Annotated in this window: 42 protein-coding genes and 7 pseudogenes; 27 read left to right on the top strand and 22 right to left on the bottom strand. The window is 73.0% G+C overall.

Annotation, left to right across the window (positions count from 1 at the left end; all coding sequences use genetic code 11):
• Window positions 1-279: 279 nt before the first annotated feature.
• Window positions 280-747: a hypothetical protein gene (locus ACZ6D7_RS43845; protein ID WP_469503641.1), complete on the top strand. Its 468-nt coding sequence runs from the start codon at window positions 280-282 to the stop codon at window positions 745-747.
• Window positions 748-796: 49 nt separating this feature from the next.
• Here ACZ6D7_RS43845 and ACZ6D7_RS43840 read toward each other — a convergent pair whose 3' ends face one another.
• Complete coding sequence (locus ACZ6D7_RS43840; RefSeq protein ID WP_469503639.1) at window positions 797-1,000, bottom strand: hypothetical protein; 204 nt, start codon at window positions 998-1,000, stop codon at window positions 797-799.
• Window positions 1,001-1,352: 352 nt separating this feature from the next.
• On the opposite strand from ACZ6D7_RS43840, the gene ACZ6D7_RS43835 reads away from it, so the two are divergent.
• From ACZ6D7_RS43835 to ACZ6D7_RS43810, 6 genes are read left to right on the top strand one after another with little or no spacing between them, the layout of a single operon-like run.
• Window positions 1,353-2,753, top strand: coding sequence for an ATP-binding protein (locus ACZ6D7_RS43835; protein ID WP_469503636.1), 1,401 nt, complete (start codon window positions 1,353-1,355; stop codon window positions 2,751-2,753).
• Entirely contained in the window at window positions 2,750-3,172 is a 423-nt protein-coding gene (locus ACZ6D7_RS43830; protein WP_469503633.1) for a roadblock/LC7 domain-containing protein, read from the top strand. The genes ACZ6D7_RS43835 and ACZ6D7_RS43830 overlap by 4 nt, the downstream gene beginning before the upstream one ends.
• The gene (locus ACZ6D7_RS43825; RefSeq protein WP_469503630.1) at window positions 3,169-3,531 is read left to right on the top strand and encodes a DUF742 domain-containing protein; all 363 of its coding nucleotides are present in this window, start codon (window positions 3,169-3,171) and stop codon (window positions 3,529-3,531) included. Before ACZ6D7_RS43830 ends, ACZ6D7_RS43825 begins: the two co-directional genes overlap by 4 nt.
• Window positions 3,503-4,165: a GTP-binding protein gene (locus ACZ6D7_RS43820; RefSeq protein WP_469503629.1), complete on the top strand. Its 663-nt coding sequence runs from the start codon at window positions 3,503-3,505 to the stop codon at window positions 4,163-4,165. The genes ACZ6D7_RS43825 and ACZ6D7_RS43820 overlap by 29 nt, the downstream gene beginning before the upstream one ends.
• A complete protein-coding gene (locus tag ACZ6D7_RS43815) occupies window positions 4,162-5,424 on the top strand; it encodes a cytochrome P450 family protein (RefSeq protein ID WP_469503626.1) in 1,263 nt (420 codons plus the stop codon). The genes ACZ6D7_RS43820 and ACZ6D7_RS43815 overlap by 4 nt, the downstream gene beginning before the upstream one ends.
• Window positions 5,421-6,653 (top strand): cytochrome P450 family protein, encoded by a 1,233-nt coding sequence (locus tag ACZ6D7_RS43810; RefSeq protein WP_469503623.1) that lies wholly within the window; start codon window positions 5,421-5,423, stop codon window positions 6,651-6,653. The genes ACZ6D7_RS43815 and ACZ6D7_RS43810 overlap by 4 nt, the downstream gene beginning before the upstream one ends.
• Before the next feature lie 174 nt (window positions 6,654-6,827).
• Here the strand turns inward: ACZ6D7_RS43810 and ACZ6D7_RS43805 are convergent, their stop codons facing one another.
• Complete coding sequence (locus ACZ6D7_RS43805) at window positions 6,828-8,336, bottom strand: helix-turn-helix domain-containing protein (RefSeq protein WP_469503620.1); 1,509 nt, start codon at window positions 8,334-8,336, stop codon at window positions 6,828-6,830.
• A 235-nt stretch (window positions 8,337-8,571) separates the two neighbouring features.
• Window positions 8,572-8,745: pseudogene (locus ACZ6D7_RS43800) on the bottom strand (MarR family transcriptional regulator); the annotation flags it as partial.
• Window positions 8,746-8,810: 65 nt separating this feature from the next.
• Here ACZ6D7_RS43800 and ACZ6D7_RS43795 point away from each other — a divergent pair.
• From ACZ6D7_RS43795 to ACZ6D7_RS43785, 3 genes are all read left to right on the top strand, one after another.
• Window positions 8,811-9,431, top strand: coding sequence for an L-threonylcarbamoyladenylate synthase (locus tag ACZ6D7_RS43795; protein WP_469503619.1), 621 nt, complete (start codon window positions 8,811-8,813; stop codon window positions 9,429-9,431).
• Window positions 9,432-9,551: 120 nt separating this feature from the next.
• Complete coding sequence (locus ACZ6D7_RS43790) at window positions 9,552-10,307, top strand: dienelactone hydrolase family protein (RefSeq protein WP_469503617.1); 756 nt, start codon at window positions 9,552-9,554, stop codon at window positions 10,305-10,307.
• A 192-nt stretch (window positions 10,308-10,499) separates the two neighbouring features.
• On the top strand, window positions 10,500-11,693 hold the full coding sequence (locus tag ACZ6D7_RS43785) for a glycoside hydrolase family 64 protein (protein ID WP_469503615.1): 1,194 nt from the start codon (window positions 10,500-10,502) through the stop codon (window positions 11,691-11,693).
• A gap of 61 nt (window positions 11,694-11,754) precedes the next feature.
• Here the strand turns inward: ACZ6D7_RS43785 and ACZ6D7_RS43780 are convergent, their stop codons facing one another.
• Together ACZ6D7_RS43780 and ACZ6D7_RS43775 are read right to left on the bottom strand one after the other, a co-directional pair.
• Entirely contained in the window at window positions 11,755-14,157 is a 2,403-nt protein-coding gene (locus ACZ6D7_RS43780; protein ID WP_469503612.1) for a M4 family metallopeptidase, read from the bottom strand.
• Between the two features lie 347 nt (window positions 14,158-14,504).
• Window positions 14,505-16,493: a S9 family peptidase gene (locus ACZ6D7_RS43775; RefSeq protein WP_469503609.1), complete on the bottom strand. Its 1,989-nt coding sequence runs from the start codon at window positions 16,491-16,493 to the stop codon at window positions 14,505-14,507.
• A gap of 144 nt (window positions 16,494-16,637) precedes the next feature.
• Between ACZ6D7_RS43775 and ACZ6D7_RS43770 the strand changes: the two genes are divergently transcribed.
• From ACZ6D7_RS43770 to ACZ6D7_RS43755, 4 genes are all read left to right on the top strand, one after another.
• Window positions 16,638-17,495, top strand: coding sequence for a class I SAM-dependent methyltransferase (locus tag ACZ6D7_RS43770; RefSeq protein WP_469503606.1), 858 nt, complete (start codon window positions 16,638-16,640; stop codon window positions 17,493-17,495).
• A gap of 122 nt (window positions 17,496-17,617) precedes the next feature.
• Complete coding sequence (locus ACZ6D7_RS43765) at window positions 17,618-18,433, top strand: MHYT domain-containing protein (protein ID WP_469503604.1); 816 nt, start codon at window positions 17,618-17,620, stop codon at window positions 18,431-18,433.
• Window positions 18,434-18,540: 107 nt separating this feature from the next.
• A complete protein-coding gene (locus tag ACZ6D7_RS43760; protein ID WP_469503602.1) occupies window positions 18,541-20,046 on the top strand; it encodes a metallophosphoesterase family protein in 1,506 nt (501 codons plus the stop codon).
• Window positions 20,047-20,100: 54 nt separating this feature from the next.
• Complete coding sequence (locus ACZ6D7_RS43755) at window positions 20,101-21,156, top strand: LLM class flavin-dependent oxidoreductase (protein ID WP_469503600.1); 1,056 nt, start codon at window positions 20,101-20,103, stop codon at window positions 21,154-21,156.
• 28 nt (window positions 21,157-21,184) lie between these two features.
• Here ACZ6D7_RS43755 and ACZ6D7_RS43750 read toward each other — a convergent pair whose 3' ends face one another.
• Window positions 21,185-22,159: a TauD/TfdA dioxygenase family protein gene (locus ACZ6D7_RS43750; RefSeq protein ID WP_469503597.1), complete on the bottom strand. Its 975-nt coding sequence runs from the start codon at window positions 22,157-22,159 to the stop codon at window positions 21,185-21,187.
• Between the two features lie 85 nt (window positions 22,160-22,244).
• Between ACZ6D7_RS43750 and ACZ6D7_RS43745 the strand changes: the two genes are divergently transcribed.
• Window positions 22,245-23,075, top strand: a complete 831-nt coding sequence (locus ACZ6D7_RS43745) for an aldo/keto reductase (RefSeq protein WP_469503595.1) — start codon at window positions 22,245-22,247, stop codon at window positions 23,073-23,075.
• A 29-nt stretch (window positions 23,076-23,104) separates the two neighbouring features.
• Here the strand turns inward: ACZ6D7_RS43745 and ACZ6D7_RS43740 are convergent.
• The 5 genes and pseudogenes from ACZ6D7_RS43740 to ACZ6D7_RS43720 form a co-directional block, all read right to left on the bottom strand.
• Window positions 23,105-24,004, bottom strand: a pseudogene (locus ACZ6D7_RS43740) (SpoIIE family protein phosphatase); the annotation flags it as partial.
• A 55-nt stretch (window positions 24,005-24,059) separates the two neighbouring features.
• Window positions 24,060-24,548 (bottom strand): annotated as a pseudogene (locus tag ACZ6D7_RS43735) (PAS domain-containing protein); the annotation flags it as partial.
• A 43-nt stretch (window positions 24,549-24,591) separates the two neighbouring features.
• On the bottom strand, window positions 24,592-25,059 hold the full coding sequence (locus tag ACZ6D7_RS43730) for a peroxiredoxin (protein ID WP_469503592.1): 468 nt from the start codon (window positions 25,057-25,059) through the stop codon (window positions 24,592-24,594).
• Complete coding sequence (locus ACZ6D7_RS43725) at window positions 25,059-25,445, bottom strand: DoxX family protein (RefSeq protein ID WP_469503589.1); 387 nt, start codon at window positions 25,443-25,445, stop codon at window positions 25,059-25,061. Before ACZ6D7_RS43725 ends, ACZ6D7_RS43730 begins: the two co-directional genes overlap by 1 nt.
• Window positions 25,446-25,566: 121 nt before the next feature.
• Window positions 25,567-25,671 (bottom strand): annotated as a pseudogene (locus ACZ6D7_RS43720) (helix-turn-helix domain-containing protein); the annotation flags it as partial.
• Here ACZ6D7_RS43720 and ACZ6D7_RS43715 point away from each other — a divergent pair.
• A pseudogene (locus ACZ6D7_RS43715) lies at window positions 25,669-26,265 on the top strand (MFS transporter); the annotation flags it as partial. The pseudogenes ACZ6D7_RS43720 and ACZ6D7_RS43715 sit on opposite strands and share 3 nt — an antisense overlap.
• Here ACZ6D7_RS43715 and ACZ6D7_RS43710 read toward each other — a convergent pair.
• The 5 genes and pseudogenes from ACZ6D7_RS43710 to ACZ6D7_RS43690 form a co-directional block, all read right to left on the bottom strand.
• Window positions 26,220-26,732, bottom strand: coding sequence for a MarR family winged helix-turn-helix transcriptional regulator (locus ACZ6D7_RS43710; protein ID WP_469503588.1), 513 nt, complete (start codon window positions 26,730-26,732; stop codon window positions 26,220-26,222). The pseudogene ACZ6D7_RS43715 and the gene ACZ6D7_RS43710 sit on opposite strands and share 46 nt — an antisense overlap.
• Before the next feature lie 144 nt (window positions 26,733-26,876).
• Window positions 26,877-28,049: an NAD(P)/FAD-dependent oxidoreductase gene (locus ACZ6D7_RS43705; RefSeq protein WP_469503584.1), complete on the bottom strand. Its 1,173-nt coding sequence runs from the start codon at window positions 28,047-28,049 to the stop codon at window positions 26,877-26,879.
• Window positions 28,046-28,249, bottom strand: a complete 204-nt coding sequence (locus ACZ6D7_RS43700; protein WP_469503581.1) for a ferredoxin — start codon at window positions 28,247-28,249, stop codon at window positions 28,046-28,048. Before ACZ6D7_RS43700 ends, ACZ6D7_RS43705 begins: the two co-directional genes overlap by 4 nt.
• A gap of 62 nt (window positions 28,250-28,311) precedes the next feature.
• A complete protein-coding gene (locus ACZ6D7_RS43695) occupies window positions 28,312-29,544 on the bottom strand; it encodes a cytochrome P450 (RefSeq protein ID WP_469503579.1) in 1,233 nt (410 codons plus the stop codon).
• 94 nt (window positions 29,545-29,638) lie between these two features.
• Window positions 29,639-30,091 (bottom strand): annotated as a pseudogene (locus tag ACZ6D7_RS43690) (MarR family winged helix-turn-helix transcriptional regulator); the annotation flags it as partial.
• A 536-nt stretch (window positions 30,092-30,627) separates the two neighbouring features.
• On the opposite strand from ACZ6D7_RS43690, the gene ACZ6D7_RS43685 reads away from it, so the two are divergent.
• The 7 genes and pseudogenes from ACZ6D7_RS43685 (at window position 30,628) to hemC (ending at window position 36,897) form a co-directional block, all read left to right on the top strand.
• Entirely contained in the window at window positions 30,628-31,668 is a 1,041-nt protein-coding gene (locus tag ACZ6D7_RS43685) for a zinc-dependent alcohol dehydrogenase (RefSeq protein WP_469503576.1), read from the top strand.
• A gap of 75 nt (window positions 31,669-31,743) precedes the next feature.
• The gene (locus ACZ6D7_RS43680) at window positions 31,744-32,955 is read left to right on the top strand and encodes a sensor histidine kinase (RefSeq protein ID WP_469503574.1); all 1,212 of its coding nucleotides are present in this window, start codon (window positions 31,744-31,746) and stop codon (window positions 32,953-32,955) included.
• Between the two features lie 107 nt (window positions 32,956-33,062).
• Window positions 33,063-33,303: pseudogene (locus ACZ6D7_RS43675) on the top strand (hypothetical protein); the annotation flags it as partial.
• A complete protein-coding gene (locus ACZ6D7_RS43670; protein ID WP_469503572.1) occupies window positions 33,300-34,283 on the top strand; it encodes an ATP-dependent DNA ligase in 984 nt (327 codons plus the stop codon). The pseudogene ACZ6D7_RS43675 and the gene ACZ6D7_RS43670, both read left to right, overlap by 4 nt.
• Before the next feature lie 144 nt (window positions 34,284-34,427).
• A complete protein-coding gene (locus ACZ6D7_RS43665; protein ID WP_469503570.1) occupies window positions 34,428-35,204 on the top strand; it encodes an NPP1 family protein in 777 nt (258 codons plus the stop codon).
• 88 nt (window positions 35,205-35,292) lie between these two features.
• Window positions 35,293-35,805, top strand: a complete 513-nt coding sequence (locus tag ACZ6D7_RS43660; protein ID WP_469503568.1) for a GNAT family N-acetyltransferase — start codon at window positions 35,293-35,295, stop codon at window positions 35,803-35,805.
• Window positions 35,806-35,961: 156 nt separating this feature from the next.
• Window positions 35,962-36,897 carry a hydroxymethylbilane synthase gene (hemC, locus tag ACZ6D7_RS43655; protein ID WP_469503565.1) on the top strand — a complete coding sequence of 312 codons (936 nt, stop codon included), beginning with the start codon at window positions 35,962-35,964 and terminating at the stop codon, window positions 36,895-36,897.
• Between the two features lie 66 nt (window positions 36,898-36,963).
• Here the strand turns inward: hemC and ACZ6D7_RS43650 are convergent, their stop codons facing one another.
• The 3 genes from ACZ6D7_RS43650 to ACZ6D7_RS43640 form a co-directional block, all read right to left on the bottom strand.
• A complete protein-coding gene (locus tag ACZ6D7_RS43650) occupies window positions 36,964-37,479 on the bottom strand; it encodes a hypothetical protein (RefSeq protein ID WP_469503563.1) in 516 nt (171 codons plus the stop codon).
• Window positions 37,480-37,586: 107 nt separating this feature from the next.
• Window positions 37,587-37,724, bottom strand: coding sequence for a hypothetical protein (locus ACZ6D7_RS43645; RefSeq protein WP_469503561.1), 138 nt, complete (start codon window positions 37,722-37,724; stop codon window positions 37,587-37,589).
• Window positions 37,721-38,176: a MarR family winged helix-turn-helix transcriptional regulator gene (locus tag ACZ6D7_RS43640; protein ID WP_469503645.1), complete on the bottom strand. Its 456-nt coding sequence runs from the start codon at window positions 38,174-38,176 to the stop codon at window positions 37,721-37,723. Before ACZ6D7_RS43640 ends, ACZ6D7_RS43645 begins: the two co-directional genes overlap by 4 nt.
• A 272-nt stretch (window positions 38,177-38,448) precedes the next feature.
• Between ACZ6D7_RS43640 and ACZ6D7_RS43635 the strand changes: the two genes are divergently transcribed.
• A complete protein-coding gene (locus tag ACZ6D7_RS43635; protein ID WP_469503558.1) occupies window positions 38,449-39,240 on the top strand; it encodes an RNA polymerase sigma factor SigF in 792 nt (263 codons plus the stop codon).
• Between the two features lie 2 nt (window positions 39,241-39,242).
• Here the strand turns inward: ACZ6D7_RS43635 and ACZ6D7_RS43630 are convergent, their stop codons facing one another.
• A complete protein-coding gene (locus tag ACZ6D7_RS43630) occupies window positions 39,243-39,578 on the bottom strand; it encodes an ANTAR domain-containing protein (protein ID WP_469503555.1) in 336 nt (111 codons plus the stop codon).
• A 107-nt stretch (window positions 39,579-39,685) separates the two neighbouring features.
• Here ACZ6D7_RS43630 and ACZ6D7_RS43625 point away from each other — a divergent pair, with 107 nt between their 5' ends.
• Window positions 39,686-40,507: a VOC family protein gene (locus ACZ6D7_RS43625; protein ID WP_469503553.1), complete on the top strand. Its 822-nt coding sequence runs from the start codon at window positions 39,686-39,688 to the stop codon at window positions 40,505-40,507.
• Between the two features lie 5 nt (window positions 40,508-40,512).
• Here the strand turns inward: ACZ6D7_RS43625 and glgX are convergent, their stop codons facing one another.
• Window positions 40,513-42,630 carry a glycogen debranching protein GlgX gene (glgX, locus tag ACZ6D7_RS43620; RefSeq protein WP_469503643.1) on the bottom strand — a complete coding sequence of 706 codons (2,118 nt, stop codon included), beginning with the start codon at window positions 42,628-42,630 and terminating at the stop codon, window positions 40,513-40,515.
• A 26-nt stretch (window positions 42,631-42,656) separates the two neighbouring features.
• Complete coding sequence (locus tag ACZ6D7_RS43615) at window positions 42,657-43,169, bottom strand: pep a2 (protein ID WP_469503550.1); 513 nt, start codon at window positions 43,167-43,169, stop codon at window positions 42,657-42,659.
• A 230-nt stretch (window positions 43,170-43,399) separates the two neighbouring features.
• On the opposite strand from ACZ6D7_RS43615, the gene ACZ6D7_RS43610 reads away from it, so the two are divergent.
• A complete protein-coding gene (locus ACZ6D7_RS43610) occupies window positions 43,400-43,669 on the top strand; it encodes a DUF5133 domain-containing protein (protein ID WP_469503548.1) in 270 nt (89 codons plus the stop codon).
• 158 nt (window positions 43,670-43,827) lie between these two features.
• On the top strand, window positions 43,828-44,400 hold a 573-nt coding region (locus ACZ6D7_RS43605), incomplete at its 3' end, for a maltotransferase domain-containing protein (RefSeq protein WP_469503542.1).

The raw sequence follows: 44,400 nt of genomic DNA, 5'->3' as shown, positions 1-44,400 counted from the left end.
CGCCTCACCGGTGAAACCACAGTCTCCTGGCGCGACCCGACACCACCGGACCAAAACCGCATCACGGGATGAAACAACGGGAGAAAACGACCTCTTAGAACAGTGGCGCGGACGTCGAACGAAACAGACCAAAACGCCACGCCGCGCCACCCCTTCCGCCACGTAGAAATATCTACCAGCATGCAATGTGCCGAGTCGGCGTGCGGCCGACGGCGAACGCCCGGTGACGCGCCGACCCGCGTCCGGCCGGGCCCTGGGGACTTCAGACGGAGCCGGACGATGAGCGAAGTGATGTGGGACCGCGGCGTGGAGTGGCTCGCCGCCGCGGCGCAGGACCCTCGGGTCTGCAAACGCGAGTGGGACCAGGGCGAGGGAATCGCCCTGTTGGAGGCGGGCCGCTACTGGGACGTGGTCAGTGTGCCGGACCGGCTGGGCATGCTGGCCCTGGACCTGCTGTGGCAGTCGTCCCGGCCCGTGCCCGGACCCACCCTGGTGGACACCGCGGCCCACCGGGTGGGCTTCCTCCTGCCGCCGGACCCCGGCAGCCGGTGGATCGGGGCCGGGCTGCGCCACGCGGGCCGGGGCTCCTGGGTGGCGGTGCCGCCGCCGTACCGGCCCGCCCGGTTCACGGAGTGGCTGGTGCCGCCGGACGGCACGGGCTCCCTGCACGCGCCGACGACACTGGAGCTGGCGCTGCGTCAGGCCAACGGCACGCTGGCCGTGTTGACCCCGCTGTGCGACGCGTAGCGCGCCGCGCGCGTCCCGTGCGGCCCGCGAGTCCTGTGCGTCCCGCGCGTCACCGACCCCCGCCGCCCGGGACCTGGGCGAAGCCCACCCACCGTACGTCCGGATGGGAAGGCACGGTACGGCCCCGGGCGCGCCACTCCGCGACGAGCCGGGCGTAGATCGGCGCACGGCACCAGGTGCCGCCGGACGACTGGGCGTAGAGCAGGCCGGCCGGGCAGTCACCGGCGGGCGGCGCGGGAATGGGTCGGTCCATGCCGGGGCAACGCGCCTCGCGCGCCGGGGGTACGCCCGTTGTGCGCGCGCTCACCGGGGCGGGTGAACCCATGCCCCGTTCGGCGGCCCACCCCTGCGATCATCGCACCGGCATCGGGTCTGGGTCTCCTCAACTCGCCCGAGGTGCACGGCAATTCAGACACCCATCACCGAAGTGAACAGATACCGGGCACTTTCGGAGCGGAGAATCGCTCAACCGTGCGGGATCGATCGATGACGGTGTGTACTGTGCTGCGAGTGCCCGGTCTCATTCCTCCCGGGCACTTCCCTGCCCTGCCCTCACGCATCCCGCTCACCTCCGGAACGACGCCCACCTTCCTGGAACCGAATCGATGATCGAATTACCGGACCTGGCCGTCGGTGGTCTGGCCGCCGGCACACTGTCCGCGCTCGCCCTCGCCGGCGGACTGCTGCGGTTACGGCGGCAACGGATCCGGCAGCGCGCCGAGATCACCGCGCTGCGCACCCAACTCGACGGCACCCTGCGGGCGTTCACGGCGGAGGTGGAGCACTTGGCGGCGCGCCGGGTGCCCGCGGCCGTCCGGCAGGTCGCCCATCCGCACATGGACGTGCCCGGCCCGCTCCAGCCGTTGACCGTCGGCACACCGACCGGTATCGCGCTGGAGAACGTGCTGCTGGCGCTCCAGGCCGAGGTGTCCGCCCAGCGCACCCGGGTCGACGCCGCGGCGCAGGCCGGGATGCGGGGCGCCACCCGGGAGATCCAGGCCGCCCTCTACCGGCTCCAGGACGCCCTGCGTGGACTCCAACAGCGCTACGACGACCCCGAGTTGGCGCAGACCCTGTTCCGGCTCGACCACGAGAACGAGCAGTCGCTGCGCCGGGCGCAGGTCGCCGCCGTGGTGTGTGGGGCCTGGGTCGGGCTGGCCCGCGAGGAGTCGCACCTGGTCGACGCGGTGACCGGCGGCCAGGCTCGGCTCGCCGGCTACCAGCGGGTCACGGTCCACAACCATCTCGAACCCGGCACGGCCCTGGTCTCGCACGCCGTGGAACCGGTCGCCATCATCGTCGCGGAGCTGCTCGACAACGCGCTGCGGCACTCCTCCCCGGACACCGACGTCGTGGTGAGCCTGGAGCACGTCCACCACGGCGTCTGCGTCACCGTCGACGACGCCGGCCTCGGTATGACCCGTGACGAACGCGACCGTGCGCAGCGGCTGGTGGCCGGGGACGAGCCGATCCTGCTGACCGACCTGGGCGACCCGCCGCGCATGGGACTGGCCGCGATCGGCCGTCTGACCCGGCAGTTCGACCTGGGCGTGGACCTCTCCTCGGTCTCCCCGTACGGCGGGGTGCGGGCGGTCCTGCGGGTCGACGCCCATCTCCTCAGCCGGATCGACCCCGAGAAGCGGCCCCCGGCGGCCAGCGCCCCGCGCACGACCCGCACCGCGCGCACGCCCCAGCGGCCCGCGCCCGAAGGATCCGCCCCCTCCCACGCGTACGGGACGGAGAGCACCGAACCGGAGCCGGCCGGACACCACGCGCCCCGGGACGCCGACGGGCTGCCGCAGCGCCGCCGCCGTATCCGGGCCGCCGCCGCACCGCAGGCCGCCGAGCCCGTACGGCCGGCGCGCCGCCCGGAGGACGCGGCGGCCGCGCTCGGCGCCCTGCAGTCCGGGACCGCCGCGGCCCGCGCGGCCGCGGCCGAGGCCCCCGAGGCGGGCGACGACGACACCGACCAGACCGACCACGCAGAAGGAGGAGCGGCCCGATGACCAGCCGCAACACGGGCGACACGGCATGGGTGCTGGAACCGATCCTCCAGGTGCCGCACGTGGTGGCCGCCGTCATGCTGACCCGGGACGGGCTCGTGACGGGGTACACCGACGCGCTGTCGCAGCCGTCGGCCGAGCGGGTCGCGGCCATCACCAGCACCGTGCAGGGAGCCTGCCGGACGGCGGCGGCCGCGTTCGCCGACCGGGAGGGGGCCGAGGTACGGCAGATCGTCATCGAGTCCGACCACGGCTATGTGCTGATCGTGCCCACGGACCACGGCACCTGTGTCGCCGCGTACGGGGACGGCGGGGTGCGGCTGGACCTGCTGGCGCACCGGGTCCACTCCCAGGTGGCGCGACTGGGCGAGAAGGCCATGGCGGCCGCGCCCCGAGGAGCCGACGACACCGCGCCCGCATGACCGGCCGCCCGGCCGGCCGTCCCCTGGTTCCCGCCTATCTGTCGACCGGCGGAGTGGCCCGGCCCAGCCGCCCCCACATGGAGCGGCTGACCGTGCTGGCGCTCGGCTGTGGATCCCGGCCCGCCGGGCTGCCCGCCGCCGAACTCGCCCTGCTGGACGTTCTGGAGGGCGGTTCGCTGGCGGTGGTGGAGGCGGCGGCGCTGCTGCGGCTGCCGGTGTCCGCGGTGCGGGTGCTGGCGGCCGACCTCGTCGACCGCGACCTGGTCCTCGCCCGCGCGCCGATCCCGCCCGCCGAACGGTTCGACCCCGACCTGCTGAAGAGAGTGGCCGATGGCCTCCGCGCCCTCAAGCACACGTAGCGCAAGCACCCCCCGCAACGCCCCCCACAGCACCAGCGGCACGGCCGCCGCCGATGGCATCCATCTGCCGGACACCGCACGCGACCTGGTGAAGATCCTGGTCGCGGGGCCGTTCGGGGTGGGTAAGACCACGCTGATCGACTCGGTGTCCGAGATCAGGCCGCTGCACACCGAGGAGCACCTGAGCGAGGCGTCCGCGGAGGTGGACGACCTGGCCGGGGTGCGGGACAAGGCGACCACGACCGTGGCGATCGACTTCGGCCGGCTCAGCCTGCCCGGCGGGGTGGTGCTGTACCTGTTCGGCACACCCGGGCAGGAGCGGTTCCGGGCGCTGTGGGACGACATCGCCTACGGGGCGCTCGGCGCGCTCGTCCTGGTCGACAGCCGCCGGATCGACGCGTCGTTCGGTGTGTTGGGGCTCGTGGAGGAGAGCGGACTGCCGTACGCGGTCGCCTTCAACGACTTCCCGGACGCGCCCCGGCACCACGGCACGCAGCAGCTGCGCCGCGCCCTGGACCTGGAGCCGGGGACGCCGATGGTGACGTGCGACGCGCGGGACGCGAACTCCTCGATCGACGCGCTGCTCGCGCTGGTCGACCATCTGATCACCCGTGACCCCGTGGAGGCCCGGTGACCACCTACCCCCCGGACCGGCGGGACTTCTCGCGCTCGGCGCCCGTGCGCCTGTGGGAGGACGGCTTCGCCTCGGATCCGCGCCACTACTACGCCGCCCTGCGCGCCCAGGGCCCCGTCGGCTGGGCCGAGCTGGCGCCCGGCGTGCCGGCGTACCTGGTCACGGACCGTCGGGCCGCGCTGGAGGTGCTGCACGACGAGGACAGGTTCTCGCACGACCCTCGCGTGTGGGAGGAGACCGTTCCCGCCGACTCCCCGGTGCTCGGCATGATGCGCTGGCGGCCCAACGCCCTGTTCGCCGACGGTGCCGCCCACGTCCGCTACCGCACCACGCTGATCGACGTGTTCGACCTGGTGGAGCCGTACGACCTGCGGGCGCGGGTGCAGCGGGCGGTGCGGCTGCTGGCGGAACGGATCGGGCCGCGCGGGGAGGCCGATCTCGTCGGGGACTTCTCGCGGCCGCTCCTGGCGCTGGTCCTCAACGACCTGTTCGGGCTGCCGGACAGCCAGGGCGACCGGCTCAACCGGGGCCTCGGCAAGATGATGGAGGGCGGCGCGCAGGCGGCGCAGGGCGAGGCGGAGTACGCCGGGTACGTGCTGGACCTGATCGCCGCCAAGGCCGAGCGGCGCGGCGACGACCTGCCCAGCCGGCTGCTCGACCATCCGGCCCGGCTGACCCAGGAGGAGGTCACCTGGCAGGTGTTCCTCACCCTGGGCGCCGGGTACGAGCCGACCGCGAACCTGCTGTCCAACACCCTCTCGCGGATCCTGGGCAACCCGGCCTACTACTCCACCCTGACCAGCGGCGCCCGTCCGGTCATGGACGCGGTGGTCGAGGTGCTGCACCACGAGACCCCGCTGACCAACTACGGCATCTACTACGCCCGCAGACCCGTCTCCTTCCACGGTGTGTGGCTGCGCGAGACGGTGCCGGTGGTGGTGTCGTACGGGGCGCTCGGGCACTTCGCCGAGCAGGAGGGCGCCCCCGGCCGGCACCCCAACGACGCCTCGCACCTGTCGTGGGGCGCGGGTCCGCACGCCTGTCCGGTGAAGCAGCACACGCTGCTGATCGTCACCGAGGCGATCGAACGGCTCACCCAGTGGCTGCCCGACCTCGACCCCGTGCTGCCGCGCGAGCGGCTCAGCTGGCGGCCGGGGCCCTTCCACCGCTCGCTGACCGCGCTGCCGGTCCGTTTCAGCCCCCGCTCCCCCGTGTCCGAACAGCCAGAACGGCCAGAACAGCCAGGAGTTCCGTCGTGACCGTGACCGACCGCTTCGTCCTCGACCCGCTGGGCGCCGACATCCCCGCCGAGAGCGCCCGGCTGCGCGCCCTGGGCCCGATCGTGCCCGTGGAACTGCCCGGCGGCATCCCGGCCTGGGCGCCCACCGGCTACGACACGCTGAAGGAGCTGATCCTCGACCCGCGCGTCAGCAAGGACCCGCGGCAGCACTGGCGGCTCTGGCCGGAGCTGGGCGACCATCCCTCCTGGGGCTGGATCCTCGGCTGGGTCGGCGTGGTCAACATGCTCTCCACGTACGGCGCCGACCACGCGCGGCTGCGCAAACTGGTGGCGCCGAGCTTCACCCACCGGCGCACCGAGGCGCTGCGGGGGCGGGTGGAGGCGGTCACCAAGGAGCTGCTGGACGACCTCGATGCCGGCGCTCCCGATGCCGACGGTGACGTGGTGGACCTGAAGGCGGGGTTCGCGCATCCGCTGCCGCTGCGGATCATCTGCGAGCTGTTCGGGGTGCCCGAGGAGATGCGCGGCGCCACCGCCCGGCTGATCGCGGCGATCATGGACACCTCGGACCCGAGTCCGGAGCACGCCGCGTTCGTGCAGGAGCAGATCGGCACGGTGCTGGGCGGGCTCATCGCCCACAAGAGCGAGCATCCCGGCGACGACATGACGACCGAGCTGATCCGGGTGCGCGACGAGGACGGCGACCGGCTCAGCGGCGAGGAGCTGCTGTACACGCTGCTGCTGGTGATCGGCGCCGGGTTCGAGACGACCGTGAACCTCATCGGGAACGCGGTGGTGGCGCTGCTGCGGCGCCCGGAGCAGTTGGCGGCCGTGCGGCGCGGGGAGATCGGCTGGGACGCGGTGGTGGACGAGACGCTGCGCGCGCACCCGTCGATCGCCTCGCTGCCGCTGCGGTTCGCGGTGAGCGACCTGACGGTGGGTGACGTGACGATCCCGGCCGGGGACGCCATCATCACGACGTACGCGGCGGCGGGCCTGGACCCCGAGCACTACGGGGCGGACGCGGACGTGTTCGACGCGGCGCGCGGGGCCGACGACCATCTGGCGTTCGGGATCGGGGTGCACCGGTGCATCGGCGCGCCGCTGGCCCGGATGGAGGCGCTGACCGCGCTGCCGGCGCTGTTCGAGCGGTTCCCGGAGCTGCGGACGGTCGACGAGGAGCTGCGCCAGGTGCCGTCGTTCATCGCGTTCGGCTGGCAGGAGATCCCGGTCCGGCTGCGCGGCTGAACGAGCGCGGGGCCACAGAGGGCGGACGGATGCGGGGGGCGCGACCAGTCCCCCGTGCCGGTCGCGCCGCCGCCGTGCCCTGAACCTACGGGCGGGCGCGCGGCTTGTGAATCGTGCCGATGCCCGTTCCGCGGCGCCGAGGACTCACCTGTGCACAGGTGAGTCCGGATGGCCCTATTCCGCTCCCGGCCGGCGGTCTCCGCGCAGGTCGGGCTGGTCGAGGTCACGGGTCGCCAGGTGCGCGAGGACGACTTCGTAGAGGTCGCTGCCGGAGGCCAGCAACTGGCGTTCGAGGACGGGTTCGGCGCTGCGGACGTGTTCGCGCACGGTCTGGGCGTGCACGCCGAGCAGGTGCGCGGCCCGTTCGGCGTTGCCGCCGGCCGCGATCCAGGCGCGCAGGGTGCGGCGCAGGTCGCGGCCGTCGGTGTCCAGACGGGCCAGCAGGTCCCTGGCCCAGGTGCCCAGGGCGGGCCCGGTGAGCAGGTCGCCGAGCCGGGCGGGGGCCGCCCCGCCGCCCGCGCGCTCCTCGGCGAAGCCGACCTGGGTGTTGAGGGCGAGATGGACGGTGGCCCGGACGGTGAGGTCGGAGAAGTCGGCGCCCAGCAGGTTCTCGACGCGTTCCATGCGGGCCCGGACGGTGTTGCGGCTGACGCCGAGCACCTTCGCCGCGCTGACGGCGGTGAACTCCAGGCCGAGCCGGGTGGTGGCGAGGAGTTCGGCGCGGGTGTGGTGCGGCAGGGCATCGAGGGGGCGCAGCAGCCGGGTCGTCCAGGTGGCCAGCACGTCCGGGTCCATCAGGCGCTCGGGGTGGGTGCGTTCGGAGTAGACGGCCCGCTGGTCGGGCCGGAAGCGGGCGACGGCCAGGGCGCTGACGGCCTGTCCGTAGGCGGTGGCGGTGCTGGCGAGGCTGTGCCGGGTGCTGCCGCCGAGATAGGCGTCGGGGGTGCGCGCGCACAGGGCGCACAGGGCGGCGGCCGAGGTGTCGTCCGGGGTGACGATGATGACGTGGCCGTCCATGGCGGGGCAGCGGACGACGAGGGCCTCGTCCCGGGTGGCCGCGACGCAGTCCTCGGCGAGGCGGTCGCGGTCGGCGGGGGCGCTCTCGACGACGAAGACGCAGGCGGTGTCGGTGTCCAGCAGGCCGGGCCACAGTCCGGCGGCGACCCGGCGGGCGGCGACGATGTCCTCGACCATGAGGAGTTGGAGGATGGCGAGGCGCAGGTCGGCGGTGGCGCGGGCGAGGCGGTGTCCGGTGGCGGCGGTCTGCTGGGCGCGCAGCACGAGTTCGAGGACGCTCGCGGTGTGCGTGACGATGTCGGCGGCGCGCCGGTCGAAGGGGGCCGCCCGGGACACGGTGAGCACGCCGGCCGAGGCGGGGGCCGGGAGTCCGACCCGGATCAGCCGGGCGAAGCGGCCGTCGCCCTCCCAGGCGGCGGAGGCGATACGGCCGGAGAGGATGTCCGCGGCCGGGCCCTCGTCGAGCGGCACCCGCGGCCCGGCCAGCGGGGTGCCGGTGTCGTCGACCAGGCACACGGTCGCGTCGAGCGTCGCCGCCAGCCAGTCGGTGATCCTGCGGACGCCGGCCCCGGTGGGGCGCAGGTGGTCGAGGAGTTCCCGCGCCCATGTCGAGTCGGCGCCGCCCGTCACCTCGGTGCGGCGGTTCCCGTCGTCCCGGCCGGTCATGCGCGTGCTCTCCTCGTCCCTCGCGACCCCCGCGGGCCGAACCAGTGGATTCGGTCGGGGACGTTACCTCACGGGGCCGGAGGAGCCGACGTCAGCCGACCGGATCGGAGCGCCTGATTCCGGTGGCGGCCGGTACAGCTCCGCGACGCACAGCAGGCCGGTGACCACGACGGCCGTGTGCACGCCGCTCATGAAGGCCTGTCCGCTGCCCTCGACGACGGCCGCCCCGAGCTGTGGCCTCGGCGAGGTAGGCGGTCCCGAGGTCGCGGAGCTCGGCGAGGCGCGTGCGCGAGGTCGCCGTCAGGTACAGATGGGCGACGCACTTGTCGGCGCTGTCCTGGCGCCGCTCCAGGTCGCCCCGCACGGTGAGCTGGGAGACGAGGGAGCTGACGTTGTTCGGCTTCATCAGCTCCGGCCCGGCACACCGTGAGCCGTCGGGACCGCACGGATCCCGCCACGGCATAAGCTCGGCCAATGGCCAAGTACTACGACGTGCACCCCGACAACCCCCAGCCGCGCATCATCACCCAGGTCGCGCAGGCCATCCGGGAGGACGCGCTGATCGCGTACCCGACGGACTCCTGCTACGCACTGGGCTGCCGACTGGGCAGCAAGGACGGCATCGACCGGATCCGGGCCATCCGCAAGCTGGACGACCGGCACCACTTCACGCTGGTGTGCCAGGACTTCGCCCAGCTGGGCCAGTTCGTGCGGGTGGACAACGACGTGTTCCGCGCGATCAAGGCGTCGACGCCCGGCAGCTACACCTTCATCCTCCCGGCGACCAGGGAGGTGCCGCGCATGCTCCAGCACCCGAAGAAGAAGACGGTGGGCGTGCGCATCCCGGACCATGTCGTCACCCATGCCCTGCTCGCCGAACTCGGTGAACCGCTGCTGTCCAGCACGCTGCTGCTGCCGGGCGAGGAGGAGCCGATGACCCAGGGCTGGCAGATCAAGGACGAGCTGGACCATCTGGTGGACGGCGTGCTCGACTCCGGGGACTGCGGGACCGAGCCGACCACGGTCATCGACTTCTCCGAGGGCGAGGCGGAGATCGTGCGGGTCGGGGCGGGTGACATCTCGCGCTTCGAGTGACGGACGGTGGGCGGTGGGGGCCATCACGGCCCGGTGGATGATACGTGCAACGATCGACTCGGCCCGGCCCCGCCGGGCGGATCCGCTGCTCGTCGTGAACCGCGCAGAGAGGCACCCCCCATGACCTCCGTAGAGGGAACAGCCGTGGACATCCGGACCGAGGACGGCGTCGCGGACGCCTATCTCGCCCACCCCGCCGACGGGACGCCCCGTCCGGGTGTGCTCCTGTACCAGGACGCGTTCGGGCTGCGCCCGCATCTGCGGGCGATGGCCGACCGGATCGCCGGGGCCGGTTTCACGGTGCTGGTCCCCAACGTGTTCTACCGTCACGGGCGCGCCCCGGTCGTGGAGTTGCCCGAGTTCATCGACCCGGAGGCCCGCCCGGAGATCTTCGGCAGCCTGATGCCGGTCATGCGGGCCCTCACCCCGGAGTTCGCGATGCGGGACGCGGGCGCCTACCTCCGCCGGCTGGAGGAGAGCCCGCTGGTCGCGGACGGCCCGGTCGCGCTGACCGGGTACTGCATGGGCGCCCGGCTCTCCCTGTTGACCGCCGGCACCTATCCGGAGCGGGTGGCGGCGGCGGCCGGTTTCCACGGCGGGCGGCTCGCGACCGACGCACCGGACAGCCCGCACCTGGTGGCCGGCCGGATCACGGCGGAGCTGTACTTCGGCCACGCGGACGACGACCCGTCCCTGCCCCCGGAGCAGATCCGGCTCTTGGAGGACACGCTCACCGAGGCCGGGGTCCGCCACCGCTGCGAGGTCTACGAGGGCGCCCACCACGGCTTCACCCAGGCCGACACCGCCGCGTACGACGAGCAGGCCGCCGAGCGCCACTGGGCGGCACTGCTGGACCTCCTGAAGCGGGCGTTCTGACCGCACGGGCGCCCGTGGCCGGACGGACACGGGCGCCCTCTTCTTGTCCGAATCATTGACATGCACACACCCCAGTGCGACTTTGAGAGCGCTCTCAACGAAAGTACGGACCAACCCCCAGGTACCCCCCCAGGTACCCCCGCAGGTATCCCCACAGGTCTCCCCACGGACCTTCCCGCACGGAGGTGGAGAGTGCTCGCAAGGATCACGTTCAGACTGGTGGGAGCCGTCGCCCTGGTCGGCGCGCTGCTCACCCTGGGACCACCGGCCACCCCCGCCGAGGCGGCCGTCCCCGACACCATCCCCCTGAAGATCACCAACAACTCGGGGCGCGGCGACGCCCTCTACGTCTACAACCTCGGCACCCAGCTGAGCACGGGCCGGCAGGGCTGGGCGGACGCGGGCGGCACGTTCCATGCCTGGCCGGCCGGCGGCAACCCGCCCACCCCCGCGCCCGACGCGTCGATCCCGGGCCCGGCGGCCGGACGGTCGGCGACCATCCGGATCCCGAAGTTCTCCGGCCGGATCTACTTCTCGTACGGGCAGAAGCTGGTCTTCAAGCTCACCACCGGCGGGCTGGTCCAGCCGGCCGTGCAGAACCCGAGCGACCCGAACCGGAACATCCTGTTCAACTGGTCGGAGTACACACTCAACGACTCCGGGCTGTGGCTGAACAGCACCCAGGTCGACATGTTCTCCGCGCCGTACGCGGTCGGCGTGCAGCGCGCCGACGGGAGCACGGTCAGCACCGGGCGGCTCAAGTCCGGGGGCTACAACGGGTTCTTCAACGCCCTGCGCGGTCAGCCGGGCGGCTGGGCGAACCTGATCCAGACCCGGTCCGACGGCACCGTACTGCGCGCGCTCGCACCGCTGTACGGGGTGGAGACCGGGGCCCTGCCGGCGAACGTCATGGACGACTACATCAACCGCGTCTGGCAGAAGTACGCCACGACGACGCTGACCGTGACGCCGTTCGCCGACCAGCCGGGGACCAGGTACTACGGCCGGGTCTCGGGCGGGGTCATGAACTTCACCAACTCCTCCGGGGCGGTCGTGACGAGCTTCCAGAAGCCGGACGCCTCCAGCGTCTTCGGGTGCCACCGGCTGCTGGACGCCCCGAACGACGCCGTGCGCGGGCCGATCTCCCGCACCCTGTGCGCGGGATTCAACCGGTCGACGCTCCTGGTCAACCCCAACCAGCCGGACACCACGACGACGAACTTCTACCAGGACGTGGTGACCAACCACTACGCCCGCAAGATCCACGCCCAGATGGCCGACGGCAAGGCGTACGCGTTCGCGTTCGACGACGTCGGACAGCAGGAGTCGCTCGTCCACGACGGCTCCCCGCTCCAGGCGTATCTGACGCTGGACCCGCTGAGCTGAGCACGACGACGTCCCGCACACGGAGGGAGCCCGTGTGCGGGACGTCGGTCGGGGGGGCGGATCAGCCGGTCGTGACGGCGGTGTCGTCCACCACGAAGCTGGTCTGGAGCGAGGAGTCCTCGACGCCGGTGAACGTCAGGGTCACCGTGGAGCCTGCGAAGGACCCGAGGCTGAAGGACTTCTGCACATAGCCGGAGGCCGCGTTGAGGTTCGAGTACGTGGCCAGGGTGGTCGATCCGGCGGCGACCGTCAGCTTGTCGTACTGGGTGCTGGTGGTGGTCTCGGCCGTGTCGATGTGCAGGTAGAAGGTGAACGTGGTGTTCGTGCAGCCGCTCGGGATCGTCACCGACTGCGACAGCGTGTCGGTGTGGGTCGATCCGTAGCCGTCCAGCCAGGCCTTGTAGGAGCCGGTACGGGCCGCCTGGCTGCTGGAGTTGGTGATGACACCGCTCGTCGCCGTCCAGGTGGTGTTGCCGGACTCGAAGCCCGCGTTGCCCAGGAGCTGCGTCGAGGTGCAGGAGCCGCCGCCGGTCGGGCTGACCGTCCAGGTGAAGGACGCGGTGCCGGTGGCGCCGGTGGAGTCGGTCACCGTGACGGTGGTGCTGTAGGAGCCGGCCGTGGTCGGCGTGCCGGAGATCAGACCGGTGGAGCTGCTGATCGACAGGCCGGTGGGCAGTCCGGTGGCGGCGTAGGTCAGGGAGCCGCTGTTGGTGCTGCTGGCGGAGATCTGCAGGCTGACCGCGGTGCCGACGGTCGCCGACTGGCTACCCGGGTTGGTGACCGTGACGCCGGTCGACGGGACCGTGATGTGGCTGCCTACGTTGATGCCCGCGAAGGCGTTGCCGACCCCGGCGTACTGGGTGGAGCTTGAGCCGTACAGCGCGGCGGCCGCGCTGAGGGCCGCGGTGCGGGCGCCCGCGTAGTTCGTGCTGGACGTCATGTACGTCGTCAGCGCCTTGTACCAGATCTGGAGCGCCGCGGCCCGGCCGATGCCGGCGACGGCGACGCCGTCGGAGGTCGGGCTGTTGTAGGTGACGCCGTTGATGGTCTTGCTGCCGCTGCCCTCGGAGAGCAGGTAGAACATGTGGTTCGCCGGGCCCGAGGAGTAGTGGACGTCGAGGTTGCCGATGCCGGAGTACCAGCTGTCGGCGGAGCTGCCGTCCTTGTCGGGCTCGTCCATGTAGCGCAGCGGGGTGCCGTCGCCGTTGATGTCGATCTTCTCGCCGACGAGGTAGTCACCGACGTCGGTGGAGTTCGCCGCGTAGAACTCCACACCCGTGCCGAAGATGTCCGAGGTGGCCTCGTTCAGACCGCCCGACTCCCCGGTGTAGTTCAGGTTCGCGGTGTTGGAGGTGACGCCGTGGGTCATCTCGTGACCGGCGACGTCCAGCGAGGTCAGCGCGTGGGTGCTGCTGGTGCCGTCGCCGTAGGTCATGCAGAAGCAGTCGTCGTCCCAGAAGGCGTTGACGTACGCCGAGCTGTAGTGGACACGGCTGTAGGCGGCGACGCCGTCGTTCTTGATGCCGCTGCGGCCGAAGGTGTTCTTGTAGAAGTCCCAGGTGGTCTGGGCGCCGAAGTGGGCGTCGACGCCGGCCGTCTGGGTGTTGGAGCCGGAGCCGGTGCCCCAGACGTCGTCGGAGTCGGTCATCAGGGTGCCGGTGCCCGACGTGCCGTTGTTGAGGCTGTACGTCTTGTGGCCGCCGCGCGTGGTGTCGTACAGCTGGTACGTCGAGCCGGACAGCGTGGTGCCGATGGTGACCGTGCCGCTGTACTGGCTGTTGCCGGTGCCGGTCTTGATGTCCTCGAAGCGGTGCAGCTCCGCGCCGGTGGTGGCGTCGGTGACGACGTGCAGCCGGCTCGGGGTGCCGTCGTCCTGGAGTCCGCTGACCACCGTCTCCCAGGCGAGCTTCGGGGTGCCCTCGCCGGCCCAGATCACCTTGCGGGCGCTGTCGGCGGCGGGGTCCTGCGCGTCGAGCGCCCGGGCCGCCTTCAGTGCCTTGGTCTCGGCGGCCGCCTTGCTGTACGTCGGGGTCGTGGACTTGACCGAGACGGTACGGCGGTCGTTGTTGAAGGTCGTGCTCACCGTGCCGGCGGCCAGCGAGGCCGGGGGCGTGTGCACGACGAGGTCGCCGCCGAGGACGGGCAGACCGGCGTAGGTGCGCTCGTAGCGCGTGTGCACGGTGCCGTCGTTGTCCTTCACGACGTCCTTGACGACCAGCTTCTCCGGGGCGCCGAGGCCCAGGGTGTCGGCCGTCCGCTCCGTCTTCGCCTCGGCGCTCTTGATGAGCGTCGTGCGCTGGGCGGGCGTGATCTCGGCGGGCAGGCCGCCGGTGCGCACGGGGCTGGGGTGGGGGGCTGCGGGCTTCGCGACCGCCGGAACGGTCTGGACTCCGACGGCCAGCAGGGCGGCCGTGGAGAGCAGGGCCGCTCCGACCGCGGTCCGCTTGCGGGGGTTGGGTCTCACTCGTTCTCCTCCTGCTGCGGCCGTGGGGAGACCGGCCGGTGACAGACCGGGCAGACGGGTGTGCTGTCCGGGACGAGCTGAGCTGTGCGGGACCGAGAGGTGGTGAAGGCAACCGCCGTGTGGGGTGCGGCGGTTGGGAGGGAGAATGGCAGGCTTGACAGTGGCATGTCAGCCAGAGCGGAGTGCTTCGAGGGTTATCCCTCGGTACCCGGTACGCCCGAGGGTCCCGGCCCCGGCGACTCTGTGGATGAGCTGTGCACTTGCTGTCCCGGACGGGGTGCGGCGGTCCGCGTCCCGTACCCGCGTGGTGGGTACGGAACCGGCCACGGCGGCCCCCTCGGCGGGTGCTACCTGGCGTCCCGCCCCCAGGGCCGCACGGCGGCCGGCGCGGCCGTCAAGTGCCGCCGCAGGAAGCCCGCCTGGCGGTGCAGCACGTCGGCGGTGAGCGCCGTGCCGATGGGCTGGTGACCGGCGCCGGGCAGCAGGACGAGTTCATGGGGCCGGCCGGCGGCCCGCAGCGCGGCGGACAGGCGCAGGGCGTGGACAGGAGGCACCTGGGGATCGGCGAGGCCGTGCAGAAGCAGCAGGGGGCGGGTCAGCCGGTGCGCCTCGTGCAGCGGGGAGGCCGCCGCGTACCGGCCGGGGTGCTCGTCCGGGTGGCCGAGGACCCGCTCCCGCCCGTGGGCCTCGTGGAGCCGCTGGTCGGTGACCGCGCCGCCGGCGACGGCCGCGTGGAAGACGTCCGGGCGGCGCAGGACGGCGAGCAGGGCGAGGGTGCCGCCGAAGGACCAGCCGCGGACGGCGACCCGGCCGAGGTCGAGGTCGGGGTGGCGGCGGGCGGCCTCGCGCAGGGCGGTGACCTGGTCGTCCAGGACGGGTCCGAACAGGTCGCCGTGGACGGCGCGTTCCCAGTCGGGCCCGCGGCCGGGCGTGCCGCGTCCGTCGGCGACCAGGACCGCGAAGCCGTGCTCGGCGAACCACTGCGACACCAGCGTCCGCCAGTCCGTCGCCGCGGTGACCCGCTGGGCGCCGGCACCGCCGTACGGGTCGAGGAGGACGGGCAGGGGGCCGCCGCCGGGGCGGTGCCAGGAGGGCAGGTGCAGCCGGGCGCGCAGCGCGCGCGGGCCGAGGCGGAGCGAAGTGGCACGCACGTCGAGCACCGGGCGTTCGGCGTAGGAGGCGAGGGGGACCGCCGGGCGGCCCTCCCGCAGGACCATGGTCCGCTCGCCCGCGCGGACCAGGGTGCCGCCGCGCCGCGTTCCGGAGTACACGCCCGCTCCTTCGGTCAGCCGTCGCGCGCCGGACCCCGGACGGTAGGTCCACAGATGGGTCTCGGTCGGCTCCTCGGAGGCGGTGAACAGCACCTCGTCGCCCTCGACACCGAGGACGGCCCGCAGTTGGAGTCCGGGCGGGGTGACGGGCACGCCGTCGTCCAGGAGGTGCCGGGTGCCGCGCAGGTCGCGGTGGGTGAGCCAGGTGCCGGAGCCGGTACGGGCGGGCAGGCCGGGCACGAGCCGCAGCCAGGGCTCGTCGCGCTGTTCGTGCAGGACGCGGGTGCGGCCGTCGCCCGGTTCGATCCCCAGGAGGCGCAGTGCGCGCTGGTCCCGGGACTGGACCACGGCGTAGGGGCCGTGCGGGTCCCAGCCCGCGCCGACGAGGTACTCGTGGGCCGCCCGGTCCCAGGGCACGGGGACGCGGGCGCCGTCGAGGTCGGCGAGCCACAGGGTGACCTCGGGGCCGGGGGTGCCCGCGGCGGCGTGCCGCCGGCCGGTACCGGGCACGGGGCGGACGGGCGTCCGGTCGGTGCGGGCGATGAGCAGCCGGGTGCCGTCCGGGGACCACCAGTGTCCGTGCGGGCCGTCGGGTGCGGTGGTGTGGGTGTGCGGCGCGCACGCGAACTCCACGTGTGGGCCGTCCGGTTCGGCGATCGCCCGGTCCGCCGTGCCGTCGGCGCCGATGATCCGCAGGGCGCCCTCGTGGACGTAGGCGATGTGGCTGCCGGTGGGGTCGGGGAGCGGGTCGGACACCGGGTGCGGCGTGGGGAGGCGGCGGGGCTCGGCACCGGCGGTCCACAGGGCGCCGGCCGTGGTGAACACGATCAGACGGCCGGACCGGTCGGTCGCGCAGGAGTCGACGCCCTCGCGGGGAGCGGCCAGCAGGCGTTCGCCGCCGCTGCCCACGTCCAGGGCCCACAGACAGGCCGCCGGGTCGTCGCCCGCGCGGCCGCGCAGGAAGAGGACGGTTCCGCCGTCGGGTGTGAGCGTGGGGCGGTGCGGCGTGCCACGGGTGAGGCGGGCGGTGCGGGCGAGCTGTTCGGGCAAGGCGGCGATGGGCACGAGGGGCTTCTTCCACCCGACCCGAGAGTCAAACTTTTGTTCGAATAAGTAGCCTCGATCGAGGTCTGCCCGGTCCGCCGCCGACCCGTGGAATCATCTGCGGCTCGGACGGGCGCGGGTCCGTCGGGAAGGTGGTGGGCGGGCGTGGTGGCCGGCTGGGAGTGGGACGACACGTTGTTCTCGGGTGCCGCCGCCTACTACCGGCGCGGGCGGCTGCCCTACGCGCCCGGGCTGGCGGACACGCTCGCCGAGGTGCTGCGGCTCGACGGGCGGGGTTGCCTCCTCGACGTGGGGTGCGGACCGGGAACCGTCGCCCTGGAGCCGGCCCCTCTGTTCGGCGAGATCGTCGGCGTGGACCCGGACGGGGAGATGCTCGCCGAGGCCGGCCGTACGGCCGTCGAGCTGGGGGTCCACGGGAAGGCACGCTGGGTGCGGGCCCGGGCCGAGGAGCTGCCGGCGGAACTGGGCACGTTCACCGTGGCGACCTTCGCCCAGTCCTTCCACTGGATGGACCGCGACCTGGTGGCCGCGACCACCCGGGCCGTGCTGGAGCCCGGTGGGTCCCTGGTGCACATCGCGGATCTGAAGGCGGAGGGCAGGTCCGTCGACGGTCTGCCGTATCCGCCCGTGCCCTACGGGGCGATCGACGAGCTGGTCAGGCACTCCCTGGGACCCGTCCGACGAGCGGGCCGGGGGGTGCTGGCCCAGGGAACGCCCGGCGGTGAGGCGGCCGTGCTCGCCCGGGCGGGGTTCTCCGGTCCGCGGCGCCATGTGGTGCCGGGCGGCCAGGCGCTGGAGCGCACCCAGGACGACGTCGTCGCCTGGGCGTTCTCGATGCCGTTCTCGGCCCCGCACCTGTTCGGCCCGCGCCGCGACGCCTTCGAGGCGGACCTGCGCCGGCTGCTGCGGGAGACCTCCGCGGCGGGCCTGTTCTCGGAACGCCGGCCGAGCACCGAGATCTTCGTCTGCGGGAAGGACGCCGCCGATCGGGTCCGCCGCTGACCGGCGACGACGGCCCGGTCGCCGCTGATCGCGTCTCGCGACACGGGAAGGGCTTGCTTCCACCCGGCCCTTACACGTAGACATTCCTCCACGAACGGCCTTGACTCTGGGGGGAGTTGGCTATGGAAGGCACGGTTGACGGCTTTCGGTACGGGATGGTGACCCCGGTGGCGGCCTATGTGATGGCCTGCCTGGGCGGCGCTCTGGGGCTGCGCTGCATCGTGCGGTCGCTGCTCGGCACGGGTTCCTGGAAGCCCGGTTGGCTGGCCCTGGGGGCCGCGTCGATCGGCTGCGGCATCTGGACGATGCACTTCATCGCGATGATCGGCTTCCAGGTGAAGGAGACCCGGATCGGGTACCACGTCGGTCTGACCGTGCTCAGTCTCGCCGTCGCGATCACCGTGGTCGGGGTCGGCGTGTTCCTCGTGGGCTACCGGGGCGCCGGCCGCGCGTCGCTGGCCCTCGCGGGCGTCGTGACCGGGCTCGGGGTCGCCGCGATGCACTACCTGGGCATGGCGGCGATGCACCTGAACGGCAGCATCACGTACGACCCGCCGACGGTCGCCCTCTCCGTGCTGATCGCCATCGGCGCGGCGACCGCCGCACTGTGGGCGGCGGTCACGGTCCGCGGGTTCCTGACCAGCCTGGGCGCCAGTCTGGTGATGGGCGTCGCCGTCTCCGGCATGCACTACACGGCGATGGCCGCCGTCAGCGTCCATGTGCACGGGACGACACAGTCGTGGGCCGGGGACTCCCCCACCTCGCTGCTGCTGCCGATGCTGATCGGGCCGGCCGTCTTCCTGCTGCTGGCGGGTGTGGTGGTGATGTTCGACCCGCTGCTGGTGCTCGGCGACGGCGAGTGGAACCGGACCGCCCGGACCGGGCAGGCCGGGCGGAAGCCGCAGGAACCGGCCGGCCGGTCCTGGAGCCGCCCCTGAGGAACCGTCAATTGGGGACGGTGGTGCCGGTGGTGGTCCCGTGCCGGTGCAGCGTCGCCGGTCACCCACCGTCCGGGGCGCCGTGGGCCGTTGCTACGGTGCACCCCGTGTCTGAATCCTCACGCGATACCGCCGAGGGCGCCGGCTGGGCCGGTGCCGAACCCGGTGCCTACCGGAAGCTGATGCCCGGCCGGGTCGAGAAGATCTCGTGGCTGGATCCCCGGATGCTGTGGGCGGCCCGCAACGGTGTGCTGGCCTCCTGGTTCGGCGACCCCACGGGCCGTACGCGCGGCCGGTGGGTGGCGCAGCGGGCGGCGGCCGGCGCCCCGGCGGACAAGGTGATCCGGCGGACGGACCCGGACCGCTTCTCCTTCATGGTGATCGGCGACACCGGCGAGGGCGACGATCCCCAGTACGCCGTCGTGCCAGGGTTCCTGAAGGCGAGTCAGGACACGTCGTTCGCCGTGCTCGCCAGCGACGTCATCTATCCGGTCGGCAGCGCCGACGACTACGACGGCAAGTTCTTCCGGCCGTACCAGGACTACCGGGCGCCGATATACGCGATACCCGGCAACCACGACTGGTACGAGGACCTCGGCGCGTTCATGCGGGTCTTCTGCGCCGACGCCCCGCCGCTGCCCGCCGAGCCCCGGCCCCGCCCGCTCACCCGGGCCTGGCTGCGCTCCCTGCTGTGGCACCGGCCGCGCCCGGACGACGGGCGACACCTCGACGAGGCACGGCGGCGGCGGTCGGCGGCGGACCAACAGGCCGTGCAGCCCGGGCCGTACTGGGCGATCGACGCCGGACCGGTGCGGATCATAGGCCTCGACACCGGTCTGCTGGGCACCGTCGACGCCGAACAGGGCGCCTGGCTGCGCGAGGTGTCGCGGGGGCCGCGGCCGAAGATCCTGATCACCGGCTCGCCGCTGTACGTCGACGGCGAGCACCACCCGTGCCCCATCGACGGGGGCGGAACGGTCGACGACATCGTGACCGCGCCGGAGCACCACTACGTGGCGGCGATCGGCGGTGACATCCACAACTACCAGCGCTACCCGGTGCCGTTGGCGGACGGCCGCACCCTTCAGTACGTGGTGGCGGGCGGCGGGGGCGCCTTCATGCACGCCACCCACACCATCCCCCGGGTCTCCGTCCCCGGGGTCACCGAGCGGGAGTTCCGCTGCTACCCGCTGCGCGGCGACTCCCTGGCCTTCTACAGCCGGCTCTACGGCCGCCGGCTGCGCCTGCGCCGCTTCTTCGCGCTCACCGAGGCCGAGGGCCAGGCGGTCGTGGCCGAGCGGCTCGGCATCCCGCCCACCCGGGTCCCGGGACCGGAGGTCAGGGTCACCCGGCGGATCCGGCTGGTGGCCGGCCTGCTGGGCACGGGGAGCCGTCCGGAGCGCCGCAAGCGGTTCCGGCTCCCGGTGCGCAAGGTCTACACGCAGCTGTTCTCGCCCGGCTCGGCCACGTACAGCCCACCGTTCTTCAAGTGCTTCCTGCGGCTGGACGTCACCCCGGAGTCGGTGCGGCTGCGCTGCCACGCGGCCACCGGCAACCTCGCGCAGGAGCTGGACCCGCCGGTCGAGGACGAGGTCACGATCCCGCTGGTCTGAGGCGGCCTGCGACAATCGGATCCGAACCGCCGTACGACCACGCCGGAGGAGCCCGTGCCACCGACCTCACGCCCGCTACGCAAGCTGGGTTTTCTCACCATCGGGCTGTTCGACGGGGACGACCCGGCCCGGGGCCACGAGACGACCCTGGAGATCATCGAGCTGGGCGAGCGGCTCGGCTTCGACAGCGCGTGGGTGCGCCACCGCCATCTCCAGTACGGCATCTCCTCCCCCGTGGCCGTCCTGGCGGCCGCCTCGCAGCGCACCCGGCGGATCGAGCTGGGCACCGCGGTGATCCCGCTGGGCTGGGAGAACCCGCTGCGCCTTGCGGAGGACCTGGCGACGGTCGACGTGCTGTCCGGGGGCCGGCTCAACCCGGGTGTGAGCGTGGGCCCGCCGATGCACTTCGACCAGGTCAAGGACGCCCTGTACCCGGACACGGCGGACGCGGAGGACTTCGGCTACGAGCGGGTGCGACGGCTCCTGGACCTCGTGCGCGGCGAGTTGGCGTCCGACTTCAGCGGGGTCGAGGGCTTCGAGGCCACGCGGCGGCAGCCGCAATTCGAATACAGCTCGGACCGGGTGCAGCCGCACTCCCCGGGCCTGGGCCGCCGGCTGTGGTACGGCGGAGGCAGCGTGAGTTCCGCGCGGTGGGCGGGCGAGCACGGCATGAACTTCCTGACCAGCAGCGTCGTCAAGGCCGAAGGGCCGGACGACACCCGGGACTTCGCCGAGATCCAGCTGTCGCACATCCGCGCGTTCCGCGCCGCCCACCCCGACGGCGAGGCGGCCCGGGTGTCCCAGGGCCTCGTGGTGATCCCCACCGATTCCGCCTCGCCCCAACAGCGGGCGAAGTACGAGGAGTTCGCCGCCCGGCGGCTGCCCCGCACAGCGTCCCCGCAGGGTCCGGCGCGGCTGCTGTTCGCCCCGGACCTGGTCGGCACCTCCGAGGAGATCGCGGAACGCCTGGACGCGCACGCCGCGTTCCGCGAGATCGACGAGGTGGCGTTCGCCCTGCCGTTCACCTTCGACCACGAGGACTACGTGCAGATCCTCACCGACATGGCGACGAAGCTGGGCCCGGCCCTGGGCCGGCGGCCGGCCGCCTGAGGTCACCGGCGGCCGGGCGCGTCCGGCGTCACCAGCGGCCGGGCTCGGTCCCCGTGACCGGTTCCGACGGCTTTCCGTCCACGCCGACGGGCACGTCCCCGGTGAGCATCACGCGGTGCATGGTGCGCGGAAAGCCGAGGTGGGCGTTGTCGCTCGGCGCGAGGTGGATGGTGGCCCGGTTGTCCCAGAAGGCCACGCTGCCGGGCTCCCAGCGGAAGCGGACCGTGTACTCGGGCCGTACCGCCTGCTCCAGCAGCATGTCGAGCAGGGCGCGGCTCTCGGCCCGCGAGACATCGGCGATCTGCTCGACGTAGTAGCCGTTGACGTACAGCACCTTCTCCCCGGTCTCCGGGTGGACCCGCACCAGCGGATGCAGGGACGCGACCTGGTGGCCGAGCAGGTGGCGGACGTACGTGTCGTCGCCGGGGCGGGGCTGGTAGCCGACGCCGAGCCGGTGCTCGGCGCGCAGTCCGTCCACGAAGTGCCGTACCGGCGCGGAGAGTCCGGCGTAGGCGGCGGCCAGGTTGGCCCAGGTGGTGTCGCCGCCGTACGGGGGGACCGTCTCGGCGCGCAGGATCGTCGCGGCCGGCGGGTCGATCCGGGCGCCGTGGTCGCAGTGCCAGCCGCGCAGCAGGGTGTGGCGGCGGCGCTGGAGCCACTCCTCGTGCTCCATGCCGAACTTCCCGCCGAGTTCCAGGCGGTCGGCGGTCGTCTCGATCTCGGGGAAGTCCGGTGGCGAGGCGCCGCCCCGCTTGCGCAGCACGACCGGATCGCCGAATCGCCGGGCGAAGGCCACGTGTGCGGCGTGGTCGAGGCGCTGTCCACGGAAGAACACCACCTTCCAGCGCAGCACGGCGGCCCTGATCGCGGCGACCCGGGCCCGGTCGAGGCCGTCGGCCAGGTCGACGCCGGTGATCTCGGCGCCGATGTGTCCGGCGGCCGGGTGCACCTCGATCCCCGCCCCCCGTACCAGCCCGTCCTCCGTGTCCCAGCCCGTTGTCATGCGCGCTCCGATGGTCGTCCGGTTGATCGATCCTCACCGTATCCCTGAGGCTGGAAGGACGACACAGCCGAAGAGAGGTCCCACGGTGAGCGACATCCCGGTGCACACGCTGGACGACGGTACGCGGCTCCCTGCCCTGGGGCTGGGCACCTGGCCGATGGACGACGCGCAGGCGGAGGAGGCGGTGGCCGCGGCGCTCGGCCTGGGCTACCGGCTGATCGACACGGCGACGAACTACCGCAACGAGACCGGGGTCGGCCGCGGGGTGGCGCGCGGCGGGGTGCCCCGTGAGGAGATCGTGATCACGACGAAGCTGCCCGGCCGCCACCACGGCTACGAGGAGACCCTGGCCTCCTTCGAGGAGTCACGGCGGCGGCTCGACGTCGACCACGTCGACCTGTACCTGATCCACTGGCCGCTGCCCCGGGTCGGCAAGTACGTCGACTCCTGGCGGGCCATGATCAAGCTCCGTGCGGAGGGCCTGGTCCGGTCGATCGGCGTCTCGAACTTCACGCCCGAGCACATCGAGCGTCTGGAGGAGGAGACAGGGGTGCTGCCCTCGGTCAACCAGATCGAGCTGCATCCGCTGTTCCCCCAGGACGAGCTGCGCGCCTTCCACCAGGCGAAGGGCATCGTCACGGAGAGCTGGAGCCCACTGGGCCGGGGCTCGGAGCTGCTGCGCGACCCCCTGGTGGTCTCCGTCGCCGAGGCCCTGGGCGTCACCCCGGCGCAGGTCCTGCTGCGCTGGCACGTCCAGCTGGGCGCGGTCCCGATCCCGAAGTCGTCCGACCCGGCCCGTCAGCGCGACAACCTGGACGTCTTCGGCTTCGCGCTCGGCCCGGCCCAGATGGCGGTGATCACGGACCGCGCGCACCGGCGGCTGGGCGGGGATCCGCAGGTGCACGAGGAGTTCTGAAGGCGCGCGAGAAGTTCTGAGCGTGCCGGTCACTGGGGCGCCAGGGTCTGCTCCGCCCAGATCGTCTTGCCCCGGTCCGTCTGCCGGCTGCCCCAGCGCTGGGTGAGCTGGGCGACGAGCAGCAGGCCGCGGCCGCCCTCGTCGTAGGCGTGGGCGCGGCGCAGGTGCGGGGAGGTGGAACTGCCGTCGGAGACCTCGCAGATGAGGTTGCGGTCGCGGATCAGCCGCAGCCGGATGGGGGGTTCGCCGTAGCGGATGGCGTTGGTGACCAGTTCGCTGACGACGAGTTCGGTGACGAACGCGGCCTCCTCCAGTCCCCACACGGCGAGTTGCTCGGTGGCGGCCTGGCGGGTGGCGGCCACCTGGGCGGGGTCCGGCTCCACGTCCCAGGCGGCGACCTGGTCCGCGCCGAGCGCGCGGGTGCGGGCGAGCAGCAGGGCGACGTCGTCGCTGGGCTCCTCCGGCAGGACGGCCTTGAGCACGGTGTCGCAGAGGGCGTCGAGGGTGGCGGCTGGTGCGGTGAGCGCGTTGCACAGCTCGCCGGTCGAGCGGTCGACGTCGCGGTCGCGGTCCTCGATCAGGCCGTCGGTGCAGAGGGCGACGACCGCGCCCTCGGGCAGTTCCAGCTCGACCGCCTCGAAGGGCAGCCCGCCGACGCCGAGCGGGGGGCCGGGGGTCAGGGGGACGAGGTGCACGGTGCCGTCGGGCAGGACGACCGCCGGGGAGGGGTGTCCGGCGGCGGCCAGGGTGAGGTACCGGCTGACGGGGTCGTAGACGGCGTACAGACAGGTGGCGCCGAGTTCCGCGACGTCGTCGCCGCCGCCCTCGTAGGCCGCCAGGTGGGTGACGAGGTCGTCGAGGTGGGTGAGCAGCTCGTCGGGTGGCAGGTCCACGTCGGCGAGGGTGCGGACGGCCATGCAGAGGCGTCCGGCCGGTCTCGGTGACCTGGCGGAGTTGGTGGTTGAAGCCGCGGCTGTGCTCGGCGTCCTCGACGGTCTCGGGGAAGTGGCGGCCGAGCAGGACGTCCTCCGAGACGCCCATGACCTTGCAGGCGGCCTCGTTCAGGCGCAGATAGCGCTGCCGAGGGTCGAAGACGGACATGGACATGGAGGCCTGCTGGAAGGCGCGCCCGGCGAGCGTCGGTTCCGGGGCGGCCGGCCGTTCGGCGGTGAGCGCCCAGCCGGTGGCCGTGCCGTCGGGGCCGAGCACCGGGCAGGCGGTGACGGCGAGGGTGACGGGGTCGCCGTCGCGGTGGCGGACCACGACGGGGCCGGTCCAGGCGGACGCGCCGCGCGGCCGGAGGTCCTCGGTGAGCAGGTCGGTCGCCGCCCGCCCCACGGCCTCCTCGGCCGGATGGCCCGTCAGCAGACGGGCACCCTCGCTCCAGCCCGTCACGATGCCCCGGGCATCGATGACCGCCGCAGCGACGACATGCTCCGTGTCGTCCAGAGTGGTCCCTTTGGTCCGGGGCATCAAGCCGCCAGGGGCCGACCGAGGCGGGAGCGGCCCCCGGCCCTCAGGAGCGGTGGGCGCGCAGCGCCTCCAGGGCGCGGTCGGCATGGGTGTTCATGCGCAGTTCGCTGCGCACGACCTCCAGGACGGTGCGGTCCTGCGCGATCACGTAGGTGACGCGCTTGGTGGGGGCCAGGGAGAATCCGCGCTTCACGCCGAACCGTTCCCGCACGCTGCCGTCGACGTCGGAGAGCAGGGTCATGCCGAGGGTGTGACGGCCGGCGAACTCCTGCTGGCGGTCGACGGAGTCCCCGCTGATGCCGACGGGCCGCGCGCCGACGGCCGCGAACTCGGCCGCCAGGTCACGGAAGTGGCAGGCCTCGGCGGTGCAGCCGGGGGTGAGGGCGGCCGGGTAGAAGAAGAGGACCACGGGGCCGTCGGCGAGCAGGTCCGTCAGGCTGCGCGCCGTGCCGGTCTCGTCCGGCAGGGAGAAGTCCTCGACCAGGTCACCGGTCTCCAGAGCCTTCGTCATCACTGTGCCTGCCGTCCTTCCGTGCCGCGCGCCACGCCGCGGGCCCACAGCACGAGGGGCACCTGCAGGGGCAGCCGGCCGATCGCGGCCGCCTTGAGGGGGGTGGGCCGGTCGCGCCAGTCGAGCGCCATCTTGACGTTGGCGGGGAACACGCCGACGAAGAGGGCGGCCGCGGCCAGGGCGGCGGGCTTCCGGGTCCGGGGCAGTGCCACGCCGGCCGCCAGCGCCAGCTCGGCGACGCCGCTGGCGTACGTCCAGGTCCGGGGCGAGCCCGGCAGGACCTTCGGGATGATCGCGTCGAACGGGCGGGGTACGGCGAAGTGGGCGACGCCCATACCGGCGAGCAGGCCCGCCAGCAGCAGGGGTGAGCGTTCGGACCGGGGCACGGTTCCTCCTCTGATGACCTGGAGGCCGACATTACTGGACGGTAGGCGGGCCACCGGACGCGGGGTCTCCGAGCGGGGGTCCCCCCTCAACCGGTGTGTTCCCGGCCGCCGTTGGCCGCGGTCAGGGCAGGCGCCGGTGCTGCCCCGGGGTGTGTCCGAAGGTGCGCCGGAAGACGTCGATGAACGCACTGGCGGAGGACCAGCCGCAGCGCACGGCGACGGTGGTGCCGTGGTGTGCCGCTCGGTCGTCTTCGTCGGCCTGAGCGCGTTCGTCTCGCTGTACGTGCGGGAGCGCACCGGCGGCGGGGAGGCGGCCGGTACGGCCGCGCTGTGCGTGCTCTACGCGGGCGGTGCGGTGGGGACGCTGGCCGGGAGCCGGCTCGCCGAGCGGTACGGGCGGCTCACGGTGGTCCGCCGCTCGTACGGAGTGACGCTGCTCGCGATGGCGGGCGTGCTCCTCGTGCCGGGCCCGCCGCTGTACCTCTGCGTGGCCCTCGCCTCGGCGGGGCTGTACGTGCCGTTCTCGCTGCACGTGACGCTGGGCCAGGACCGTATGCCCCGGCACATGGGCACCGCGAGCGGGGTCACGCTCGGGCTGACGGTGAGCGTGGGGGGCGCGGCGGCGCCGGCCCTCGGGGCGCTGGCGGACGCCACGTCCCTGCGGACCGGGCTGCTCCCGCTCCTGCTGCCCCCCGTGGTGGCCTGGTTGCTGCTGCGCGGCCTGCGCGAGCCGGACCCGGCCCCGCTCGTGCCCCCGGGCGGGCCCGGACCGGGTCAGGCGGTGACGGGCGGCTGCTCGGGCTCGTCCTCGACGGCGTAGGAGAGGAAGTCGTCGACCATGCGGTGGAAGAGCGTGGCGAGCTGGCCCAGCTCCTCCGGGGCCCAGTCGGAGAGCGCCAGCTGCATCCCCCGGGCGCCCGCCTCCCGGACCCGGCCGACGGCCTCGCGGCCGGCGTCGGTGAGCTCGATGCGCTGGGCCCGGCGGTCGTCGGGGTCGGGGACCCGGGTGACATACCCGGACTTCTGGAGCTGCTGCACCGTGCGGGTCACGTGGGAGGCCTCGACGCCGAGGCTCTGGGCCAGCTCTCCCGGCCGCTGCGGCTCGGCGTCGGCGACCTGGCGCAGCAGGGCCACGGCGGCCCGGTCCAGCGGGACGCCGGCCAGGGCCATCAGCCGGTCGTGCTGGCGGGCACGGGTGCTGAGGTAGGTGATGCGCGTGAGGGCGCGCTCGATCTCGATCACTTCCGGGGAGGCGACGGAGGGCAGGGGGAGCGGTGGGGTGGACATGCGACCCACTTTACCATCTTGTTGCGTAACTCAAGTAAGTTACCGCGTCCGCCTGCCCCGGCCGCTGCGGGGAGATCGCCGACGGGGTCGCCGGACGCGTCGGGGCCCGGCAGGCTCGCACCGCCCGCCGGGCCCCTTGCGCCGTCAGGCGGGGACGGGCACGTGCTCGCCCCAGGCCGCGCCGGTGGCGATCGCCTGCCGCCACAGCCGGATCGCCTTCGGCGGCATCCCCACCGCGAGTGCCCCGCTCACCCGGTCGCCGGTGCGGTACGCGGCCACGAACCGCTGCTCGGCGAGGTCGCCCTCGACGACGGCCACCTCGTCGTGCCCGCGCAGATGGCCGTATGCCTGGATCTTCATGTCGTACTGGTCCGACCAGAAGTACGGCACCGGCGCGAACGGCTTGCGCGCCTCCGGGGCGGCGAGCAGGTTGCGGGCGGCCGCCATGCCCTGCTCGGCCGCGTTGGTGCGGTGCTCGATCCGCATCGACGTGCCGAACAGCGGGTTGTGCCAGCGGGCCACGTCCCCGGCGGCGTACACGCCCGGGGCCGCCTCCAGGTGCTCGTCGCAGACCAGGCCGTCCGCGACCGTCAGTCCGCTGCCGGCCAGCCAGTCGGTGTGGGGCACCGAGCCGACGGCCACGAGCACCTCGTCGGCCTCGACCACCTCGCCGTCGTCGAGCCGTACGCCGTCCTCGGTCACCTCAGTGACCGTGACCCCGCAGCGCAGGTCCACGCCCCGGTCGCGGTGGGCCTGCGACAGCACCCGCCCGACCCGCTCGCCGACGGCGTGCGCCAGCGGCACCGCCGCCGGTTCCAGCAGCGTCACCCGGGCCCCGAGCCGCCAGGCGACGGCCGCCGCCTCCGCGCCGAGGAACCCGGCGCCGACCACGACCAGATGCCGTCCGGGCGCCAGCCGCTCCCGCAGGGTGAGCGCGTCCCCCAGGGTGCGCAGCACATGCGCGCCCTCGCCGGGCAGCCGACGCGGCCGGACCCCGGTGGCCACGATCAGTCCGTCGTACGGCAGTTCGGAGCCGTCGGCCGACCGGACCACGCGCCGCACCGGGTCGAGGCCGGTGGCCGCGACGCCGACCCGCAGGTCGAGGCCGAGCGCGGCGAGGTCCTCGGAGCGGCGCAGCTGGAGCCGCTCCTCCTCCCATTCGGAGGCGAGCAGCTGCTTGGACAGGGGCGGACGGTCGTACGGGAGGTGCGGTTCGTCGCCCAGGAGGGTGAGGGCGTCGTCGTAGCCCTCGCGCCGGAGGGTCTCGGCCGCGGCGAGTCCGGCGGCGGAGGCTCCGACGACCACGATCCGGTTCACTGCTCGACCAGTCGGATCGCGGCGGCGGGGCAGACGGCGACGGCCTCGCGGACGTCGTCGAGGAGTTCGGGCGCGGGCCGCTCCTCGAGCAAAATCGCGATGCCGTCGTCGTCCTGGCCGAAGACCTGCATGGCGGCGACCACGCACTGCCCGGAGGCGACACACTTGTCGGATTCCAGCTCCACCTTGGCGGACGTCATGGGATTCCCCTTCCTCACTTCTTCACGTTCGATCGCCGTTACTGCGGTGGGACGGGGAACCGTCACCAGGTCACGGGCAGGGAGTGGACGCCGTAGATGAAGGCGTCGTGCTTGAAGCGGACGTCGTCCAGCGAGCCGGCCAGGCTCAGGGTCGGGATGCGCCTGTAGAGGGTGCCGTAGACGACCTGGAGTTCCATGCGGGCCAGCGGCTGGCCGAGGCACTGGTGGACGCCGAAGCCGAAGGCGACATGGCGGCGGGCGTCGCGGGTGATGTCGAGGCGGTCGGGGTCGGGGAAGACCTCGGGGTCGCGGTTGGCGACCTCGTTGACCATGATCACGCCGTCGCCGGCCCTGAGCACCTGCCCGGCGATCTCGATGTCCTCGGTGACCGCGCGGCGCCGGCCGAGGTGGGTGATGTGCAGAAAGCGCAGCAGTTCCTCGACGGCGGAGGCGACCAGTTTGGGGTCGTCGGTCTCGCGCAGCAGGGCGAGCTGGTCGGGGTGCTGGAGCAGGGCGAGGGTGCCGAGCGCGATCATGTTCGCGGTGGTCTCGTGGCCGGCGACGAGCAGCAGCAGGGCCATCTCGGTCGCCTGCTGGTGGTCGATCTCACCGGCGGTGACGCGTCCGGCGATGCTGGAGAGCAGGTCGTCGCGGGGGTCGGCGATCCGCTTGCCGATGAGCGCGGCGAGATAGCCAGCCACCTCACGGCTGGCCGCGCCGCGCTGTTCGGGGGTGGCGTCCCGGTGGACCATCGTCTTGGTGTTGTCCTGGAAGAAGGCGTGGTCGTCGTAGGGCACGCCGAGCAGTTCGCAGATCACCAGCGAGGGGATGGGGAGCGCGAACTTCTCCACCAGGTCGACCGGTGCGGGGCCGGCCAGCAGGTCGTCGATCAGGTCGTCCACGATGCGCTGCACGGCCGGGCGCAGGGCCTCCACCCGTTTGACGGCGAACGGCGCCGTCACCATCCGGCGCAGCCGGGCGTGTTCGGGGTCGTCCATCATGATGAAGCCGAGCTTGCCCTCGCCGGCCTCGGGGCTGGCCTTGGTCGGGTAGCCGGGGCTGTCGGTGTCGGCGCTGCCCCGGGGGTCGCCCAGGATCGCGCGCTGCTCGGCGTAGCGGGTCACGAGCCAGGGCTCGGAGCCGTCCCAGAGCCGCACCTTCGTCAGCGGCGCCTGTTCCTGGAGGTCCCGGAGGGCGGGCGGGGGGTCGAAGGGGCAGCGGGCCGCCCTGGGCATCGGGAACTCGGGGGCCGCGTCCGGGGTTTCGGGCACGGGGCCGGTCAGGATGTCGGCCATGGCTCTCCTCGGTGGTGGGGGCTCCGGTCGGGCCGGAGCGCCGGGGGAAGGGGTCGAGGCCTCGATGAGCACATGCAAACAGAGGGGGGAGAACGTCCACCATGCGGCCCAACAGAGCGGCGAGCCTGCGCAGTTCGCCGAGCGGCCAGTCCGCCAGGGCCGGCTGCATCCCGCGCGCGCCCGCGTCGCCCAGCCGCGCGACGGCGTCCTCGCCGAGCGGGGTGAGCCGGATCCGCCGGGCCCGCGGGTCGTCGGGGTCGGCGACCCGGGTGACGTATCCGGCCTTCTGGAGCCGCTGCACCTGACGCGTGACGTGCGAGGCCTGGACGGCGAGCACCTGGGCCGGCTCCCCCGGCCGCAGCGGGTCGTGGTCGGCGATCCGGCGCAGCATCGCGACGGCGGCCCGGTCGAGCGGTACGCCCGCCAGGGCGACCAGCCGGTCGTGCCGACGGGCGCCGGCACTGAGGTAGGCGACGTGCGTGAGGGCCCGCTCGATCTCGACCGCCGCGGGCGAGGCCGGCGGCACTGCGGGCGGCGAGGGGGACATGGGTTCACCCTACCTTTCTACTTGCCTGACTCAAGTAATCTCATCGCTTGCTTGACTCAAGTAATCCACATATGCTTGCCTAACTCAAGCAACGCAACCGATGCCCGACCCTCGAACCACACCAGCTGAACAGCCCCGACGCCCCTCCCCGGAGGGTGCGGCCGCACCGACCGGAGCCGCCCCGAGCGGAGGCGGCTCCTCGGCGCCGAACCCGTGGGGACGGGGTACGGCGCGGTCCCCGGGCCCGGCCGCCGGCTCACTCCCCCCGACCGGCGCCGGGCCCGAGGACACACCAGCCCGCCACGCCCGCTCGACCGCCCCGGCCCGGCTCTCCTCCGGCCGAGCACAGGTCCGCGGCGTGGCACACGGGGACGACAGACAGGACCCCTCCCCTGCCGCGGCGATCCTGCTCCTGGCGTCCGCGCATCTCCTCGCACCCTTCACCGCTCCGGGCGGGCCACGCCCTCCCGGAGTCCGTCAGGGCTCCCCGGAGCCCCGCACCACCTGATGTCCGGCAACCCAGAAAGGCACCCCACATGAGCACCATGAAGTCCGTCCGGACCGGCGGCGTCGGCAAGATCGAGGTCGTGGACGTCGAGCGGCCGGTGCCCGGTCCCAGGGACGTCCTGATGCGGATCCGCGCCTGCGGCATCTGCGGCACCGACGTCACGTTCCTGCACATGGGCGGCATGCCCGCCCGCGCCCATCTGGGCGGCGAGCTGGTGCCGGTGCCGCTCGGACACGAGCCCGCCGGTGAGATCGTCGAGGTCGGCGCCGAGGTCACCGGTCTGAAGGCCGGCGACCGGCTGGTGGTGAACCCGCAGGACGCGCCCACCGGCATCATCGGCTGCGGCGGGAAGTTCGGCGGGATGAGCGAGTTCCTGCTGATCGAGAACGCCGAGGTCGGCAAGAGCGTCGCCGTCTTCCCGGACACCGTGCCCTTCGACGTGGCCTCGCTCAACGAGCCCATGGCCGTGGCCCGGCACGCCGTGAACCGCTCCGAGGCGGGGCCCGACGACAAGGTCGTGGTCTTCGGCGCCGGGCCCATCGGCCTGGGCGCAGCGATCTGGTTCAAGCTGCGCGGCGTGAAGCACGTCGTCGTCGCCGACGTCATCCCCTCCCGGCTGGAGAAGGCACTGGCCGTGGGCGTGGACGCCGTCATCGACTCCGCGAAGCAGGACGTCACCGCGCGGCTGACCGAACTGCACGGCCAGGCCGCCAACGCCCTCGGCCAGCCGCGGCCCGGTACCGACATCTACCTCGACGCCGCCGGCGCCCCGGCCGTCTTCAACACCGTGGTCGCCAACGCCAAATGGCACGCCAAGCTGGTCATGGTCGCCGTGCAGAAGAAGGGCGAGATCGATCTCGGCGGCATGCTGCGCAGCGAGCTGACCCTCGTCCCCTCCCAGGGCTACCCCACCGAGATCTTCGAGGTCACGCCCGAACTCGTGGAGCACCAGGAGCGGTTCGCCAAGCTCATCAGTCACCGCGTCCCGTTCTCCGAGGCGGAGCGCGCCTTCGGGCTGACGATGGCGCCGGGCGCCGCGGAGAAGGTCGTCGTCACGCTGGACGACTGACCGGACGGGCCGGCCGCCGGTGCTCCCGGCGGCCGGTACCCCCGCATCCCACCCCACCCACAGGAACGGCACTCCATGCGCGCGACCCTGCGACAGGCGGCGCGGGCCACGGTCCACCTCATGCTGGCCGCGGCCATGGCCTTCGGGTCGTACCTCTTCATCACCGTCCTGCTGATCACCGCCACGGGCGCGGTGACGGTCGTCGGGATCTGGCTGCTGCCCGAGACCGTGCTGCTGATACGGCGGATCGCGGGCGCCAAGCGGCGGCTGACGGCCGTCTGGACCGGGCGGGAGATCCCGGAGGCGTACGAGCCGGTCACCGGGCCCCTGCGGGAGCGGCTGCGGGCGACCGTCCGGGATCCCGGCACTGTCACCGACGCCCGCTGGCTGGCCGCGTACTTCGGCTACGGATGGCTGACGGTGCTGGTGGTGCCGTTGTGGGCGGCCGGGCTCGTCGTCGACGGGGTGTGGTGCGGGCTGCTGGGCCGTGAGGCGCTCGTGCTGCCGTTGATCGTCCGGCTGGCCGATGTCGAGGCCGGCTGGTCGACCACGCTGCTGCGGCCCTCCCCCGAGGCGCGGCTGACCCGGCGGGTCGAACAGCTCACCGCGACCCGGGCGGACGCGGTCGCCGCGCACGGCTCCGAACTGCGCCGTATCGAACGGGATCTGCACGACGGCGCACAGGCCCGGCTGGTGGCCCTGTCGCTGCGTATCGGGCTGGCCGAGCGGGCGTACGCAGCCGACCCGGAGACCGCGCGGAAGCTGCTCGCCGACGCGCAGGACCAGGCCGAGGAGGCGCTGACGGAGCTGCGGCACGTGGTGCGCGGCATCCATCCGCCGATCCTCACCGACCGGGGGCTGGCGGGCGCCGTGCGGGCGCTCGCGGCGCGCTGGGGATCCTCCCGCGCGAGCGACGGCGAGAGCGCGGGCGAGCGGGCGGGCGAGAGCGGGGGAGGGCTGCGGGTGGCCGTGCTGGCCGACGGCCTGCCGGACGCGCCACGGGCACCGGCCGCGGTGGAGGCGGCCGCCTACTTCGTGGTCGCCGAGGCGCTGACCAACGCGGCGAAGTACAGCGGGTCAGACACGGCCGAGGTGCTGCTCGCCCGCACCCGGACCGGGCTGCGCGTGCGGGTGCGGGACGAGGGATGCGGGGGCGCCGACGAGAGCGCCGGGTCGGGGCTGCTGGGCCTGCGGCGCCGGGTGGCCGCGCTCGACGGGACGGTGCGGCTGACGAGCCCGCCGGGCGGGCCGACGGTGATCGAGGCGGAGCTGCCGTGCGTGTGGTGAGCCCCGGGCCCCTCGGCCCCTCAACCCTTCGTCGCACGACCGGCTCCACCCGGCTCCACCCGGCTCCACCCGGCTCCACCCGGCTCCACCCGGCTCCACCCGGCTTCGCCGGGAGGCTCCACGTCAGTCCGCTCACCGTCCGCACCCCATGGGCACCGCGCCATGACCAAGCCGGGCGCCCGCGACCGTGCCCGACTGGTCGTCATGGCCTACCGGTCGGGGCCGGTGCAGGCGCCCGTCCAGCCGGCGGCGGTCACTGACGGCCGCGCGACCCGTCACGTCCGTTCAGGGGAAACGCCCGGCCCGCGCGCGTGGTCCGGCACGGCCGTGTCGACAACTCCCCCGTGACCCTCCCGCTCATCGCCCCCATGCTCGCCACGCCGGGCCCGCTGCCGCCCACCGCGCAGGACGCCCGCTGGGCCTACGAGACCAAGCAGGACGGCCAGCGGGCCGTGGTGTACCTCCCCGGGGACGGGACGGTCGGCCTGCGGGCCCGTTCCGGGGAGGACATCACCGGCGCCTACCCCGAACTGCGGGCGCTGGGCGGTGCGCTCGGCGCGACCCCCGCCGTGCTCGACGCGGAGGTGCTGGCGCTGGACGAACACGGCCGCGCCGACTTCCAGTTGCTCCAGTCCCGGATGGGCCTGGCCCACGCGCCGGCCCGGGCGGCGCGGGTCGCGGCGACGGTCCCCGTGCACCTGGTGCTGTTCGACGTGCTGCACCTCGGCGGGCGCTCCCTGCTGCGGGTGCCGTACGCGCAGCGCCGGGCGCTGCTGGAGGGGCTGGAGCTGGAGGGCGGGTTCTGGTCGACGCCGGGCGCGCTCGTCGGCCACGGCCGGGAGGCGCTGGAGGCGACCCGTGCCCATGGTCTGGAGGGCCTGATCTGCAAGCGGCTGGACTCGGTGTACGAGCCGGGGGTGCGCTCCCGGGCCTGGATCAAGATCCGCAACATGCGGGTGGCCGATGTGGTGGTCGGCGGCTGGTCGCCGGGGAAGGGACGGCTGACCGGGCTGCCGGGCGCCGTCCTCGTCGGGCAGCGCACCGAAGCGGGCGCGCTGCGGTACGTCGGCAGTGTCGGCACCGGCTGGAGCGAGGCCGAGCGCGCCGAACTCGCCGCGCTGCTGCGGGCCGCCGCGACCGACGTGTGCCCCTTCGACCCCGTGCCGCCGGCGGCCGGCGCCCACTGGGCGCTGCCCCGGCTGGTCGGCGAGGTGCGCTACAGCACCCGCACCCGGGCGGGGCTGCTGCGCCAGCCGTCCTGGCTCCGGCTGCGGCCGGATCTGACGCCCGAGGAGGCGGACGCGGACCTTCCGGACAGTTCCCCATGACCCGCCGTCAGAGGGACCGACTATTGGGCTGACCTTCATCATTGACACGCCTGCGACCCTTGGCGCCGAAGTGAAAACCCGGGAAGCTGAACTCCCTTTTCCCCCACAGCCGTTCGGCTGCGCCCGGATCACGAGGAGGACGCAGTGTCGTCACCCACGTTCAAGGCCCACCGCAGGAGATGGCTCACCGGACTCGCCGGTGCCGCCGCGATCGTCCTCGCCGTTCCTTCGACCGCGTTCGCCGCCCCTCCCCAGGCGCTGCCCCAGAACGCCGAGGCCGCGGAACTCACCTACCAGCCGACGTTCGACTACGACACGGACGGCTGCTACTCCACCCCCGCGATCGGCCCCGACGGGACGGTCAACGGCGGTCTGAACCCGACCGGCGCGCTCAACGGCAGCTGCCGCGACGCCTCGGACCTGGACAACACCAACAGCTACTCGCGCTACAAGTGCAACAACGGCTGGTGCGCGTACATGTACGGCCTGTACTTCGAGAAGGACCAGGCGATCGCCGGCAGCAGCATCGGCGGGCACCGGCACGACTGGGAGCATGTCGTGGTCTGGGTGCAGAACGGCCAGGTCCAGTACGTCTCGACGTCCAACCACGGCTCGTTCACCGTGCACGCGGCGTCCTCGGTCCGCTTCGAGGGCACCCACGCGAAGATCGTCTACCACAAGGACGGCATCAGCACGCACTGCTTCCGGGTGGGCAACTCCAACGATGAGCCGCCGGAGAACCACAAGGGCACCTGGCAGTACCCGCCGCTGGTCGGCTGGAACGGCTACCCGTCGGGCGTGCGCGACAAGCTGACCGCGTACAACTTCGGCAGCGCCAACTTCGGTCTGAAGGACGGCAGTTTCAACAGCCACCTGTCGACGGCCAAGCCGTCGGGGATAGCCTTCGACCCCAACGCGTAGCCCGCTCGACCGGACCGGTGCCGGGGCCCCCCCCGGCACCAGTCCGCAGGCGATGGACGTCCCCGCGCACACCGCCCATGATGGCCGGATGGATCTTCACGCCGAACGGCCGCCGTTCTCGCGCCCTGTCCACGAGGTGACCGCCGCCCGGGTCCGGCCGGCCCGGCGGGCCGATCTGCCGCGGGTCGCCGAACTGGCCGCCCTGCACGCGGAGTACGAGAAGGCCGCCCCGCCCGTCCCCGGCCTCGCGGACCGGCTGGCGGCGCTGCTCTTCGACGATCCGGCGCCCCGGCTGCGCTGTCTGGTCGCCGAACTGCCCGGCGGCGAGGTCGTCGGCTACGCCACCGGCTCCTCCGTGCTCTCCACCTGGGACGCCCGCGAGTACCTCCACATGGACTGCCTCTTCCTGGCCGCCGGCCACCGCGGCCTGGGCCTGGGCGCCCTCCTGATGGACGCCGTGACCGAGGAGGCCCGCGCCCTGGGCCTGCCCGAGGTCCAGTGGCAGACCCCCGCGTGGAACGAGGGCGCGATCCGTTTCTACGACCGTCTGGGCGCCCGGGGCACGGACAAGCGCCGTTACAGCCTGCCGGTTGGGCCGTGACGGGCACCCGGCGGCCCGGGCAGGAACCGTGAGGTACGCGCGCCCCCGGCCGGGGCGGGGGCGTATACCCCTTCGGCCGGTGATTCATGCCGCGCCGCGGGGCCGAATGCGGGAAGCGGCGCGGCGGACGGGCCGGGAGGGTCTATGGTGTCCGTCATGTCCGTCCCGGAACTGATCCGTATCGTCTCCCGCGACTCCCCCATGGCCCTGGCCCAAGTGGAGCGCGTCCGTGCCGAGTTGGCCGTCCTGCATCCCGGTGTCCGCACCTCGGTCGTCCCCGTGAAGACCACCGGCGACAAGTGGATGGGCGATCTGTCCCAGGTCGAGGGCAAGGGCGCCTTCACCAAGGAGGTCGACGCGGCGCTGCTGGCCGGGGAGGCCGATCTGGCGGTGCACTGCGTCAAGGACGTCCCGGCGGACCGTCCGCTGCCCGCGGGCACGGTCTTCGCCGCGTTCCTGAAGCGGGACGACATCCGCGACGCCCTGGTGCACCCGGGTGGCCTCACCCTCGACGAGCTGCCGGCCGGGACCCGGATCGGCACCTCCTCGGTGCGCCGGATCGCCCAGCTGGCCGCCACCCACCCGCACCTGGAGTGCGTGCCGTTCCGCGGCAACGCCAACCGGCGGCTGGAGAAGCTGGCGGCGGGCGAGGCGGACGCGTTGCTGCTCGCGGTGTCCGGCCTGGAGCGCATCGAGCGCCCGGACGTGATCAGCGAGGTGCTGTCGCCGGAGACGATGATGCCGCCGATCGGCGCGGGCATCCTCGCGCTCCAGTGCCGGGAGGGCGACGACGACCTGATCGACGCGGTGAGCGGCCTCGGCGACCCGGCGACGCACCGGGAGGCCACGGCGGAGCGCATGTTCCTGCATGTGCTCCAGGGCCACTGCAACAGCCCGATCGCCGGGTTCGCGCACGTGGACCGCAGCGGCGAACTGTCGCTGCGGGCGTGTGTGTTCACCCCGGACGGCAAGACCCGGCTGAACGCCCACGAGTGGGCGGGCCGCCTCGATCCGGCGACGCTCGGCACGTCGGTGGCGGTGGCGCTGCTGCGTCAGGGCGCCCGCGAGATCATCGACGGCATCCCGCACTGAGACACCGGGCCACCGAAACACCGGGCAACCGGAAATCCGGAGCACCGGGCCGAGGAGGGCACCGCGTCAGGCGGTGCCCTCCTCGGCCTGGTCCCGCAGGAAGTTGCTCACCTGGAGGGCCAGGCTCTCCCGGCCCGCGCCGGCGGGCACGGACGCCTCGTGCAGTCCGATGCCGCCCGTCCACAGCCGGCGCTCGGCCCAGTCGTCGTCGACGCGCAGCTGCACCTGGACGTCGACCTGGCCGAGCGCGGCCTCGGGTCCGGCGGCGTAGAGCACGGCGGTGGCGCGGCGCAGCGGATAGACGTCGAAGCCCTCGATGAACTGCGAGTTGCGCCAGTCGACGAACGCGCTCTCGCCGTCGGGCCCGATCCGCACGTCGATCTGGCCGTCCTCGAGGTGGATGGTGGAGTGTCCGGCTCCCCGGTTCTCGACGGTCACCCGCAGACAGAAGTACGTCAGCCCCTCGGCGGCGTCGTCGCGCCCGCGCGGCGGCTCGTGCTGCTCCAGACGGTGGACGCGGACCCGCAGACCGGCATGCTCGTCGTACTCCTGCCAGTCCCCGACCACGTTCGGCTTGTACACAGTCCACCTCTCGACTTCTACCGGCTGCTTCCTATCCGTGCGCTCAGCGCACTGTCAAATGAGCGGAATGCGCTGTGGCCAGGGACTTCACCCCTTTTGATCGGTGATCAAGCCGTGCGCAGGAAGAACTCGTCCGGTGCCGCCAGAGCGGTGTTCCGCGGCGTGCCGCACATCACGTCCGTGAGCAAGATCAGCGGGCGGGCCGGCCCAGCAGCGAGTCCGGTGCAGGCGACGGCGGCGGTCATGACTCCTCGGCCTCCTCGTGCAGGCTGACGGCGAGGGTGCGCAGCGCGGGGAGCGCGGCGCGCAGGGCCTCCTGGTCGGCGGGGTCGAGCCGGGCCACGTGCCGGCCGACGAGTGCGGCGCGCCGCTCCTTCCAGTTCCGCAGCCGGTGCTCGGCCGCCTCGGTGAGCAGCAGCCGGGCGGCGCGCCGGTCGGCGGGGTCGGTCTCGCGGACCAGGTAGCCGTCCCTGACCAGGTGGTTGACCAGGGTCGAGACGGAGTTGCCCGCGAGGTACAGCTCCTTGGCGGCGTCCGAGACCCCGATGCCGGGCCGGGCCTCGACGAGCCGCAGCAGCTCGACCTCGGCGCCGCGCAGCCGGGGCACGGTCAGTCCGGAGCGCAGCCGGCGCCGGAGCAGCCGCTGGACACCGACGAGGGCGTCGGCCAGCTCTTCCGGGAAGGTCTCCTTCTCCACACCGTCCTCCACACCCTCGAGATTACCTCTGAGTGAGAGGTATTTTCGGCCCGGCTCGGCCAAGGGAGAGTCAAAACAAAACGGGATAAATTCGCCCATCTGTTTCAGAACGCCCTCCACCGGGCATCCGCAAGGAAGTGCTTCGGACAGGAGGCACGTCCGTGGGACCCCGCCGAGCGGGCCGCCCCGGACGATCGCCGATTCCGTTCGAGCGCGCGTTTGTCCCACGGTGACTGGTCACCCTTCGGCACCCCTTCGGGAAGGCGCGCGCGATGCGTACCACCGTCAGAACGAAGCAGCACCCTCACGACGACGCCCCGGACACCGCACAGGCGTTCGTACGACTGGGCGAACTGCCCGACGGTCCGCAGCGCCGGGCCCTGCGCGACGAGCTGATCCGACTGTGGCTCCCCATGGCCGAGCGGATCGCCGTCCGCTTCCGCGGCCGCGGCGAGACCCTCGAGGACCTGTACCAGGTCGCCGCGCTGGGACTGGTCAAGGCCGTCGACCACTACGACCCGGACCGCGCCCGCGCCTTCGAGGCGTACGCGGTGCCGACCATCACGGGGGAGATCAAGCGCCACTTCCGCGACCACATGTGGACGCTGCACGTCCCGCGCCGGGTCCAGGACCTGCGCAACCGGGTGCGGCACGCGGCGAAGGAGCTGGCCCAGACGACACCGGGCCGGGCGCCGACGGTCGCCGAGATCGCCGCGTACACGCAGCTCAGCGAGGACGAGGTGGCCACGGGCATGGAGGCGCTGGACTGCTTCTCCGCGCTGTCGCTGGAGGCGGAGATGCCCGGCACCGACGGCTACGCCCTGTCGGACGCCCTCGGCGACCCCGACCCCGGCTACGACACCGTCGTGGACCGGGTGGCCGTCGCGCCGTGTCTGCGGGCGCTGCCGGAGCGCGAGCGGACCATCCTCTACCTGCGGTTCTTCCGGGGGATGACCCAGAGCCGTATCGCCGACCAGCTGGGCATCTCGCAGATGCACGTCTCGCGCCTGCTCAGCGCCTGCTGCGCCCGGCTGCGCGAGGAGATCGTCGCCGAATCCGGCTGACCTCACTCCAACGGCGGCGCGCCCGGGACCTGGGTGGGACCGTGCCGGTCCAGCACGTCCTCCAGCTCCGCGCGGATCTTCTCGGGCATGTCGCCGCTGCGCCCCCAGATCAGGATCAGCTCCGAGACGTGGCGCAGCTTGATGTTGGTGTGCTGGGAGACCTCCTTGAGGATCACCCAGCCCTCGTCGGGCGGTATCCGCCCGAGGGCCACGATCACGCCGATCGCCTGATCCACGACGGCGTGGGAGGCGATCGCCTCCTTCAGCTGGTCGACCTCCCGCTCGAGTGCGAGGATCCGGGCCGTTTCGTCGTCGGATCCGCGCGGTACTCGTGCCACCAGTCCATCGTGCCACCGGGTGACTCGGCAGGCGCCCGGGACGGTCACGGCCGGACACTGGGGGAAGACGCCCGGCCGCCGACCGAGAGACCAGGAACGCGAGCACCATGAACCCTCACCCGGAACCCGACCCCGGCGCGAAACCCGACCCCGGCACGCGCGAGCCCCTCTCCACACAGTCCGTCTTCGGCGCGCCCTGCTGGGTGAGCCTGACCAGCCGCGACCTGGGGGCCACCCAGGAGTTCTACGGGGCCGTGCTGGGCTGGACATGGCGCCGGGGCACGCTCGGCGCCCACTTCCGTACGGCCCTCGCCGGTGACGTCCCGGTGGCCGGCGTCGCCGCCGTCGCCGCGATGTGGCAGATGGCGGTGGCCTGGACGCCGTACTTCGCCGTGCCCCGTGCCGATGAGGCCGCGTCCCGCACCCGCGAGCGCGGCGGGACCGTGGCGGTGGGTCCGATCTCACTGCCACCGGGCCGCGCGGCGCTGCTGGCCGACCGGGACGGCGCGACCTTCGGCGTCTGGGAGGGCGAGCTGATGGGCAACTGGGAGGCCTGGCGGCAGGCGGCGCCCGCCTTCATCCGGCTGCACACCCGTGACGCCTTCGACTCCGCGATCTTCTACGGCGAGGTCCTCGACTGGGCCTCCGACCGTCCGGGCTGCTGCGAGGTCCACTACGAGGGCGGAGAGGTCGTGCTGCGAAGCCAGGGCGACGTCGTGGCCAGGATCGTCTCCGGCGCGCTGGAGGCGGCGCCGGACCCGACGATCCGGCCGCACTGGCAGGTCCACTTCGCCGTCGCGGACGTCGCCGCCTGCGCGCGGTCCGCGGAGAAGCACGGCGGGAGCGTGCTGGCCGAGACCGCCGACGAGGCGGTGCTGCGCGATCCCGACGGCGCCCAGTTCACCGTCACCTCACGCCGGGAGCACTGACCGCCTCACTCCGAGCGCCGGGGCGGCCGGGAGAGCACCATCAGGCTGCGCGCCTCCACTCTCACCTCGGCGCCCGCCTTGTACTCGGTCTCGTCACGGCCGCCCTCCGGCTCCGCCGTGTCGGCGCACACCGTCCAGCGCTCCCCGTACGCGGTGCCCGGCAGCCGGAAGACGACGGGCTCCCAGTAGCTGTTGAACAGCAGCAGGAACGAGTCGTCGACGACGGGCCGGCCCCTCGGATCGGGTTCGGCGATCGCGTCGCCGTTGAGGAACACACCGACGCTGTGCGCGTCGGAGCGGTGCCAGTCCCGGGCCCGCATCTCGCGGGCGTCCGGCAGCAGCCAGACGAGGTCGGGGAGCGGCTGCCCGGCGTGGGTCACGGTCTCGCCCCGGAAGAACCGGCGCCGGCGCAGCACGGGGTGGGCGACGCGCAGGGCGACGAGCCGCCGGCAGAAGTCCGTCAGTTCGCGCTGCGCGCCGGTGAGCCGCCAGTCGATCCAGGAGACGGGGTTGTCCTGGCAGTAGGCGTTGTTGTTGCCGCGCTGGGTGCGGCCGAGTTCGTCGCCGTGGCCGATCATCGGGATGCCCTGGGAGAGCAGCAGCGTGGCGAGGAGGTTGCGCTGCTGGCGGGCGCGGAGCACGAGGATCTCCGGGTCGTCGGTGTCGCCCTCCGCCCCGCAGTTCCAGGACCGGTTGTGGCTCTCGCCGTCCCGGTTGCCCTCGCCGTTGGCCTGGTTGTGCTTGTCGTTGTACGAGACGAGGTCGCGCAGGGTGAAACCGTCGTGCGCGGTCACGAAGTTGACGCTGGCGCGCGGCCGGCGCCTGCTGTGGGCGTACAGGTCGGAGGAGCCGGTCAGCCGGGAGGCGAACTCGGCGAGCGAGTGCGGCTCGGCCCGCCAGAAGTCCCGTACGGCGTCCCGGTACCGGCCGTTCCACTCCGACCACAGCGGCGGGAAGTTGCCCACCTGGTAGCCGCCCTCCCCCACGTCCCAGGGTTCGGCGATCAGTTTGACGCGGCTGATCACCGGGTCCTGCTGGATCAGGTCGAAGAACGCCGACAGCCGGTCCACCTCGTGGAACTGCCGGGCCAGGGTGGCCGCGAGGTCGAAGCGGAAGCCGTCGACGTGCATCTCGGTCACCCAGTAGCGCAGCGAGTCCATGATCAGCTGGAGGACGTACGGGTGCCGCATGAGCAGGCTGTTGCCGGTGCCGGTGGTGTCGTAGTAGTGGGACCAGTCGCCGTCCACCAGCCGGTAGTAGGAGGCGTTGTCGATGCCCCGGAAGGAGAGGGTGGGACCCCTCTCGTTGCCCTCGGCGGTGTGGTTGTAGACGACGTCGAGGATCACCTCGAGCCCGGCCGCGTGCAGCGCCTTCACCATCTCCTTGAACTCGGTGACCTGTTGTCCCCGGGTGCCGTGGGCGGCGTAGGCGTGGTGCGGCGCGAAGAAGCCGATGGTGTTGTAGCCCCAGTAGTTGGACAGGCCCCGGTCCTTCAGGACGCCGTCCTGCACGAACTGGTGCACCGGCATCAGTTCGAGGGCCGTCACCCCGAGCGAGGTGAGGTGCTCGGTCACGGCCGGGTGCGCGAGACCGGCGTAGGTGCCGCGCAGGGCGGGCGGGACGTCGGGGTGGGTGCGGGTCAGCCCGCGGACATGGGCCTCGTAGATCACCGTGTCGGCGTACGGGCGCCGGGGCGGGGCGTCGTCGCCCCAGTCGAAGGCCGGTTCGGTGACCACGCCGAGCAGGGTGTGCCCGGCGCTGTCCGCCGGATCGGGGCCGTCGTCCGCGCGTTCGAAGAGGGAGGCGTGGTTGTCGGTCTGGCCGTCGACGGCCCGCGCGTACGGGTCGAGGAGCAGCTTCGCCGGGTTGCACCGGTGTCCGGCGGCCGGGTCCCACGGTCCGTGCACCCGGTATCCGTAGCGCTGGCCCGGTCCGATGTCCGGCAGATAGCCGTGCCAGACGAAGCCGTCGGCCTCGGTCAGCGGCACGGTGCTCGCGGTGCCGTCGTCGGCGACGAGCACGAGTTCGACCCGCTCGGCGACCTCGCTGAACAGTGCGAAGTTGGTGCCCTTGCCGTCGAAGTCGGCACCCAACGGGTAGGGGTGCCCGCTCCAGGCGGGCACCCCTGCCTTCCGGTACGGCCGTGAGGTCACCGGGCGTCCTCCAGAACGCCGTTGCCCTCGCCCACGAGGGCCGCCAGGGCGGTCACCGGAGTTGCGCGGGGGACCTGAAGCACCTCGCGCAGGCTCGGTTCGGGCGCGGTCGGCACCAGCGGGACACGGCCGCCGGCGCGGGCCCGCTGCGAGAACCAGATGACCTTGCCGCCGGTGTGGGTGGTACAGCAGCCCCAGCCGTCGCTCATCGCGGCGATGCGCTCCAGGCAGCCGCGAAGGTCCGGATCCGGGCGCAGTTCGCGGTCGTCACCCCCCACCGCCGTGATCAGGTGCTGGCCGTTCCACCACATCTCGATCGAGATGCACTTGTCGGTGGCGTGTTCGTCGATGGCCTCGAGCAGCATGCCGGCGCCCCGGCAGACGGGTTCGACGAGCGTCTCGAGGTCCCAGTACCTCAGGTGAGCGGCCAGGATGCGCCTGACCTGGTCGACCCGCTCAGGACTGACGTCCACGTCGAGGTGGTAGTAGCAGGGCACTGCGGTCTTCATCGTCGTTGGCTCCTCACCGGCGAGGCTCCCGCTCCGCACGCCCTCGCGGGCCGAAAATGCGGAGGGTGAGCGCTGATCGCTTCTGAGTCACCTCCCACAGTGCGGGCGTTAGTCCATTCGTGCAACACGAGCGCACTCCCGAGGTGATTGAAGATCCAACAAGACGCTGGGTGTCGGCGCGTGCACCATGAGTGAAACATTCATCGAGCCCCCGGAAGGTGAACTGCGTCATGCTGCTACCGGCCAAGACAGAGGTCGCCCGGCAGTTGCGGCGGTACCGGGCGTGGGAACGCGTCATGCTCGCGTCGCCCGCCGATCGCGCGGTGCGGGCCACCTTCGAGGACTCGGGCTACACCTTGTGCGTGCTCATGGGAAAGCGCTGCGCGCGGGAGGCCGCGGACGCGGCCGAACGCTATCTGCGCTCGACTCTTGCCGCCTACCTCCAGGAACAGGACGTACGGCCGCGGCCGGCGGTCCGGCATTCCGCGGCGGCGCGGTAGGAGTGGCCCCGTTCCGGTGCCGGAACGGGAGCCGGGCGACGGGCCCGGCGGACGACACGACGACGAGCCGGGCGGCGGGCCCGGCGGACGACACGGCTGCGAACCGCGCGTCCGACCGGGCCTCGGGCCGGGCGAAGAACACGACGAAGGTGAGACCCATGAGTGCGACCCCTGTCATCGGCCGAATCCCGGTCCGCGACGTGCGGCCGGCGGTGGAGGGCGGCAGACGTCCGGCCAAGGCGGTCACGGGGGAAACGTTCCAAGTGACGGCGACCGTGTTCCGTGAGGGGCACGACGCCGTCGCGGCCAACGTCGTCCTGCGCGGTCCCCGGGGCCGCCGCGGGCCGTGGACGCCGATGCGTGAACTCGCCCCCGGTACCGACCGTTGGGGCGCCGAGGTGACCCCGGACGCGCCGGGCCGCTGGACGTACGTCGTCGAGGCCTGGAGCGATCCGGTCAGCACCTGGCGCCGGTACGCGCGCGTGAAGATCCCGGCAGGCCTCGACGTGGGGCTGGTCCTGGAGGAGGGCGCCGACCTGTACGAGCGCGCGGCGGCCGGCGTACCGAAGGGCCGGGCCCGCACCACGGTCCTGAAGGCGGCGCGGGCCCTGGGCGACGACTCGCTCCCGGTCTCGACCCGGCTCGCGGCGGCGTTGACGCCGGAGGTGGACGCGGTCCTGGCCCGCCATCCGCTGCGGGACCTGGTCACCGCCTCCGACCCGCTGCCCCTG

This window comes from Streptomyces sp. NPDC041784, from assembly GCF_055591025.1.
The sequence above is the reverse complement of the archived record's forward strand: the minus strand, read 5'-3'. Positions and strand labels throughout refer to the sequence as shown.

Bases quoted from the DNA above. Each gene is read 5' to 3' on its own strand.
- ACZ6D7_RS43805 (WP_469503620.1), bottom strand. From the start codon at position 8,336: ATGACCGGCCGGGACGACGGGAACCGCCGCACCGAGGTGACGGGCGGC.
- hemC (WP_469503565.1), top strand. From the start codon at position 35,962: ATGTCCGTCCCGGAACTGATCCGTATCGTCTCCCGCGACTCCCCCATG.
- ACZ6D7_RS43695 (WP_469503579.1), bottom strand. From the start codon at position 29,544: ATGGCCGACATCCTGACCGGCCCCGTGCCCGAAACCCCGGACGCGGCC.
- ACZ6D7_RS43685 (WP_469503576.1), top strand. From the start codon at position 30,628: ATGAGCACCATGAAGTCCGTCCGGACCGGCGGCGTCGGCAAGATCGAG.
- ACZ6D7_RS43765 (WP_469503604.1), top strand. From the start codon at position 17,618: ATGGAAGGCACGGTTGACGGCTTTCGGTACGGGATGGTGACCCCGGTG.
- ACZ6D7_RS43750 (WP_469503597.1), bottom strand. From the start codon at position 22,159: ATGACAACGGGCTGGGACACGGAGGACGGGCTGGTACGGGGGGCGGGG.
- ACZ6D7_RS43790 (WP_469503617.1), top strand. From the start codon at position 9,552: ATGACCTCCGTAGAGGGAACAGCCGTGGACATCCGGACCGAGGACGGC.
- ACZ6D7_RS43820 (WP_469503629.1), top strand. From the start codon at position 3,503: ATGGCCTCCGCGCCCTCAAGCACACGTAGCGCAAGCACCCCCCGCAAC.
- ACZ6D7_RS43635 (WP_469503558.1), top strand. From the start codon at position 38,449: ATGCGTACCACCGTCAGAACGAAGCAGCACCCTCACGACGACGCCCCG.
- ACZ6D7_RS43660 (WP_469503568.1), top strand. From the start codon at position 35,293: ATGGATCTTCACGCCGAACGGCCGCCGTTCTCGCGCCCTGTCCACGAG.
- ACZ6D7_RS43835 (WP_469503636.1), top strand. From the start codon at position 1,353: ATGATCGAATTACCGGACCTGGCCGTCGGTGGTCTGGCCGCCGGCACA.
- ACZ6D7_RS43845 (WP_469503641.1), top strand. From the start codon at position 280: ATGAGCGAAGTGATGTGGGACCGCGGCGTGGAGTGGCTCGCCGCCGCG.
- ACZ6D7_RS43840 (WP_469503639.1), bottom strand. From the start codon at position 1,000: ATGGACCGACCCATTCCCGCGCCGCCCGCCGGTGACTGCCCGGCCGGC.
- ACZ6D7_RS43610 (WP_469503548.1), top strand. From the start codon at position 43,400: ATGCTGCTACCGGCCAAGACAGAGGTCGCCCGGCAGTTGCGGCGGTAC.
- ACZ6D7_RS43830 (WP_469503633.1), top strand. From the start codon at position 2,750: ATGACCAGCCGCAACACGGGCGACACGGCATGGGTGCTGGAACCGATC.
- ACZ6D7_RS43625 (WP_469503553.1), top strand. From the start codon at position 39,686: ATGAACCCTCACCCGGAACCCGACCCCGGCGCGAAACCCGACCCCGGC.
- ACZ6D7_RS43795 (WP_469503619.1), top strand. From the start codon at position 8,811: ATGGCCAAGTACTACGACGTGCACCCCGACAACCCCCAGCCGCGCATC.
- ACZ6D7_RS43700 (WP_469503581.1), bottom strand. From the start codon at position 28,249: ATGACGTCCGCCAAGGTGGAGCTGGAATCCGACAAGTGTGTCGCCTCC.
- ACZ6D7_RS43645 (WP_469503561.1), bottom strand. From the start codon at position 37,724: ATGACCGCCGCCGTCGCCTGCACCGGACTCGCTGCTGGGCCGGCCCGC.
- ACZ6D7_RS43710 (WP_469503588.1), bottom strand. From the start codon at position 26,732: ATGTCCACCCCACCGCTCCCCCTGCCCTCCGTCGCCTCCCCGGAAGTG.
- ACZ6D7_RS43615 (WP_469503550.1), bottom strand. From the start codon at position 43,169: ATGAAGACCGCAGTGCCCTGCTACTACCACCTCGACGTGGACGTCAGT.
- ACZ6D7_RS43680 (WP_469503574.1), top strand. From the start codon at position 31,744: ATGCGCGCGACCCTGCGACAGGCGGCGCGGGCCACGGTCCACCTCATG.
- ACZ6D7_RS43730 (WP_469503592.1), bottom strand. From the start codon at position 25,059: ATGACGAAGGCTCTGGAGACCGGTGACCTGGTCGAGGACTTCTCCCTG.
- ACZ6D7_RS43825 (WP_469503630.1), top strand. From the start codon at position 3,169: ATGACCGGCCGCCCGGCCGGCCGTCCCCTGGTTCCCGCCTATCTGTCG.